The organism is Streptomyces sp. NPDC004658, from assembly GCF_040609555.1.
Lineage (GTDB): Bacteria > Actinomycetota > Actinomycetes > Streptomycetales > Streptomycetaceae > Streptomyces.
The window spans coordinates 1-53,170 of record NZ_JBEXKG010000045.1 but is presented as its reverse complement, the minus strand read 5'-3'; the positions used below and the strand labels follow the sequence as shown (position 1 = coordinate 53,170).

Genomic DNA, 53,170 nt, shown 5'->3' with positions numbered 1-53,170 from the left:
CGCACGACTACAGTGACGCACCCCGCAACCGCCGCTCGGCCACGGGCCTGAGCACGCCTCAGCGAGGCACCCCGCAACTGGCAGCCCGGGCGCCTCGCCCGCGCGGTCGGCGAGCAGGGCGAGGGCGCGCCGGCCGGCGACCGTCCCCCGCTTGTCGGCGAGGGCACCGCGCAGCCCGCCGGACGCCTCCAGTTCGGCACGAGCCCGGTCGAGTTGGCCGGTGCAGAGCGCGAGGATGCCCAACTCGTGGTGGAAGTAGGCCTGTTCGGTCACCTCGCCGGACAGCCGGGACGCTTCCGCACCGGACCGCAGGGCCCGTTCCCAGGCGCTCCAGTGGAGTCCGGCGGCGAAGGCGGGCGCGGCCGTGCGGGCCAGCCGTACGGCGCTGCTCTCCTCGCCCTCGACGGGCGGGGTGGTTCGCGGGACGACGGCGGCGAGCGCGGCCAGGACGGCGTCGGCCTCCGCGCAGACCCGCTCGGGGGTGACGGAGGGATGGCCGGCCCACCAGGCGTAGTGCCGGGCGGCGGTGTCGGCGTGGCCGGCGGCGTCGTCGGCGTACCCGGCGGCCTCCAGCTGGGTCTGCACGCCCGCCGCGAGGCGGTAGCGGGAGCCGACCGGGGAGACCAGGCCGCAGCTCGCCAGCTCACCGAGGGCGGCGTCCGCGTGGGTGTCGCCGACCAGCGCGGGCAGGTGCGCCTGGTGGGGTATCTCACCGCCGAGGGCGACGGCGAAGCGGAGGGTGGCGCGGGCGGAGGCGCTGAGCCGGGAGGCGAGCAGCGGGGCCGGGGCGGCGGCCTCGCCGAGGGAGGGCAGCGGGACCTCGTCCTCCAGGTCCACGGGCGGGTCGGCCGGCACGCGCACGTCCTCGAAGACGCCGTACTCGTCGACCGCGCCGGTGCTGGCCCGCAGGTGGTCGCGCTGCCGGAGCAGGGCGCCGGCCTGGACGAACCGCAGGGGCAGCCCCTCGGACTCGAACCAGAGGTCGCCGGCCCAGTTGGACTCCTCCTCGGTGAGCACCCGGCCGACGGCCCGCTCCAGGAGCTCCGCGCCGGCGGCGCGGTCGAGGCCGCCGAGGAACACCTCCTCGACCTCGGACCCGGCGGAGGGCGCGGCCACGTCGGGGGTGGCGGCGAACAGGAACGCGCACTCGGGGGTGGCGTCGAGCAGTTCGTCCAGGGCGGCGCCGCCGAACTCCAGGTCGTCCAGGACGACGACCGCGCCGATCTCCTGGACGCAGGCGAGGAGTTCGTCCCGGTCGGGGCGGTGGCGGGGGGCGTCGTAGACGGCGTGGAACAGCTCGTGCAGGAGGTCGCCGGCCGTGCGGTGGAAGCCGCTGAGGCGGACCACGCCGTCGGGGGCGAGGTCCACGCAGTCCTCGGCGACCAGGTCGAGCAGGGCGGTGCGGCCGGAGCCGGCCGGGCCGGTGAGCCGGACGGAGCGGCCCCGGGCCAGGAGGCGGACCAGGCGTTCGCGTTCGTCCTGGCGTTCCAGCAGGGAGAGCGCGGGCCGGGCGGGGCCGGGCGGCACGGGCGGCAGGGCGGCGCGTTCCGTCCCGGCGCGCTCGTCGGCGGTGCGCTTGCGGGGCCTGCCGGGGAGTTCGGCCGGCGGGCAGGGCTCTATCTCGCTGCCGTCGACCGGATTGACGGTGAGTTGCAGGTCGCCGCTGACGAGCTGGGCCATGCGGGCGGGCACGGCCGGGCCGGCGGCGAAGTCGGAGGTGAGGGAGTCCCGGGGCGGGCGGCGGCCGTGCGCCTGGCCGTGCTCCTCGGAGCCCGGGTGGATCGGGTCGATCGGCTCGATTCGGTCCATGGGTTCAAGCCCCCCAAAAGCGTCGTGTGCCCGTGTTCGCGGCCCCTCCCGGCCTTGTCGCACACCGCGCTGTCGCTTCTGGTCCGGGCCCGCTCGGGCGAGGGTTGCGAGGCGGCGGGCGACCGCACCCTAAACCTTCCCTCAGTGTCTCCGACAGGGCGGGGTGCCATGCGGTCCGAGACGTCACGGTCTTGTGAGGATTGCGTACCTCGCTCCCGTGCCTCACACCCGGGGCAGCGACTCCACCCCGATGCCGCCCTCGATGGCGAGGATGCGGTGCAGCCGGGTCGCCACCAGCAGACGCTGCATCTGCGGGGGCACGCCCCGCAGCACCAGACGGCGCCCGCAGCGGCCGGCCCGCCGGTGGGCACCCATGATCACCCCGAGTCCGGTGGCGTCCCAGGAGTCCAGTTCGGACAGGTCGAGCACCAGATCGCCGACTCCGGTGTCGACGGCCGAGTGCAGGGCCGTACGGGCGTCCGCCGCGCTGCGTACGTCGAGGCGGCCCCCGACGACCAGCTCGGCGTGGTCGCCCCTGATGTGCATATGCGCTCCCCGTTGAGTGCGGTTGGCGTACTCGGTGACGGTGCTGTGCAACGTCTGACTGTTCGGGTGGCGGTGCGGTTGCTGTTTGTAAGCGAACCGATACCGAATTCACCCCGGGGAGTGACACTCCCGGGGTGGTCGTGCGTGAGCGGGTTGACTCAGTACGTGTAGAAGCCCTGCCCGCTCTTGCGGCCGATGTCACCGGCGTCCACCATCCGGCGCATCAGCTCCGGCGGGGCGAACTTCTCGTCCTGGGACTCGGTGTAGATGTTGCTCGTGGCGTGCAGCAGGATGTCCACGCCGGTGAGGTCCGCGGTGGCGAGCGGGCCCATGGCGTGGCCGAAGCCCAGCTTGCAGGCGAGGTCGATGTCCTCGGCCGTGGCGACGCCCGACTCGTAGAGCTTGGTCGCCTCGACCACGAGGGCGGAGATGAGCCGGGTGGTGACGAAGCCGGCGACGTCGCGGTTGACGACGATGCAGGTCTTGCCGACGGACTCGGCGAACTCCCGGGCGGTGGCGAGGGTTTCGTCGCTGGTCTTGTAGCCGCGGACCAGCTCGACGAGCTGCATCATCGGCACCGGCGAGAAGAAGTGCACGCCGACGACCCGTTCGGGGCGCTCGGTGGCCGCCGCGATCTTGGTGATCGGGATGGCGGAGGTGTTGGAGGCGAGCACGGTGTCCTCGCGCACGAGCTTGTCGAGCGCGCGGAAGATCTCGTGCTTGACCTCCAGCTTCTCGAAGACGGCCTCCACCACGACGTCGGCCTCGGCGGCGGCGTCCAGGTCGGTGGTCGGGGTGATGCGCGCGAGCGCGGCCTCGGCGTCCTCGGCGGCCAGCTTGCCCTTGCCGACGAACTTGTCGTACGAGGCCTTGATGCCGTCGGTGCCGCGGTTCAGTGCCTCGTCGGTGACGTCGCGCAGGACGACGTCCCAGCCCGCCTGCGCGGCGACCTGGGCGATGCCGGAACCCATGAGACCGGCCCCGATGACGGCGAGCTTCCGTGCCACTCCGACTCCCTATGAACGCGGTGAAAGGTCTGCCTCTCGGCGGACCATAGCGCTCCGGCGCCGCTGTGTGACCGGTAAGTAACGCGCGTCACGTCCCATTTGACGGAGATCACACCGGCAGGGGTACGGGCCGGGAGGGCGGCTCCACGAGCCGGGCGGCCAGCGGCCGATGAGGGCCCGGACGGCGTCGCTTACCGGGGGGAGGTCAGCGGGGTCCGCCCATCGGTGCGCGTCGTGCTCCGTCAGGACGAGCGGTGCCGTGCTCCGGACGGTGACGGCGAAGGTGAACTGACGGGTCGTACCGCCGCGGCTGTCGGCGTAGTCGAAATGGCCGACGTAGCCGCACACCGCCTCGATGGTCGGCCCGGTCTCCTCGGCGGTCTCCCGGCGGAGGGCTTCCAGGACGCCCTCACCGTCCTCGACCCTGCCGCAGGGCAGTTCCCACGCTCACCTCGCCGGCCGCGCGCCGCGGCTCGGCCGGCCCGGGATCCTCCCACGCAAGCGCCCCGGCCCGCAGGGCCGCTGAGGGCGCGTCACCCGGCGGACAGGGAAGCGCACGGAGAACGCGGCGCCGTGCCGCACCGGTTCACCACGGTGCCGCGACCGGGTGGCCCCAGGTGGACAGGTGAGGGCCTGGACGACGGCCGGCACCTGCGGCGGGCCGCGGAACCCTTCCAGGGCCGGGCCGCCTAGGACTCGCCCCGGACGGCATAGCCCAGCACCTTTTCGCTCAGCAGGTCCTCGATGTCGTCCAGGAGGACGAGTACCTCCCGTGACACTTCGGCCGGTTTGCGCCCGGCGAGCATCTCACGGCCGATGGTGACGAAGACGCACTGGTGGATCCAGCAGATCTGCCCGGCCATCAGGTCCGGCAGCGGGTCGTCGGCGGCGGCGCCGGTCTCCTCGCGCAGGGCCTCCCGAAGGGTGTCGTGGATCTCCTGCTGGAGGCTCCACAGCCGGGAGCGCAGCGGCGGGGCCTCGTGGATGACGCGCATGAAGCGGTCGTAGCCCTCCATCAGGCCGACCCGGGGCGAGACGGCCTCGACCTCGCCGCGCAGTTCGCGCAGGACGGCGTGCGCGGCGGACTCCCCGGCGTCCCGGCCCCGGACCCAGCGGGCGAGCCGGTCGGCCACGCCGGCGGAGCGGTCGAAGAAGAGGTCCTCCTTGGCGGGGAAGTAGTTGTAGACCGTGTTGACCGAGACGTTCGCCGCCTCGGCGATCTCGGCGACGGTCACCGCCTCGAAGCCCCGCTCCAGGAACAGCCCGGTGGCGACGTCCGAGATGTACTGCCGGGTCTGCCGTTTCTTCCGCTCCCTGAGCCCCTCTGCCATGCCCGCAGTCTAACTTCGCTGGGCATGCTGAAAACTTGGAGTCATTGCAAAATTTCAGTGCCTCTGTTTTTCTGGAGGCATGGCAGCAGTCATCAGCACAGCGGGCCTGGCCCGCACCTTCCGGACGAAGGCCGGCCCCGTCGACGCCGTCCGAGGCATCGACCTCACCGTCCCCGAGGGGGAGATCCTCGGCTTCCTCGGTCCCAACGGCGCGGGCAAGACCACCACCTTGCGGATGCTCACCACCCTGCTGAAGCCGACCGGCGGCACGGCCACCGTCGCCGGCCACGACCTCGCCGCCGATCCGGCCGGGGTGCGCCGGGTGAGCGGCTACGTCGCCCAGTCCGGCGGGGTGGACCCGCAGATCACCGTGCGGGAGGAACTGGTCACCCAGGGCCGGATGTACCGCCTGCCGAAGGCGGAGGCGGTGGCCCGCGCCGCGGAACTGGCCGCGGAACTGAACCTCACCGGGCTCCTCGACCGCAGGACCGGCGCGCTCTCCGGCGGCCAGCGGCGCCGCCTGGACATCGCCATGGCGCTCACCCACCGCCCGAAGGTGCTGTTCCTGGACGAGCCGACGACCGGTCTGGACCCCGCGAGCCGCGCCGACCTGTGGGACCTGGTCCGCCGGCTGCGGGACACGCACGGGACGACCGTCTTCCTGACCACCCACTACCTGGACGAGGCGGACGCCCTCGCCGACCGCCTGGTCATCGTCGACCGGGGCACGGTCGCCGCCGAGGGCACCCCGAGCGCGCTCAGGCTCCGCTACGGCGGCTCGCTCGACGCCACCCTCCAGGACACCTTCCTCGCCGTCACCGGCCGCGGGCCCTCCCCCTCGGCCGACACCGCCCCCGTCGCCGTATAGCCGCACAGGCCGCACAGGCCGCACAGAAACGGTCAGGACCCACCCGATGCTGCTTCACGACACGGCCCTCGTCTTCGGCCGCTACCTCCGCCAGTCCCTGCGCTCCCGCTTCGCCCTGCTCTTCGGGGTGCTGACACCCCTGCTGTACCTGCTCTTCTTCGGCCCGCTGCTCACCGGTCTGCCGCTGGGCGGACCGGGCACTTCCTGGCAGGTGCTGGTCCCCGGCCTGCTGCTCCAGCTCGGTCTGTTCGGCGCCCTGTTCGCCGGGTTCACGGTCATCGTGGAGAAGGGGCAGGGGGTGGTGGAGCGGATGCGGGTGACACCGGTCAGCCGGCTCGCCCTGCTGCTCGGCCGGGTGCTGCGGGACGCCACGGTGTTCGTCTTCCAGGCGGTGCTGCTGGTGCTGGCCGCGCTGGTGATGGGCCTGCGCGCACCGCTGGCCGGCATTCTGATCGGCTTCGCGTTCGTCGCCCTGCTCACGCTCTCGCTCGCGTCGCTGTCGTACGCGCTCGGCATGAAGGTCCGCACCCCGCAGGAGTTCGGCCCGCTGATCAACATGGTGTCGATGCCGTCGATGCTGCTGTCCGGCCTGATGCTCCCGATGACCCTCGCGCCGGCCTGGCTGGACGTGCTGTCGCACTTCGTCCCGTTCCGCTATCTGGTGGACGCCGTCCGGGACGCGTACGTCGGCCGGTACACGAGCACGCACATGCTCTACGGCGTCCTGGTCGCCGTCGGCTTCGCCGTACTGGCCGTGACGACGGGCACACGGGTGTTCCGGACGGCCGGGGCGTAACTACGCTGGCCGCATGGTCAACCTGACGCGTATCTACACGAGGACCGGGGACCGGGGCACCACCAGCCTCGGCGACATGAGCCGGGTGCCCAAGACGGACCTGCGGATCTCCGCCTACGCGGACGCCAACGAGGCCAACGCGGTGATCGGTACCGCCATCGCCTTGGGCGGCCTGGACGAGGAGATCGTCACGGTCCTCACCCGCGTCCAGAACGACCTGTTCGACGTCGGCGCGGACCTGTCGACGCCCGTGGTGGAGAACCCGGAGTTCCCGCCGCTGAGGGTGGAGCAGTTCTACATCGACCGACTGGAGGCGGACTGCGACCGCTTCAACGAGCGGCTGGAGAAGCTGCGCTCCTTCATCCTGCCCGGCGGCACCCCGGGCGCCGCCCTGCTGCACCAGGCGTGCACGGTCGTACGGCGGGCCGAGCGCTCCACCTGGGCGGCCCTGGAGGTGCACGGCGAGACGATGAACCCGCTCACCGCGACCTACCTCAACCGCCTCTCCGACCTGCTGTTCATCCTGGCCCGCAGCGCCAACCGGGAGACCGGCGACGTGCTGTGGGTGCCGGGCGGCGAGCGCTAGCCCCGCTGGCCCAGGGCCTCTCGTTCGGATCGTGCCGGGCTCGCGGGCCCTGGCACCGCGCCCTGATCCGGCCTGATCCGAACGGAAGACCCTAGTCGCCGGTGCGGCCGTCGATCTGCTCGCGCAGGATGTCGAGGTGGCCGTTGTGCCGGGCCGTCTCCTCGATGAGGTGGAGCAGGATCCAGCGCAGGTCCACCGGATCGCCGTTGCCCCGCTTCACCTGCGCCTTGGTGTCCAGGTCGTGGGCGGCGACGAGTTCGTCGTGCCGGGCGGACTCCTCGGCGTACTCGTCGAGCAGCCGGGACAGCGGGATGTCGACGGCGATCCGCATCTCGCGGTCGGGGTCCTCGTCGGTCCAGGGGCCCTCGTCCGGCTCTCCCAGGAAGACGACCCGGAACCAGTAGTACTCGACCCAGCGCAGATGGTTGATCAGCCCGCTCATGGTCATCAGCGGCGAGCCGGGGAGGATCGCCTTCACGGCGTCCTCGTCGGAGAGTTCCTCGCACTTGGCGCGCGCGGTGGCGCGCACGTAGGTGAGGAAGGTGGTCAGCTGGGTGCGCTCGTCCCAGGCGGGAGGCGTGTCGGTGCGTGTCATCGCGGTGATGATGTCCCGGCGCCCGCCCCGGTGTCGACAGACTTTTCGGCGGCGGTCCCGCCGGCGCCGCGACGCGGCTCCCGTTTCGGGAACAGCGTGTAGCTCGCGGCGATGACCAGGTTGATGCCGATCACCCACAGCATGCGCTGCTGCCAGGCCCGCAGCGGACCGGTGTCCCCGGCGTCGCCGACGTACCAGACCGCGCCCTGGAGCAGGGCGAGGGCGACGGCCGAGGCCAGGATCCAGCGGGCCGCGACCTTCCACTCGTGGACGGCGCGGGCCGTGCCGTACCGGGGTGGCCTCACCGGGGGCGGGCCGCCGGCGAAGCGGTGGGCCACCCGGGCGTCCGCCCACCTGAGGGTGGAGTGGCCGAGGCCGACCGTGAAGCCGATGTAGACCGCGGCGAGCCCGTGCCGCCAGTCGGGTTCGGCGCCGTTCCTCAGGTCGGTCGCGGTGACGGCGAAGAGCACGATCTCCAGCAGCGGCTCGCACAGCAGCAGGGCCAGCCCGGTGCGCGCCATGCGGAACACGTACCGGAAGGCCAGCCCGGCCGCCAGCAGCACCCAGAACGCCACCTCGCAGGCGATGATCAGTCCGACGATCACGGTTCGCTCCCCTCGTCCACCCTTCCAGGCTCCCGGCCCGGGGCGCCGTTCTCGTCGTCGGCGCAGAGGAGACCGCCGTAAGCGAAAGTCATAGGCCGGGACCCTCCTGCGGACGCAGGCGGCCCGCCCCGGGCCCGTGTTGGATGGGGGCATGCCCCTCGCACTCCCCCGCCCGCACCGCGACGACCTGCGCATCGCCGTGGGCGGCCTGCTCGGCGGGGTGCTGCTGTGGGCGCTCGGGATCCATCCCCGGCTGGCGTCCGACAGCCTGGTGCTGTGGGAGGCGCCGTGGGCACCGCTGGTGCCGCTCGCGGTGACCGCCGCCTGCGAGCCGCTGCGCCGCATCCGGCCGCGCACCGGGCTGCTGATCGGCACGCTCGCGCTGGCCCTGGACACGGTGACGCTCGGCAGCATCGTCACGGTCGTGCTGTACACCGACCTGATGTACGCGGCCGTCCTGTACGGCACTCCGGCCTCCGCCCGCCGCATCCCGTGGATCACCGGCATGCTGACGGTCGTCGGCGGGATCGTCCCGGCGGCGCTCTGGCGCGACCCGCAGGGGCTGCTGATCGGCGTGGGCGTCGGGGTGGTGGCGCTGGCCCCCGCCGCCACCGGCGCCCTGGTGCGCAACCACCGCGACGCCGCCGAGGCCGCCCGGCTGCGCGCGGAGCAGACCGCGCTTCTGGCCGAGATGGACCGGACCCAGGCGGTCACCGCCGAACGGGCCCGGATGGCGCGGGAGTTGCACGACATGGTCGCCAACCACCTGTCGGCCATCGCCATCCACTCCACGGCCGCTCTCTCCCTCGACGACCCGGAGACCTCCCGGGACGCGCTGGCCGTCATCCGGGAGAACAGCGTCGAGGGGCTGGCCGAGATGCGGCGGCTGATCGGCATCCTGCGCGACAGCAGCGGGGACCGGGAGCCCGCCGCGTCCCCCACGCTGGACGGGCTCGGCTCGCTGGTCGACAGGGCCCGGGCGGGCGGCCTGGACGTCACGCTCGACGCCGGCCACGGCAGGGTGCCGACGCCCGTGGAGCTCGCCGCCTACCGGATCGTGCAGGAGTCACTGACCAACGCCCTGAAGCACGCGGCGCCGGGGAGCGTCCGGGTCTCGCTCCGGCAGCGGGACGGACGGCTGGACATCCGGGTGACGAGCCCCTACCGGCCGGGCGACGGCCCGCGCGCACCCGGCTCCGGTTCCGGTCTGACCGGGATGCGGGAACGGGCCGCGCTGCTCGGCGGCACGTTCGAGGCCGGACCGCGGGGCACCCTGTGGGCCGTACGCGCCACGCTTCCGCTCACCGAAGGAGACCCCGCATGATCCGTGTCCTCGTCGCCGAGGACCAGTCCGCCGTCCGCGCCGGACTCGTCCTGATCCTGCGCAGCGCTCCGGACATCGAGGTGGTCGGCGAGGCCGCGGACGGCGAGCAGGCGGTCGAGCTGACCCGGAGCCTGGGTCCGGATCTGGTCCTGATGGACGTGCAGATGCCCCGGCTGGACGGGGTGTCCGCGACCCGGCGGATCGTCGCCGAGCGGCTCGCGGACGTGCTCGTGCTCACCACCTTCGACCTCGACGAGTATGTGTTCGGGGCACTGCGGGCGGGCGCGGCCGGGTTCCTGCTGAAGAACACCGAGGCGCGGGAGCTGCTGGAGGCGGTGCGGACGGTGGCGCGCGGTGAGGGGATCGTCGCGCCGGCCGTGACCCGGCGGCTGATCGCCGAGTTCGCCGCGGGTCCGGCGCGGGAGACGGCGGCCGGCCCGGCCGTGCTGGAGGACCTCACCCGGCGGGAGCGGGAGGTACTGGGCTGTATCGGCGAGGGCCTGTCGAACGCGGAGATCGCGGCCCGGCTGGACATGGCGGAGGGCACGGTGAAGACGCACGTCAGCCGGTTGCTGGCCAAGCTGGGGCTGCGCAGCCGGGTGCAAGCGGCGGTCCTCGCCCGGCAGTTGGGGGTATAGCGCGGCTCGCCCAGGAATGGTCCAGACCTATTGACGGGTGGTCCAGACCTTTCTACCCTCGCAGCACCGTGGGCGTGAAGGCTCAGTCATGCCCCTGACACCCCCGACGACGAGGGAGGCGCAGCATGCGCTTCAGACACAGAGCCGCGGCAGGGTTCGCGACCCTGTTGCTCCCCCTGGCCGGCCTGGTCGGACTCGCGAGCCCGGCCCAGGCGGCGGCGAACGCGACGGCCGGCTTCACCAAGACGAGCGACTGGGGCACCGGCTTCGGTGGCCAGTGGACCATCAAGAACACCGGTACCAGCAGCATCAGCTCCTGGACCGTCGAGTGGGACTTCCCCTCCGGCACCTCGGTCACCTCCGCCTGGGACGCGGACGTCACCGGCTCCGGCACCCACTGGACCGCGAAGAACAAGTCCTACAACGGCACCCTCGCCCCGGGTGCCTCCGTCTCCTTCGGCTTCAACGGCGCGGGCTCCGGCTCCCCGTCCAACTGCAGGCTCAACGGCGACAGTTGCGACGGCACGACGGTCCCCGGCGACGCGGCCCCCTCCGCCCCCGGCACCCCGACCGCCTCCTCGGTCACCGACACCTCGGTGAAGCTCTCCTGGAGCGCGGCCACCGACGACAAGGGCATCAAGAACTACGACGTCCTGCGCGACGGCACCAAGGTCGCCACGGTCACCACCACGTCGTACACCGACACGGGCCTGACCGCCGGCACCGACTACTCCTACACCGTGCAGGCCCGTGACACCGCCGACCAGACCGGGCCCGTGAGCGGCGCGGTCAAGGTGCACACCACCGGCGGCGGCACCACTCCCCCGCCCACCGGCGACAAGGTCAAGCTCGGCTACTTCACCGAGTGGGGCATCTACGGCCGCAACTACAACGTCAAGAACCTGGTGACGTCCGGCTCCGCCGCCAAGATCACGCACATCAACTACGCCTTCGGCAACGTCACCGGCGGCAAGTGCGCGATCGGCGACTCCTACGCCGACTACGACAAGGCCTTCACCGCCGACCAGTCGGTCAGCGGCGTCGCCGACACCTGGGACCAGCCGCTGCGCGGCAACTTCAACCAGCTGCGCCAGCTGAAGGCCAAGTACCCGAACATCAAGGTGCTGTGGTCCTTCGGCGGCTGGACCTGGTCCGGCGGCTTCGCCGACGCGGCCAAGAACCCGGCCGCCTTCGCCCAGTCCTGCTACGACCTGGTCGAGGACCCCCGCTGGGCCGACGTCTTCGACGGCATCGACATCGACTGGGAGTACCCGAACGCCTGCGGCCTGACCTGTGACACCAGCGGGGCCGCCGCCTTCAAGAACGTGATGTCCGCGCTGCGCGCCAAGTTCGGCTCGAACAACCTGGTCACCGCGGCCACCACCGCCGACGGCTCGGCCGGCGGCAAGATCGAGGCCGCGGACTACGCGGGCGCCGCCCAGTACGTCGACTGGTACAACGTGATGACGTACGACTTCTTCGGCGCCTGGGACGCCAAGGGCCCGACCGCCCCGCACTCCCCGCTCACCTCGTACGACGGCATCCCGAAGGCGGGCTTCACCACCGCCGACGCGATGGCCAAGTTCAAGGCGATCGGCGTGCCCGCGAAGAAGCTGCTCATCGGCATCGGCTTCTACGGCCGCGGCTGGACCGGCGTCACCCAGGACGCCCCGGGCGGCACGGCCACCGGTCCCGCGACCGGCACCTACGAGCAGGGCATCGAGGACTACAAGGTCCTCAAGACGTCCTGCCCGGCCACCGGCACCGTCGCCGGCACCGCCTACGCGCACTGCGGCAGCAACTGGTGGTCGTACGACACCCCCGCCACCATCGCCTCGAAGATGGCGTGGGCCAAGAACCAGGGCCTCGGCGGCGCGTTCTTCTGGGAGTTCAGCGGTGACACCAGCAACGGTGAACTGGTGAACGCGATCAGCAGCAACCTGTAGAAGCGAAGAGCACCACTAAGCGACGTTGACGCTCCCCCAGACTTCGTCCGGGGGGACCCCCACCCAGAGGGTGAACGTGGCTACGCCACGTTCACCCTCTGTCCGGGCGGGGCTGCCTCCAGCCACGCGAGAAATCCGGTCAGCGCGTCTTCGCTCATGGCGAGTTCCAGGCGCGTGCCCCGGTGCGTACAGGCCAGCACCACCGCGTCGGACAGGAGCGCCAGCTCCTCCTCGCCCTCGGGCAGCCGGCGCCCGGCCACCTCGATCAGCCCGCGCTCCAGGACGCGGCGGGGGCGGGGGGCGTAGGAGAAGACCCGGTACCACTCGATGCGGTCGCCGTTGTAGCGGGCGACGCCGTAGGACCAGCCCTTGCCACCCGTGTCCGGTTTCTCCGGCAGGTCCCAGCGCAGCGAACAGTCGAAGGTGCCGCCGGAGCGCTGGATGAGCCTGCGGCGCAACCCGAACAGGAACAGTCCCACCACCACGAGCGCGACCACGATCCCGCACACAGTCAGAGCGAGGACCATCGGCACCGACCTCCTCGTCTCCTAGGTAGAACTGCTTCTACGACTGAGTAATGAAACGGAAAAAACACCCACATCTGCCTCAGCCGCGACCGGCACCGGATTGCTCCGGGCCGGCCGCGGCTGAGTGACGTCAACGTACAGCGCGGCTGGTTCAGCGCGCCGTCGCAGCACGCAGGCGGACATCCGCGCGGCGCTCGGCGACGGCGTCGCCCTCCGCCTTCGCACGCTCCAGTTCCCGCTCCGTGCGCTGGACATCGATCTCGTCCGACAACTCGGCGATCTCGGCCAGCAGGGACAGCTTGTTGTCCGCGAACGAGATGAAACCGCCGTGCACCGCGGCGACGACCGTTCCACCATCACTCGTACGGATGGTCACCGGGCCCGACTCCAGCACACCGAGCAGCGGCTGGTGACCGGGCATGACGCCGATGTCGCCGGACGTGGTGCGCGCGACGACCAGGGTGGCCTCGCCGGACCAGACCTGGCGGTCGGCGGCGACCAGCTCGACGTGCAGCTCAGCAGCCAAGGGTGGCTCCTCGGGTCACCACCCGGCAGGGGCGCCGGGTGTTGGGGTCAATTCTAGTGGGCGTGAGTGAGGGGGCGGGACGCACCCCGCCCCCTCATGACTCAGGCGAGTGCCCGAAGTCAGGAGACGCCCAGCTCCTTCGCGTTCTTCTTCAGGTCCTCGAGACCACCGCACATGAAGAACGCCTGCTCGGGGAAGTGGTCGTACTCGCCGTCGCAGATCGCGTTGAACGCGGCGATCGACTCGTCGAGCGGCACGTCCGAGCCGTCCACACCGGTGAACTGCTTGGCGACGTGGGTGTTCTGGGACAGGAAGCGCTCCACACGACGGGCACGGTGGACGACGAGCTTGTCCTCCTCGCCGAGCTCGTCGATACCGAGGATCGCGATGATGTCCTGGAGGTCCTTGTACTTCTGCAGGATCGTCTTCACGCGCATGGCCGCGTTGTAGTGGTCCTGCGAGATGTAGCGCGGGTCCAGGATCCGGGACGTGGAGTCCAGCGGGTCCACGGCCGGGTAGATGCCCTTCTCGGAGATCGGACGGGACAGAACCGTCGTCGCGTCGAGGTGGGCGAAGGTGGTGGCCGGGGCCGGGTCGGTCAGGTCGTCGGCGGGGACGTAGATCGCCTGCATCGAGGTGATCGAGTGACCGCGGGTCGAGGTGATGCGCTCCTGGAGGAGGCCCATCTCGTCGGCCAGGTTCGGCTGGTAACCCACCGCGGACGGCATGCGGCCGAGCAGCGTGGAGACCTCGGAACCGGCCTGCGTGAAGCGGAAGATGTTGTCGATGAAGAACAGCACGTCCTGCTTCTGGACGTCACGGAAGTACTCGGCCATGGTCAGGCCGGCCAGCGCGACGCGCAGACGGGTGCCCGGGGGCTCGTCCATCTGACCGAAGACCAGCGCGGTCTTGTCGATGACGCCCGAGTCGGACATCTCCTCGATGAGGTCGTTGCCCTCACGGGTGCGCTCACCGACGCCGGCGAACACGGAGACACCGTCGTGGTTGTTGGCGACGCGGTAGATCATCTCCTGGATGAGCACCGTCTTGCCGACGCCGGCGCCGCCGAACAGACCGATCTTGCCGCCCTTGACGTACGGGGTCAGCAGGTCGATGACCTTGACGCCGGTCTCGAACATCTCGGTCTTCGACTCGAGCTCGTCGAAGTTCGGGGCCTTGCGGTGGATGGACCAGCGCTCGCCCTCGTACTGCTCGTCGACGTTCAGGACCTCACCGAGGGTGTTGAACACCTTGCCCTTGGTGAAGTCGCCGACCGGGACGGTGATGCCGTCGCCGGTGTCGACGACCGGGGCCTGGCGGACCAGACCGTCGGTCGGCTGCATGGAGATGGTGCGGACCAGGCCGTCACCCAGGTGCTGGGCGACCTCCAGGGTCAGCGTCTTCTTCTCGCCCGCGTTGGCCGGGTCGGCGACCTCGACGTGGAGGGCGTTGTAGATGTCCGGCATCGCGTCGACGGGGAACTCCACGTCGACGACCGGGCCGATGACCCGGGCGACGCGGCCCGTAGCCGTCGCGGTCTCAACAGTGGTGGTCATTTATCGGTCACTCCCCGCGGTCGCGTCGGCCAGGGCGCTCGCGCCACCGACGATCTCGCTGATTTCCTGGGTGATTTCGGCCTGGCGGGCCGCGTTGGCAAGACGGGAGAGCGTGTTGATCAGCTCACCCGCGTTGTCGGTGGCCGACTTCATCGCGCGCCGCGTCGCGGCGTGCTTCGAAGCGGCCGACTGGAGCAGCGCGTTGTAGATACGGCTCTCCACGTAGCGCGGCAGCAGGGCGTCGAGGACATCCTCCGCCGAGGGCTCGAAGTCGTACAGCGGAAGGATCTCCCCCTTGGGGTGAGCCTCCTCGGCGACCTCTTCGAGGCGCAGCGGCAGCAGCCGGGCGTCGAGCGCCGTCTGCGTCATCATCGAGACGAACTCGGTGAAGACGATGTGGAGTTCGTCCACACCACCCTCGGCCGTCTCCTTCTCGATGGCCTCGATCAGCGGCGCCGCCACCTTCTTGGCGTCCGCGTACGTCGGCTCGTCGGTGAAGCCGCTCCACGACTCCGCGATCTTGCGCTCACGGAAGTTGTAGTGGGCTACACCGCGCCGGCCGACGATGTACGTGTCGACCTGCTTGCCCTCGCGCTCCAGGCGCTCGGTGAGCTGCTCCGCCGCCTTGATGGCGTTGGAGTTGAAGGCGCCGGCCAGACCGCGGTCGCTCGTGAGGAGCAGGACCGCGGCACGGGTCGGGTTCTCCGCCTCCGTGGTGAGCGGGTGCTTGGTGTTCGAACCCGTACCGACCGCCGTGACCGCGCGCGTGAGCTCCTGCGCGTACGGCGTGGAGGCCGCCACCTTGCGCTGCGCCTTGACGACGCGCGAGGCGGCGATCATCTCCATCGCCTTGGTGATCTTCTTGGTCGCGCTGACGGATCGGATGCGACGCTTGTAGACCCGGAGCTGGGCTCCCATGAGTCAGGTCCTTCCTTACGTCACTTGGCGGCAGCGGCAGGAACGTCCTCGCCGAGCAGCTTGCCGTCGCTCGTCTCGAACTGCTTCTTGAACTCCGCCACGGCGTCGTCGATCGCCTGGATCGTGTCGTCCGACATCTTGGCGCCCTCCTTGATGGAGGTCATCAGGCCCTGGTGCTTCCGGTGCAGGAAGTCCAGCAGCTCCCGCTCGAAGCGGCGGATGTCGGCGACCGGCACGTCGTCCATCCGGCCGTTGGTGCCGGCCCAGACGGAGACGACCTGGTCCTCGGTGGCCATCGGCTGGTACTGGTCCTGCTTCAGCAGCTCGACCATGCGCTGACCGCGCTCCAGCTGCGCCTTCGAGGCCGCGTCCAGGTCGGAACCGAAGGCGGCGAACGCCTCCAGCTCACGGAACTGGGCGAGGTCCACGCGGAGGCGGCCGGAGACCTGGCGCATCGCCTTGTGCTGCGCGGAACCACCGACTCGGGAGACGGAGATACCGACGTTCAGCGCGGGACGCTGACCGGCGTTGAACAGGTCCGACTCCAGGAAGCACTGGCCGTCGGTGATGGAGATGACGTTGGTCGGGATGAACGCCGAGACGTCGTTGGCCTTGGTCTCGACGATCGGCAGACCGGTCATCGAACCGGCACCCATGTCGTCGGAGAGCTTGGCGCAGCGCTCCAGCAGCCGGGAGTGCAGGTAGAAGACGTCACCCGGGTAGGCCTCACGGCCCGGCGGGCGGCGCAGCAGCAGCGACACGGCACGGTAGGCGTCGGCCTGCTTCGACAGGTCGTCGAAGATGATCAGGACGTGCTTGCCCTGGTACATCCAGTGCTGGCCGATGGCCGAACCGGTGTACGGCGCCAGGTACTTGAAGCCGGCCGGGTCGGACGCCGGGGCGGCGACGATGGTCGTGTACTCCAGCGCGCCGTTCTCCTCCAGCGCGCGGCGCACGCCGGCGATGGTGGAGCCCTTCTGGCCGATGGCGACGTAGATGCAGCGGACCTGCTTCTTCGGGTCGCCCGAGCGCCAGTTGTCGCGCTGGTTGATGATCGTGTCGACGGCCAGGGCGGTCTTGCCGGTCTGGCGGTCACCGATGATCAGCTGACGCTGACCACGGCCGATCGGGGTCATCGCGTCGACGGCCTTGTAGCCCGTCTCCATCGGCTCGTGCACCGACTTGCGCTGCATGACCGTGGGGGCCTGCAGCTCGAGGGCGCGGCGGCCGTCGGTCTCGATCTCGCCGAGGCCGTCGATCGGGTTGCCGAGCGGGTCGACGACGCGGCCGAGGTAGCCCTCGCCGACCGCGACGGAGAGGACCTCGCCGGTGCGCGTGACCGGCTGACCCTCCTCGATGCCGCTGAACTCACCGAGGACGATGGCGCCGATCTCGCGCTCTTCCAGGTTCAGCGCGAGGCCGAGGGTGCCGTCCTCGAACTTCAGCAGTTCGTTGGCCATGGCCGAGGGCAGGCCCTCGACCTTCGCGATACCGTCGCCGGCAAGGGTGACCGTACCGACCTCCTCGCGCGAGGCCGCGTCCGGCTTGTACGACTGGACGAAGTTCTCCAGCGCGTCCCGGATCTCCTCCGGCCGGATCGTGAGCTCCGCCATCTGGGTTCCCTGCTCTCCTTGTTGGGCCCGAAGTTTCACTTTGGGGGGATGGGGACTCCCCCCAACAGGAGGTGAATCCTCTGCACGGCCCAACCAGGGCCGTAAGTACGTACTGCTCTTCTCGAAATATCGAGTTGCTGCTAGCTCGCCATGCGGCGGGCGGCCTCGTCCAGCCGGTCCGCGAGCGAGCCGTTGATGACCTCGTCACCGACCTGCACCCGGATCCCGCCGACGACCTCGGGGTCGACGTCGAGGTTGAGGTGCATCCGACGCCCGTAGAGCTTGGTCAGGGCGGCACCGAGGCGCTCGCGCTGCCCGTCGCTCAGCGGCACCGCCGAGGTGACGACGGCGACCATGCGGTTCCGGCGTTCGGCGGCGAGCTTGGACAGGGACTCCAGTCCCGTCTCCAGGCTACGTCCACGCGGCGCGGTCGTGAGGCGCGTCACCAGCCGCTCGGTGGCCGGCTTGGCCCGGCCGCCCAGCAGCCGGTGCAGCAGCTCCGTCTTGGCCGAGGCGCCGGCGGCACGGTCGGTGAGCGCGGCACGCAGCTCGGTGTTGGAGGAGACGATCCGGCCGAACCGGAACAGCTCGTCCTCGACGTCGTCGAGGGTGCCCGTCTTCTCCGCGGCCGTGAGGTCGGCGATGTTCGCCAGCTCCTCCAGCGCGTCCACCAGGTCGCGCGGCTGCGACCAGCGGGACCTGGCCAGTCCGGACACCAGGTCGGCGGCGGTGCCGCTGACCTGGCCGCCGATCAGGCGCTGGACCAGCTGCGCCTTGGCCTCCCCGGGCTGCGCCGGGTCGGTGAGGACCCGGCGCAGGCCGGCCTCGCGGTCGAGCAGCGCGGTGACGGCCGCCAGCTCGTCCGCGAGCTTCGCGGCGTCGACGGACGTGGAGTCCGTCAGCGCGTCGAGACGCTCACGTGCGGCTGCCAGGGCCTCGCGGCTCGCTCCGTTCATCGCGTGGCCTCGGCCTTCTCCTCGAGCTCGTCGAGGAAGCGGTCGATCACACGGCTCTGGCGGGCGTGGTCCTCGAGGGACTCGCCGACGAGCTTGCCGGCCAGCTCGGTGGCGAGCTTGCCGACGTCCTGACGCAGCGCGGACGCGGCGGCCTTGCGGTCGGCCTCGATCTGGGCGTGGCCGGCGGCGACGATCTCCTCGCGCTGCCGCTGGCCCTCGGCCCGCATCTCGGCGATGAGCGCGGCACCCTGCTCCTGCGCCTCCTGGCGCAGGCGCGCGGCCTCGTGCCGGGCCTCGGCGAGCTGGGCCCTGTACTGCTCAAGGACGCTCTGGGCCTCGGTCTGCGCGGCCTCGGCCTTTTCGATACCGCCCTCGATGGCTTCGCGGCGCTCTTCCAGAACCTTGCTGATGTTCGGGAGGAGCTTTTTGGCCAGGAAGCCGAAGACGATGACGAAGGCGATCAGGCCGATGACGAGCTCTGGGATCGGCGGGATGAGGGGGTTTTCGGCCTCCTCAGCCGCGAGCTGAACCAGGGGGCTCATATCAGTGCCTTTCGTCTATTGGTGCGCGACGGTCGGGTCAGGAGGTCGGGTAGACGAACGGCATGACCAGACCGATCAGGGCGAGCGCCTCACAGAAGGCGAAGCCGAGGATCTGGTTGGCGCGGATCAGGCCGGCCGCCTCGGGCTGGCGGGCGAGGGCCTGCGTGCCGTTGCCGAAGATGATGCCGATGCCGACGCCCGGGCCGATCGCGGCGAGGCCGTAACCGATCGAGCCGAGGTTGCCCTTGATCTGGGTGGCGGCGAGGGTGGCCTGCGCAAGAGCGGACATGCCGGTTCTTCCTTCTCTTTCAAGGACCGGTGGGGGTTGGCCACCGGATGACATGGGTGGTGGATCGGGTTGGCGCTCAGTGGTGCTCGGCGAGCGCGCCCTGGATGTAGCTGCAGGTCAGCAGTACGAAGACGTAGGCCTGCACAGCCTGGATGAAGAGCTCGAAGGCCGTCATCACGAGGACCATGACGAACGAGACACCGGAGTAGGCGATGCCGATGCCGTTCAGCATGTACCAGCTGGCGACGGTGAAGAGCAGCAGCAGGGTGTGACCGGCGAACATGTTGGCGAAGAGTCGCACGGCGTGGGTGAACGGCCGGACGATGAGGTTCGAGAAGAACTCGATCGTCATCGACAGCGGGAGCACCGGGCCGAGCGTCTTGTCGTAGCCCGTGACGTTCTTGAAGAAGCCGACGAAGCCCTGACGCTTGAAGGTCAGCACGACCCACGTGATGTAGACGATGCCGGCCAGGGCCGCAGGGTACGAGATGATCGCCGTGACCGGGAACTGGGCGACCGGGATGATCGACCAGAGGTTCATCATCCAGATGAAGAAGAACAGCGAGACGACGAACGGAACGTACTTCTCGCCTTCCTTCTTGCCGATGGTCTCGTAGACGACGCCACGGCGCACGAAGTCGTAACCGGCCTCGGCCACCAACTGGAGCTTGCCCGGAACGACCTTCGGCTTGGCGAAGGCGGCCCAGAAGAAGCCCACGATGATGATGGAACCGAGCAGCGCCAGCAGCATCGTCTTGTTGAAGTACACGTTGCTGTCCGCGTCGCCGAAGAGCGGCTTGAACAGGAACGAGTGCAGGCCCGGAGCCGGGAAGCCGCACCCGTCGAACAGGTGGCAGCTCGTGTCGAAAGCGAGCGTCTGCGTCGGGTCAGCACTCACCGCGGGCTCCTTCATCGTGGCGCATAGGTACGGCAACCTCGTTGTGTCGGCGCGGCGCACGGCCGCGGTTCGGCACGGGACTGGTGTTACGGATGTGGGGGCGGCTGTGGGGCATCTCGCCTCGCGATTGGGCAGGCGTCAGCTCAGATACCCGCGCCCGCGATGCCGCAGTTGGCACCGGACGATAGCAGCATCTCTCGTGCGCCTTTATCCCGGCCCTACCCCTCACGACGAGTGCCCTGTCTTCTCGGGCTTGTCGCCCTTCGACGAGGCATCGGGATCGACGTAGAGGATCTTGGCCTTCATGTGCGCACGCGTCTGCGCGGCGATCCATGTCAGGGTGGCGACCACGAGCACGATGGCGAAGGCACGCGGGTTGAACAGCGTCGTGTTCTTGAACAGGGCGACGAAGATGACCAGCAGCAACAGCTGAGCCGCGTAAAGCATCAGGCCCATCATCTGGAACAGCTGGGGAAAGGATCGAGCGGTGCGCTGGAGCACGTAGAGGCCGAGACCCATGAACGCGATCACCACCAGCGTCCCGACGACGGCCCCGATGGCCCCCTTGCCACCGGCGACCACCCCGCTGACAACGGCGGCGATCACGCCGACGGCAGCCGTGGGCACGGCGGCCTGGGCCAGGATCCGGACGTCATTGGACGGCATGGCGGCAACTCCGCTTTCACAGGGGGCAGGGTGTCGTCATGGACGAGCGTAGTCCCGGGCTGAGTGATCGAGACCTCACACCAATGGACCGTCGCACTCGGGTCCTTCGGTTCTATCCGGGGTTCTCGTGAACCGTATCACAAACTATTTGATGAGGTCTTTACCTGGTGGGTGTGCTTGCTGTCACACATGAGAGTGACAGTGCGCGTCTGTGCAAAAACCGCGCCCACTTGTCTGGTATTGGGGGTCTTTGCTCCCCCACGAGTTGGCAATGCTCTAGTCAGATTCTTACCTTGGTCGTCAACGGCGATCGAGGAATCGTGACCTGGCGCCGATCGCCGTCGCCCCGTTGACGCCCGCGGCACCGGCCGTGACCGGGGTCCGCTCCTCGCCACCCGGAGCCTCCGCTTCCGCGGCGGTGGCGGCCTCCGCCGCCGCGACGGCCTCGGGAGCCCGGCGGCGCCTGCGGTACCGCGGCGGCACGAACCGCTGGGCCCACACCGGCACCCGCGGGGTGAAGCGCGGGAGCAGCAGCAGGACCAGACCGACCGCGCTCAGGAAGACCACGCCCAGGACGATCCACATCGACGCCGAGTTGACCGAGTACGCCAGCGCCCCGAAGCCGATCAGCGCCGACCAGAAGTACATGATCAGCACGGCCCGGCTGTGCGAGTGGCCGATCTCCAGCAGGCGGTGGTGCAGGTGGCCGCGGTCGGCGGCGAACGGCGACTGGCCGCGCCAGGTGCGGCGCACGATCGCCAGCACCAGGTCGGCGGCCGGCACGGCGATGATCGTCAGTGGCAGCAGCAGCGGGATGTACACCGGGACCGTCTGGTGGACCGCCGCCTTCTCCGAACCCGTGAACAGCGCCAGGGCGTCCGGGTCCACCTGGCCGGTGATCGAGATCGCGCCGGCCGACAGCACCAGGCCGATGAGCATCGAGCCGGAGTCGCCCATGAAGATCCGCGCCGGGTGCATGTTGTGCGGCAGGAAGCCCAGGCACATGCCCATCAGGATCGCCGCGAACAGCGTGCCGGGGGCGGCGGCCTCGATGCCGTACGAGTACCAGATCCGGTAGGCGTACAGGAAGAACGCGCCCGCCGCGATGCACACCATGCCGGCCGCGAGGCCGTCCAGGCCGTCCACGAAGTTCACCGCGTTGATCGTGATGACCACCAGCGCGACCGTCAGCAGCGTGCCCTGCCACTGGGTCAGCGCGACGTTGCCGACGCCGGGGATGGGCAGCCACAGGATGGTCAGACCCTGCATGACCATCACACCCGCGGCGATCATCTGACCGCCCAGCTTGATCAGCGCGTCGATCTCGAACTTGTCGTCCAGGACGCCGATCAGCCAGATCAGGGCCGCGCCGGAGAGCAGCGCCCGCGGCTCGTTGGACTTCGCGAAGACCTCGTTGAGGTTGGTCAGGTGGTCGGCGACCAGCAGACCCGCGCACAGCCCGAAGAACATCGCGATACCACCGAGGCGCGGAGTGGGTTCCCGGTGCACGTCCCGGGCCCGGATCTCCGGCATCGCCCCGGCCACGATCGCGAACTTCCGTACCGGCCCTGTCAGGAGGTACGTCACCGCAGCCGTGATGCAGAGCGTCAGCAGGTATTCACGCACGGGCTTCCCCACAGGTCTCGCTGGCCATCACAGCCCCACACCCTAGCGACGGACGCATATGGATGAGGACTTCCGGGTAGCGACGATGGTTGCACGCGTAGCTGTGCACCCCCGTCGGCTACCCCGCTTCAGCCGGGATACGGCGGAAACTGGCCGGTGAGCGCCCGTACCTCCTCCCGTGCCGCGGCCGGCTCCGTCTCGCCGCGCAGCACGGCCGCCAGCAGCGCCGCGATCCGCACCATCTCCGGCTCCCCCATGCCCTGGGTGGTCACCGCGGCCGTGCCCAGGCGCAGCCCGCGGCCGTCGCCGTGCGGCAGCGCGCAGCAGTCCAGCACCAGGCCCGCCGCCAGCAGCCGGCCGCGGGCGGTACGGCCGTCCACACCGAGCGGGACGGGGTCGGCGGTGATCAGGTGGGTGTCCGTGCCGCCGGTCGTCACGACCAGGCCCTCCGCCGCCAGATGACCGGCCAGCACCCGCGCATTGGCGACCACCTGATGGGCGTACACGGTGAACGCCGGGGTCGCCGCCTCGCCGAACGCGACGGCCTTGGCGGCGATGGTGTGCATCTGGGCGCCGCTCTGGGTGAAGGGGAAGACGGCCCGGTCCACGCGCTCGGCCAGCTCCGCGCCGCACAGGATCATCCCGCCGCGCGGACCGCGCAGCACCTTGTGGGTGGTCGCGCACACGATGTCCGCGTACGGCACCGGGTTGGGCGCCGCTCCCCCCGCGACCAGACCGATCGGGTGCGCCGCGTCGGCGATCAGATAGGCCCCGACCTCGTCGGCGACCTCGCGGAAGAAGGCGTAGTCCAGGTGCCGGGGGTAGGCGATGGAGCCGCACACGATCGCCTTGGGCCGGTGGTTGCGGGCCAGATGGCGCACCTGCTCGTGGTCGATCAGCCCGGTCTCGGCGTCGACGCCGTAACCGACGAAGTCGAACCAGCGGCCGGAGAAGTTCGCCGGGGAGCCGTGGGTGAGGTGGCCGCCGTAGGGCAGGCCGAGGGCGAGGACGGTGTCGCCGGGGCGCAGCAGGGCCGCGTAGGCCGCCAGGACGGCCGAGGAGCCGGAGTGCGACTGGACGTTGGCGTGCTCCGCGCCGAACAGGGCCTTGGCCCGGTCGACGGCCGCGCGTTCGGCGATGTCGACCAGCTCGCAGCCGCCGTGGTGCCGGGCGCCGGGGTAGCCCTCGGCGTACTTGTTGGCGAGCGCGGAGCCGAGGGCGGCGAGCACGGCCGGCGAGCAGAAGTTCTCGGCGGCGATCAGCTGGAGCGTGGTCGACTGCCTCTCCAGCTCGGCCAGGAGGATCTCGGCCATCGCCGGGTCCTGCCGGCGCAAGACGTCGGTCTCAAGGGGATGGGTGACCGACATGGCGGGCTCCCGGGCGGTCGACGGTGACGTAACCCCAATGTAGGCCGGGCAGGTCCGGGGCGCCCGGTATTGCGGCCACGCGCCCTACGCTCGTGCCGGAACCCCGGTCAGCGCCGTCACCACCGGGTCCAGGGCGTCCCGTATCTCGTCGCCGATCGACCGGAAGAAGGTGAGCGGGGCGCCGTACGGGTCGTACACCTCGTCCGCCTCGGCGGTCGGGGCGAGCAGCCAGCCGCGCAGCGCCGCCGCCGCGCGGACCAGTGCCCGCGCCCGCATGACCACGCCGTCCTCCAACGGCGGCAGGGTGGCCGGATCTATCGCCCGGACCAGGCGGGTGAACTCCTTCAGGGTGAAGGTGCGCAGGCCCGCCGAATGGCCCATGGAGATGACCTGGGCGCGGTGGTCGCGGGTGGCGGTCAGCACCAGGTCGGCCATGATCACGTGCTCGTCCAGCAGCTCCCGGCCGACGAAGCCCGAGGCGTCCGCCCCGAACTCGGCCAGGACGGTCTCCGCGTGGGCCTCCATGGGCGCGCCCTCGTGCCCCCAGGTGCCGGCGCTCTCCACGATCAGCCCGCCGCCGAGCACGCCGAGCCGCTCCGCGACGAAGTGGCGGGTCAGCCGCTCGGTGATGGGCGAGCGGCACACGTTGCCGGTGCTGACGTGGAGGATGCGGAAGGTGTCGCGGGGAAACCCGAACGTGGTCGTCTCCTCCGCGCTGTAGCCCCCGCCGCCTATGCCACGCCCCGCTTCAGGGGCCGTCAATTCGCCACCTCAAGGTCGGGTACGACCTTGCGCAGCTCCTCCGCGGAGAGCGCGCCCGCGCGCAGCAGCACCGGCACCTCGCGCGAGACGTCCACGATGGACGACGGCACGTTCCCCGGGGTGGGGCCGCCGTCGAGGTAGACGGAGACGGAGTCGCCGAGCATCTCCTGGGCGGCGTCGCAGTTCTCCGGCGCCGGGTGGCCCGTCAGGTTCGCCGACGAGACGGCCATCGGGCCGACCTCGGTCAGAAGTTCGATGGCGACCGGGTGCAGCGGCATGCGCACGGCGACCGTGCCGCGGGTGTCGCCGAGGTCCCACTGGAGGGACGGCTGGTGCTTGGCGACGATCGTCAGGGCGCCGGGCCAGAACGCGTCGACCAGCTCCCAGGCCAGCTCGGAGAAGTCCGTGACCAGGCCGTGCAGGGTGTTCGGGGAGCCGATGAGGACGGGGGTGGGCATGTTGCGGCCCCGGCCCTTGGCCGCGAGCAGGTCGGCGACGGCCTCCGAGGAGAACGCGTCGGCGCCGATGCCGTACACCGTGTCGGTCGGCAGCACCACCAGCTCGCCCCGGCGGACGGCGGACGCGGCCTCGCGCAGACCCGTCACGCGGTCGGTCGCGTCATTGGTGTCGTATCGCCGTGCCATGTCTAGCTGGCCTCCTCGTACACGTACTGCGGGGTTGAGAACTGGGGGGTGCTCACGGCAGCGCCTTGCGGGCGGTGGCGAACCGCGGGCGGTTGTTGAGGTCGGGGTGATCGGCCGCGTCGGCCCAGCCCCGCTCCTCGGTGAAGATCCACGGCACCTGGCCGCCCTGGGTGTCGGCGTGCTCGATCACGACGACACCGCCCGGGCGCAGCAGCCGGTGCGCGGTGCGTTCGATGCCCCGGATGAGGTCCAGGCCGTCCTCGCCGGAGAACAGCGCCATCTCCGGGTCGTAGTCGCGGGCCTCCGGGGCGACGTACTCCCACTCGGTGAGCGGGATGTACGGCGGGTTGGAGATGACCAGGTCGACCTGGCCGTCCAGGTCCGGGAAGGCGGTCAGCGCGTCGCCCTGGCGCAGGTCGACACGGGAGCCGGCCATGTTCTTGCGGGTCCACACCAGGGCGTCCTCGGACAGCTCCACGGCGTGCACGCGCGAGCGCGGCACCTCCTGGGCGAGGGCGAGCGCGATGGCGCCGGAGCCGGTGCACAGGTCGACGATGCAGGGCTCGACCACGTCCATGGCACGCACGGCGTCTATGGCCCAGCCGACCACCGACTCGGTCTCCGGCCGGGGCACGAACACCCCCGGCCCGACCTGGAGCTCCAGGTACCGGAAGTAGGCCCGCCCGGTGATGTGCTGCAGCGGCTCGCGCTGCTCACGCCGGGCGATGACCTCCCAGTACCGGGCGTCGAAGTCGGCGTCCTTCACGGAGTGCAGTTCGCCGCGCTTCACGCCGTGCACGAACGCGGCGAGCTCCTCCGCGTCGGTGCGCGGCGAGGGCACGCCGGCGTCGGCCAGCCGCTGGGTGGCCTGGGCCACCTCCGCGAGCAGCAGGTTCACGCGAGTCCTCCGTGTCGTACTCGTGCTCGTGCGTGCGTACGGCGGTCAGGCGGCGGCGAGCTTCGCCGCCGAGTCGGCGTCGACACAGGCCTGGATGACGGCGTCGAGGTCGCCGTCCAGGACCTGGTCGAGGTTGTACGCCTTGAAGCCGACGCGGTGGTCCGAGATGCGGTTCTCCGGGAAGTTGTAGGTGCGGATCTTCTCGGAGCGGTCCACGGTGCGGACCTGGCTGCGGCGGGCGTCGGCGGCCTCCCTCTCCGCCTCCTCCTGCGCCATGGCGAGCAGCCTGGAGCGCAGGATACGCATCGCCTGCTCCTTGTTCTGCAGCTGGCTCTTCTCGTTCTGGCAGGAGGCGACGACTCCGGTCGGGATGTGCGTGATGCGCACGGCGGAGTCGGTGGTGTTGACGGACTGGCCGCCCGGGCCGGAGGACCGGTAGACGTCGATGCGGAGGTCGTTGGGGTTGATCTCCACGTCCACCTCCTCGGCCTCGGGGGTGACGAGGACACCGGCGGCGGAGGTGTGGATACGGCCCTGGGACTCGGTGGCCGGGACCCGCTGCACGCGGTGCACCCCGCCCTCGTACTTCAGCCGGGCCCACACGCCCTGGCCGGGCTCGGTCTGCCCGCGGGCCTTCACCGCGACCTGGACGTCCTTGTAGCCGCCCAGCTCGGACTCGGTGGCGTCGATGATCTCGGTCTTCCAGCCGACGCGCTCGGCGTAGCGCAGGTACATGCGCAGCAGGTCCCCCGCGAACAGCGCCGACTCGTCGCCGCCGGCGCCCGCCTTGATCTCCAGGATGACGTCCTTGTCGTCACTGGGGTCGCGCGGGACGAGCAGCAGGCGCAGCTTCTCGGTCAGCTCCTCGCGCTGCTTCTCCAGGTCCTTGACCTCGGCGGCGAAGTCGGGGTCGTCGGCGGCGAACTCGCGCGCCGTCTCGATGTCGTCGCCGGTCTGCCTCCAGGAGCGGTACGTGGCGACGATCGGGGTCAGCTCGGCGTAGCGCTTGTTCAGCTTGCGCGCGTTCGCCTGGTCGGCGTGGACCGACGGGTCGGCGAGCTTCTTCTCCAGGTCGGCGTGCTCGGCGACGAGTTCCTCGACGGCCTCGAACATCTTGGGCTCCTGTACTGCGGTGAAGGGAAGGGCGGGCGACCAAAAACGCCGGTCCCGGGCACACCCCCGTGAGGGCGTGACCGTGGACCGGCGAAATGGGGCTCGCTACTTCTTGGAGCCGGCGGCAGCCTTGCCGAAGCGGGCCTCGAAGCGGGCCACACGGCCACCGGTGTCGAGGATCTTCTGCTTGCCCGTGTAGAACGGGTGGCACTCGGAGCAGACCTCGGCCCGGATGGTGCCGGACTCGATGGTGCTGCGGGTGGTGAACGACGCGCCGCAGGTGCAGCTGACCTGCGTCTCGACGTACGCGGGGTGGATGTCGCGCTTCAAGGTGTCTCCTAGGTTTCGGGAGGGCGCCGGGTCGCCACCACGGGATGCGGGAGCGTGAACCGGAGCCGACGTACCAGTCTGCCAGGACTGGGGCCATCCCCCAAAACCGGGGGTGCGGTTGTTCTATTCCTGAGGCGCGCGCCCGGGTTCCCGCGCCCCCTACGGGGCGCTCACCACGCCGCCTGCCTCGCCGGTGGCCGTTCCCTTCGTGGCCGAGGCCGGGATCGGCCGGTCGTTCTTCAGGGCGTTCCAGACCGACTGGGCCTGGGTCCTGGCCAGGAGGACGCGGTTGGGGTTGGCCGGGTCGTACCGCACCGGCATCGTGACCATCTTCATACGGGACGGCCCGATGCCCTTCAGGCCGTCGGCGAAGTCGATCAGGGAGTTCACCGAGCCGAGGTCGGAGTCGGTGGTGACGGCCTTGGTGGCGGTGTCGGCGAGGTCGTACAGCTTCTTCGGGTTCGTGAAGACGCCGACGTGCTTGACCTGCTCGATCAGGGCCTTGATGAAGGCCTGCTGGAGCTGGATGCGGCCGAGGTCGGAGCCGTCGCCCACGCCGTGCCGGGTGCGGACCAGACCGAGGGCCTGCTCGCCGTCCAGGGTGTGGGTGCCGGCCTTGAGGTCCAGGTGGCTCTGCCGGTCGTCGATGTCCTTGGTGGTCGTGACCCGGACCCCGCCCAGGTCGTCGATGAGCTTCTGGAAGCCCTGGAAGTCGACCTCCAGGTAGTGGTCCATGCGGATGCCGGTGATCGACTCGACGGTCTTGACCGCGCAGGCCGCGCCACCGGTGGAGTAGGCCTCGTTGAACATCACCCCGGACGCGGCGGGGTGGACGGCGCCCTTGGTGTCGGTGCACTCGGGGCGGTCCACCAGGGTGTCCCGGGGGATGGAGACCACGCTGGCCCGCTTGTGGCCCTCGTACACGTGGACGATCATCGCCGTGTCGGAGCGGGCGCTGCCGTCGTCCGTGCCGCCACCGAGCTTCCTGTTCTTGCCGGAGCGTGTGTCCGAGCCGAGGACCAGGATGTTCTGGGAGCCGTTGTCGACCTTCGAGGGCCGGTCGCTGCCGAGGGCCTGGTTGATGTCGACGCTGTGGAGGTTGCCGTTGAGCTTGAAGTACAGGTACCCGGCGCCCGACCCGCCCAGCACCACCACGCCGGCCGCCGTCCAGGCGGTCGCGCGCAGCACCCTGCGCCCCGTGCTGGGCGCCTTGCGGCGGCGGCCCTTGCCCCGGCGGCGCGAGGTCGTGCCCGGCTCGGTTATGGCGGGCTGAGGCGTACTCTCGGCGACCACATCGCTCCTAGGTCTCGTCGGTCGGTTACCCCCTGAGGTCAGGGTCAGGCGCGGTCGTCACCGCTCCATCGTCGCTCCGCCCGGTCAGACGGGGGAACTCGGGAAAGGGTTGCACGACGCACCGCGCCCCCCGCGTACGGCGACGGGCACGCTGCGTAGTCGCCCGCTGCGGGTGCACGGCGCTCACCTGCGGATTCGGCGCCCGTGATCGCACACCTCGGAGCCGGTGCCCGCCGTGCCCCCTGTGGCAAAGATCTCGCTTGCGGCCTTTATGCCGGAAGCCCGCCCCCGTCGCTGCGGACGGGGGCGGGCTTCCTCAAGGACGAGCCGTCGGTCGGAACCGTCAGTCGCCGTTGCCGGGCGCCGGCGTCGTCTTCTGGATCTGCATCAGGAACTCGACGTTCGACTTGGTCTGCTTCATCTTGTCGAGAAGCAGCTCGATCGCCTGCTGCTGGTCCAGCGCGTGCAGGACGCGGCGGAGCTTCCAGACGATGGCCAGCTCCTCGTTGCCGAGCAGGATCTCCTCCTTGCGGGTACCGGACGCGTCCACGTCCACCGCCGGGAAGATGCGCTTGTCGGCGAGCTTCCGGTCGAGCTTCAGCTCCATGTTGCCGGTGCCCTTGAACTCCTCGAAGATCACCTCGTCCATGCGGGACCCGGTGTCCACGAGAGCCGTGGCCAGGATGGTCAGCGAGCCGCCGTCCTCGATGTTGCGCGCCGCACCGAAGAACCGCTTCGGCGGGTAGAGCGCGGTCGAGTCGACACCACCGGACAGGATGCGGCCGGAGGCCGGGGCGGCCAGGTTGTAGGCGCGGCCCAGACGCGTGATCGAGTCGAGCAGCACGACCACGTCGTGGCCCAGCTCGACCAGGCGCTTGGCCCGCTCGATGGCCAGCTCGGCGACGGTCGTGTGGTCCTCGGCCGGACGGTCGAAGGTCGAGGAGATGACCTCGCCCTTGACCGACCGCTGCATGTCGGTGACCTCTTCCGGACGCTCGTCGACGAGGACGACCATCAGGTGGCACTCGGGGTTGTTGTGCGTGATCGCGTTGGCGATCGCCTGCATGATCATGGTCTTACCGGTCTTCGGCGGGGCCACGATCAGACCGCGCTGGCCCTTGCCGATCGGCGAGACCAGGTCGATGATGCGGGTCGTGAGGACACCCGGGTCGGTCTCCAGACGGAGCCGGTCCTGCGGGTAGAGCGGGGTCAGCTTGTTGAACTCCGGGCGGCCACGGCCGTGTTCGGGCGCCATGCCGTTGACGGAGTCCAGGCGGACCAGCGCGTTGAACTTCTCGCGGCGCTCGCCCTCCTTCGGCTGGCGGACGGCACCGGTGACGTGGTCGCCCTTGCGCAGGCCGTTCTTGCGGACCTGGGCGAGGGAGACGTACACGTCGTTCGGGCCGGGCAGGTAGCCGGAGGTCCGGATGAAGGCGTAGTTGTCGAGGATGTCCAGGATGCCCGCGACCGGGATCAGGACGTCGTCCTCGGCGAGCTGCGGCTCGGCGATCTCGTCGCGGCCACGACGGCCCCGGCGGTCGCGGTAGCGGCCGCGACGGCCGCGCCGGCCGCCCTCGAAGTCGTCGTCGTCCTGCGGACCGGTGTTGCGGTCCTGACGGCCGCCGCCCTGCTGCTGGCCCTGCTGCTGACGGTCCTGACGGCCGCCGCCCTGACCCTGCTGGTCGTCACCCTTGTTGCGGCGGTCGCGGTCGCGGTCACGGTCCCGGCCGCGCTCGCGGCGGTCCCGGCGGCCACGGCCCTCGCCGTCGGCGTCGCCCTTGGCCTCGCCCTGCGGCTGCGACTGCTGCTGCGCGGGCGTCTCGGCCTTGGGCTCGCTCTTGGCCTCGGCGGCGACGGTGTCGGCGCCGTTCGCGGCCGGGCTGCCCGCCTCGGCGGTGGCGCGGCGGCGACGGCGCTCGGTCGGAACGTCGTCGGAGGCCGGCTGGCCGGGGATCTCGATCTGCTGCTGGGCCACGGCCTTCTCGGCGGGGGCCTCGTTCTTGGCCTCCCCCTTCTTCGCCGTGCTCTCGCCGCTCTCGGCGGACTCGCCGGTGCGGGCCTTGGAGGTGGCCCGGCGCTTCGGCTTGGTCTCGGTGGCGGTGTCGGCCTTGGCAGCGGGGGCACCCCCGGCGGCCTGCGCCTCCTTGATGACCTCGATCAGCTGGCTCTTGCGCATCCGCGCGGTGCCCCTGATGCCGAGGCCCGAGGCGACCTGCTGCAGCTCGGCCAGCACCATGCCCTCGAGGCCGGTACCGCGGCGCCGCCGGGAGCCGGCACCGGTGGCAGGCGCGGAGGCGTCCGTGGCGGGCGCGGCAGCGGTCTCCTCGACACGTGCGCCCATCAGATCGGTGGTGTCGCTCACGAAGGGTCCTTCCCTGGAGCGGACGTCGGCCTGTCTGGCTCGGCGACCGGTTGTGCTGTCCGGCTACGGTCCTGTCTTCTGTGAACCGTGCCGGGGCGGTGGTCCGCCAAAGCGGCGGAAGAAATGTGCGGTGATGGCGCTTCCGCGAGCCGTGGCACCCAGTGTCACGTGGCGTGGTAGCACCGATTCCGAAGCGTGCCCGGCGGCCCGCTCAGTGCTCGCATACGACGTACTGCCCAGGTACGGCGCAAGGAACACGGAGTGGCGCGGGAGGCTCCCGGAAGAATGTCTGTCCCGGACGGGGACACGAGGCACCTCGCCATGGTGGGGTCGGGTGCAGACTTGAGGTTAACACTACCGGATCCAACAAACATTCCCCCTCTCCAAATCCGGCAACCGTGTGTCAGGTCGCAAGCGGCAGCACGCTCGCTCCCTGGACGTCGAGGTCCAGCCGGTTGGCGGCCCAGCCCTCACCCGCGAGGTGGGACACCTTGTCGGCGCTGCCGGCGTCGGCGAGCGCCATGACGGTGGGCCCGGCGCCCGAGATCACGGCCGGGACGCCGTCGGCGCGCAGCCGCTCCACCAGCGCGGCGCTCTCCGGCATGGCCGGCGCGCGGTACTCCTGGTGCAGGCGGTCCTCGGTGGCGGGCAGCAGCAGCTCGGGGCGCCTGGTCAGGGCCTCGACGAGCAGAGCGGCGCGGCCCGCGTTGGCGGCGGCGTCGACGTGCGGCACGGAGCGCGGGAGCAGGCCGCGCGCGGTCTCGGTCAGGACCGGCTTCCCGGGCACGAAAACCACCGGAACGATGGAACGGTGCGGCTCCATCCTGATGGCCCGCGCGGCGCCGGCCTCCATCCAGGACAGGGTGAAGCCGCCGAGCAGACAGGCGGCCACGTTGTCGGGGTGGCCCTCGATCTCGGTGGCCAGCTCCAGCAGTGCCGCGTCGTCCAGACGGGCCTCGCCGCCTATGGTCACCGCGCGGGCGGCGACGATCCCGGCGCAGATGGCGGCGGAGGAGGAGCCGAGGCCCCGGCCGTGCGGGATGCGGTTGGCGCAGACGATCTCCAGGCCCCGGGGCTGCCCGCCCAGCAGGTCGAAGGCGGTGCGCAGGGAGCGGACGAGGAGGTGGCTCTCGTCCCGCGGAAGGGTCTCGCTGCCCTCTCCCGCGATGTCGATGTGCAGCCCGGAGTCGGCCACCCGGACGACCACGTCGTCGTACAGCCCCAGCGCGAGGCCCAGGGCGTCGAAGCCCGGACCGAGGTTGGCGCTGGTGGCGGGAACGCGCACCCGGACGGCGGCGGCGCGGAACGCTGGACCGGCCATCGCTCGTTGACTCTCCTTGAGCTGCGTGACTGTCGAAGACATTCGATACGTACGTAAGACCCTCGGGCCGCGCGGCCGGCGCGGCGTCGCCCATGTGCGAGGACGTGGGCGACGGGCGGGGTTCGGTACAGCCTATCGAAGGAAGGTTCTGTGGCGACATAGGGCGCACAGGAGGCGCACGATGCGTGTCGCAAGCCCCCTGTGCACCCTGTCAGGGATGTCGCGGATGTCGCGGACCGGGCCGCTCAGGACCGGTGCCCGGGCGCTCCCGAGCTCCGGCCCGGACTCCGGCTGCCGCCGGGCCGGGGCCGAGGCCGGTGTTCCGGCTCCGGCTCCGGCTTCGGCTGCCGCTGCGGCCCGGGCTCCGGCTTCCGTGACGGGGCTTCCGGCGCTCAGGCCAGGCCGAGGCGCTCGGCCGCGGTGGCCGCGTCGACCGGGACGGTGACCGGCTGCGGGGCGCCGGCGACGGCCCAGTCGGGGTCCTTCAGGCCGTTGCCGGTGACGGTGCACACGATGCGCTGGCCCGGGTCCACCTTGCCCTGCTCCGCGGCCTTGAGCAGACCGGCCACGGAGGCGGCGGAGGCGGGCTCCACGAAGACACCCTCCTGCGCGGCCAACAGGCGGTAGGCGCGCAGGATCTCACGGTCCGTCACCTCGTCGATGGCACCGCCGGACTCGTCCCGCGCGGCCAGGGCGTAACTCCAGGACGCGGGGTTGCCGATGCGGATGGCGGTGGCGATGGTCGACGGGTCCTTGACGACCTCGCCCCGCACGATCGGAGCACTGCCGGACGCCTGGAAACCCCACATACGAGGGGTTTTGCCGGCGATGCCGTCGGCCGCGTACTCCTGGTAGCCCTTCCAGTAGGCCGTGATGTTGCCCGCGTTGCCGACCGGGAGGACGTGGATGTCGGGCGCGTCGCCGAGCATGTCCACGATCTCGAAGGCGGCCGTCTTCTGGCCCTCGATGCGCACCGGGTTGACCGAATTCACCAGCGCCACGGGGTAGTTCTCGCTCAGTGCGCGCGCCAGCGTGAGGCAGTCGTCGAAGTTGCCGTCGACCTGGAGGATCTTCGCGCCGTGCACGAGGGCCTGGCCCATCTTGCCGAGGGCGATCTTGCCCTGCGGGACGAGCACGGCGGAGACCATGCCGGCCCGCACGGCGTACGCGGCGGCGGAGGCGGACGTGTTGCCGGTGGAGGCGCAGATGACGGCCTTCGCCCCCTCCTCCTTGGCCTTGCTGATGGCCATGGTCATGCCGCGGTCCTTGAAGGACCCGGTGGGGTTGGCCCCCTCCACCTTCAGGTGGACCTCACAGCCCGTGCGCTCGGAGAGCACCTGCGCGGGCACGAGGGGCGTGCCGCCCTCACGGAGCGTCACGACCGGCGTGGTGTCGGATACCGGCAGCCTGTCCCGGTACTCCTCGATGATTCCGCGCCACTGGTGGGTCATTGCTGGTTACTCTCCTTCAACCCGCATGATGCTGGCGACACCCCGCACGGTGTCGAGCTTGCGCAGTGCCTCGACGGTCCCGGAGAGGGAGGCGTCGGAGGCCCGGTGGGTGACGACGACGAGGGAGGCCTCGCCGTCCTTGCCCTGCTGCCGAACGGTGTCGATCGACACCCCGTGCTCGGCGAAGACGGTGGCGACCTGGGCGAGCACGCCCGGTTTGTCGGCCACGTCGAGGCTGATGTGGTACCGGGTGACGACCTCGCCCATCGGGGAGACGGTCAGGTCGGCGTACGCCGACTCACCCGGCCCGGTGGCGCCGTTCAGCCGGTTGCGGCAGACGGCGACCAGGTCGCCGAGCACGGCCGAGGCGGTGGGCGAACCGCCGGCGCCCGGGCCGTAGAACATCAGCTGCCCAGCGGCGTCGCTCTCCACGAAGACGGCGTTGTACGCGCCGCGCACGGAGGCGAGCGGGTGGCTGAGCGGGATCATCGCGGGGTGCACGCGCGCCGTGACGGACGAACCGTCCGCGGACCGCTCGCAGATGGCGAGCAGTTTGATGGTGCAGCCCATCTCCTTGGCGGAGCGGAAGTCGGCGGCGGTGACCTCGGTCATGCCCTCGCGGTAGACGTCGTCGAGGCGCACGCGCGTGTGGAAGGCGATCCCGGCCAGGATGGCGGCCTTGGCGGCGGCGTCGAAGCCCTCGACGTCGGCGGTCGGGTCGGCCTCCGCGTATCCCAGGGCGGTGGCCTCGTCCAGGGCCTCCTGGTACCCGGCGCCGGTCGAGTCCATCTTGTCGAGGATGAAGTTGGTGGTGCCGTTGACGATGCCGAGCACGCGGTTGACCTTGTCGCCGGCGAGCGATTCGCGCAGCGGCCGGATCAGCGGGATGGCACCGGCGACGGCGGCCTCGTAGTAGAGGTCGCGGCCGTGCTCCTCGGCGGCGGCGTGCAGGGCGGCCCCGTCCTGGGCGAGCAGGGCCTTGTTGGCGGAGACGACGGAGGCGCCGTGCTCGAAGGCGGCGGTGATGAGGGACCGGGCGGGCTCGATCCCGCCGATGACCTCGACCACGACGTCGATGTCCCCGCGTTTGACGAGAGCGGTGGCGTCGGTGGTGACGAGGGAGGGGTCGATGCCCTCACGCACCTTGGCGGGCCGCCGTACGGCCACGCCCGCGAGCTCCACGGGCGCCCCGATCCTGGCGGCGAGGTCGTCGGCGTGCGTCGTCATGATGCGCGCCACCTCTGAGCCGACCACTCCACAGCCCAGCAGCGCCACCTTCAGCGGACGCGTACGCATCATCCGACCTCGTTTCCTCTTACCGTCTACGGTTGGACCAGTCTCACTCACCGGACGGGAGTTTCTACCCTTCGTCCGGATCGTGAGACATCTATTTCATTTGTACGGGACCGCGAGACCGCAGATCTTCCGGCCCCTTTCCCGGGGTCGCCCTCCGGGTCACCCGACGTCGAGACGCAGGAGGTCCTCCTCCGTCTCCCGGCGGACGATCACCCGCGCCTCGCCGTCCCGTACGGCGACGACGGGCGGCCGGAGCACGTGGTTGTAGTTGCTGGCCATGGACCGGCAGTACGCGCCCGTGGCCGGTACGGCGATCAGGTCGCCCGGCGCCAGGTCGGAGGGCAGGAACGCGTCCCTGACCACGATGTCCCCGCTCTCGCAGTGCTTGCCGACGACACGGGCGAGCATCGGCTCGGCGTCGGACGCGCGGGACACGAGGGCGACGCTGTACTCGGCGTCGTACAGCGCGGTCCGGATGTTGTCCGACATGCCGCCGTCGACCGAGACGTACGTGCGCAGTCCGTCGAGCGGCTTGACCGTGCCGACCTCGTAGAGCGTGAAGGCGGTGGGGCCGACGATGGCGCGCCCGGGCTCCACGGAGATCCGGGGCGTGCGCAGCCGGGCGGCCTCGCACTCCCGCGTCACGATCTCGGTGAGCGCCTTGGCGATCTCGTGCGGCTCGCGGGGGTCGTCGTCACTGGTGTAGGCGATGCCGAGCCCGCCCCCCAGGTCGATCTCCGGCAGCTCCACGCCGTGCTCGTCCCGGATGTCCTTCAGCAGCCCGACGACACGGTGGGCGGCGACCTCGAAGCCCGACATGTCGAAGATCTGCGACCCGATGTGGGAGTGGATGCCGATCAGCTCCAGCCCGTCGAGCCGCAGCGCCCGCCGCACGGCCTCGGCGGCCTGGCCCCCGGCGAGCGGGATCCCGAACTTCTGGTCCTCGTGGGCGGTGGCGATGAACTCGTGGGTGTGCGCCTCCACGCCCACGGTGATCCGGATCTGCACGCGCTGGCGGGTGCCCAGCTCCTGGGCGATGTGGGCGACCCGCACGATCTCCTGGAAGGAGTCGAGCACGATCCGCCCCACACCGGCCTCGACGGCCCGGGTGATCTCCGCGACGGACTTGTTGTTGCCGTGGAAGGCGATGCGCTCGGCGGGCATCCCGGCGGACAGCGCGGTCGCCAGCTCACCACCGGAACACACGTCCAGGTTGAGACCCTCCTCGTCCAGCCACCGCACGACGGCCCGGGACAGGAAGGCCTTCCCGGCGTAGAAGACGTCGGCGTCCGGCCCGAACGCGGTACGCCAGGCACGCGCGCGGGACCGGAAGTCGGCCTCGTCGAGGACGTAGGCGGGAGTGCCGAACTCCTCGGCGAGCCGGCTGACGGGGATCCCGCCGACGGTGACCACGCCGTCCTCGCCGCGCGTGACGGTCTGGGCCCACACCTTCTGGTCCAGGGCGTTGAGGTCGGCGGGCGGCGCGGAGTAGTGCCCCTCGGGCAGGACGTCGGCGTGACGGGGCCCGGCGGGATGGGCGGAACGGCTCATGACGTGACTCTCAGACTCTCTGTCTCTCTCCGGGACGCATCTGCTCGCGCGCCTCAGAGGTGTTCGGGTGCGTCGATGCCGAGCAGGGACAGGCCGCCGGCCAGCACCGTCCCGGCGGCTTCGGCGAGGGCCAGCCGGGCGCGGTGGGCGGCCGAGGGTTTCTCGTCGCCGACGGGAAGCACGCAGGGCAACAAAGGCAGCACGGCATCGGCGACGGTGACGAGATGCCGGGCAAGCCGATCCGGGGCACGACGGGTGGCGGCCACGGCGAGGACGCGGGGGTGGGCGGCCAGGGGGGTCAGGAGGGGGGTGGGGGTGGTGCCGGTGGTGCTGGTCGTGCTTTCGGTGTCGGCGACGGCGCTGGCGCCGGCACTGGAACTGGAACTGGAACTGACGGTCGAGGGGGCGAGCGGGCCGGCGCTGGCGTACACCGGGGTCACCAGGGGGCCGGCATCGGCGTGCGCGAGCGTCCCGAGAAGGCTCCGGCCACCGGCGCTCGCGGAGGTGCCGAAGGGGTCGGCCGCAGCGTCCGCGGGAACCCCCGGACGGCGGACACCACCGTGCCCACGGGCACCGAAGGGCCCGGCGCCGAACTGTGCGACGAGTCCGATCGGGCCGGGCTCGGCGGAGAAACCGAGGCGGGCGGCATTGCGGCTGAGGGCACGGACACGGGCGTGCGCGTACCGCACGCGGAACAGCGGATTGCTCTCCCGCTGGACCAGGTGATCGGCGGTGATCCGGGGCCGGTCGTGCGGGGCGGGATGAAGGAGGGCCCACCGGGCGGCATCGGGCCCGAGCGGCGCGGGATCCTCCGGCGCGGGCACGGGCCGCAGATTGACGGGCTCGCCGTGCTCGACGGTGGCGCGCCCGCCCTGGGTCCCCACGAGGCGGACGACGGCGTCGGCGACGACCTCGGCCCGCACCTCGTACGGCACCCGCAGCGCGACGACCTGTCCGGCGAGGGCGTCTCCGTACCCGTACCGGGTGCCCTTCTCCCGGATCTCCCGGACCAGCCCGGCGACGGGATCGACCTGCTCGTCGAGGCTGATGTTGAGAAACCCGGGCCCGGTGACGACGACGTCCCGGATGCCCTCGGCCTCGGCCAGCCGGGCACGCAGGATCCCGGCGACCCGCAACGCCGGCTGCCCGGCCGGCCGGGCGAGCTGGAGCGCGATGGTGGTGGAGAAGTCCCCGCACCCCCCGGGCCCCGGCTCGGTCACCACGGCCCGCTCGGGCACGGTCACACTCAGCTCCCCGTCATCGACAGCACGACGCACCGCGTGCAACACGGTGCGGGACAGCTCGACGGGGGTCACGGGACAAGCGTAGGGGAGGAGGGGGGTGGGTAGGCGAGGCGGTTATGGCTGGGCGGGGGTGGCCGGGGGTGGTGGGGGCGTGGGGAGGTTGTCCTTACGTGGGGCGGACCAGGGGTGGGGGCGCGAGGCGGCTATCCCTAGGTGGGGCGGACCAGGGGGGTGGGGGCGCGAGGTGGTTGTGCTTACCCGGGGCGGACCGGGGGGTGGGTGAGCGAGGCGGCTGTCCCTACGCGGGGCCGACCTGCCCTCCGACCTGCCCTCCGAGGGACATGCCACGTGGCAGGCCGCTGGAGAGGCGTCCGTCGGAGAGGCCCCCGTCGCGGGAGATGTGGCCGTCGGGCGCCTCGGAAGTGCTGCCGTTGCCGGAGTCTTCGGAGGAGCTGCCGGTATGAGTGGAGCCCGCCTCACGATCGGTCTCTCCTTCACCACCCCCGCCCCGATCTCCGCCACCGGGAGCTCCCCCACCGGAATCCCCACCGCTGCGATCTTCCCGGCACTCCCCGGACCCCCCTGTTCCCCCCGGGCCCCCTGGTGCACCGGGCCTGCCGAACCCCTCACGCCCTCCCTCTCCCCCATGCCCGGTCCGCCGCTCCATGAGCTGCTTGACGAGCCGTACGAGCTCCGAGGGCTCGAAGGGCTTGGAGAGGAAGGCGTCCACGCCGACATCGAGGCCGGTCTCGACCTCGTACTGCGAACACGCGCTGATGATGGCGAGGGGCAGGTGGTGCGTACGGGGATCGGCCCGGAGCCGGGCGGCGGTGCGGAGCCCGTCCAGCCGGGGCATGACGACGTCGAGCGTCACGACGTCGGGCCGCACCTCGTGCACCACGTCCAGACACTCGGCACCATCGGCCGCGGTCACGACCTCTAGCCCTTCCAGTTCGAGGTTGACCCTGATCAGCTGCCGGATGACCTTGTTGTCGTCCACAACAAGCACCCGACCCGAAGCGCCTGGCACAAGTCGAGAGTAGGTCCGGACCGGCCGCCGCGTCCGGGTTTTCCCCACTTCCACCCCGTACAGGGGACCCGCCGGCCCCCACCCGGGGAAACGGGTTCCTGATCACCCCGCCGGACCTGCTAATGTTCTACCCGTCGCCGCAAGCGAGACGCTCAGCGCCCGACACGCCCCCGTAGCTCAGGGGATAGAGCAACGGCCTCCGGAGCCGTGTGCGCAGGTTCGAATCCTGCCGGGGGCACACTGTGTAAGTGTGTCCAAGACCCCGTCACCAGCGGAAACGCTGAGGCCGGGGTCTTCGCGTATGTGCAGGCGTATGCCGCCCGGAGCGGCCGTATGCCGGGGTCTGTGGACGAGGCGTGGACGGGATCTTGGAGCATCGCCGCAGGTGAGCACACAGAATCTCGGCGGCGGCACCGACATCGGGCGTCCGCCTCAACGGCCGTAGCCGCGGCTCACGTCTTGCCGGCACCGCGCCTTGCAACCCCTCCGCGCAGGGACAATCCGGCTCCTCGCCTCACAACCCTGAACGCCGCGAGATACTGCCGCTCTGGCTCAGCGCGTCGCGATCACCAGGGGGGCTCCGATGTCAGACCAGGCACAGCGTCCACTCCGCCCCGACGACAAGGCGGAACTGGCTCGCTTTCACAACGGCGACACCTTGGACAACATCCCGGTCATCCGTATCCCTCAGGCCCGTCCTAACGGGTCATCCAGTGCCCGGTGGGTTGCTCTAGTCGCCTGCGTAGGCGTCCTTGGTGGACTAGCCGGGGCAGGGGTTGCATATTTTTCCGAAGACCATGACGGGAACGCGAGCGCACACGCTCCTGGGACGTCTGTGAGCGCACCTGAAACGAAGGGCGTGGCACTACCTGCCTCGCCCACATCGAGTCCGTCGACACCCACACAGGCAGCTTCCACTCTGGGTACGGTGACGCAAGCGACCTTGGAACAGGTACGGATCATCCAGACGCCGCCCACTGGCGGTGACCCGGGGTCCACCTTCTGCCTCGTGTATACCGGCAGCTCATCCGGAACCGAGCGAGAAGCGATCTTGCTGATGAACGCCCCTGGTTACCAATGCCAGGACTTGCTCCCGTACGACGGCATCAACTCCCCCTTCTCCACCGAAGCGCCGAACTGCCAGCCGCCGTCGAGAGAAGCTGTACTGAGCTTCGCTGAAACGGGCGGATGGGATGAAGACTTGATGTACACCTGCCTGACTAAAAATCATGGGGCCTGATCAGAACGGGTGGAGTTGAGGCCGGCACCTTGGTGAGGCGCACGGCCTCAAGCTCGGTTCCAAGCCTGACGATGGCGAGCAACGCCGTACACCTGCTCCACCTGGTCGGCTGTAAGAACCCCGGAGAGCGGCGCGAGTGCCGATACCTGACGCTCCTGGTACACCCGAACATCGAGCTGCGTAGCGACCACCTTCAGCTCGGTGACACCCACGAAGACGAGCACCGGCTCCACCGGTACCGGGAAGTCGCAATAGCGCTCAAGCAGTCGGGCGACCCGCTTGGCCTCTGCCCGGCTCTTGCGTGCGTAGGGCGCCGGCTTCCCGTGATCGACTTTCACGGAATCGTCCCCGACCCATACGGCCCGCTTGTGGTGGTGCTTCGTATTGATGCTGAACACTCCCCCAGGCCCGATCAGTAAGTGATCGATATCCACTTTGTTGGCCAAGGGAACGGAGTGCAGGACGCGCCAGCCGTGGCGCCCCAAGCGGTTCAACTCGGCTCCCACTCGCCGCTCCCCCGCCAATCCCTTTCGCCAGGAGTCCCATTCCGAGGGCCGCCGCAGAAGCCGTGAAACGACTCGCTCCATCAGCCCCGGGCCGGATTCGGCGAGCAGATCACGCAACGCCTGCCCGGGAGGGTTGACGGCCAGGTCGTCGGCCGGCGTCAGAGGCGGCAGCATCGGACGCGCCTGAACCTCCGGCGCCCTGTCTGGCGGGACAGGCTCGGTGAGGTTCTGTAAGTGCTTCGTGAGCACGGCGATCACGTCGTCACGACACTCGGCCCGCAAAACCGTGATGTCCCTCGTCGTGACGTCCGCCCAACCGACCGCGGTGCCATCAGGCAGGTTGGCGTACAGACGATCATGCCAGTACCGCTTCCAGCGCGTGACGTGCAGTTCCACAAGGCCCCCCTGTACTCCCGCGTTGACGTTGCAGATATGCCAGCAGCAAGCGAGACGAGGCCACAAGACCGCAGGGTACGCAGCTCGACTCAGCACGCCCTTTCCGAACGACGCATCGGCGCAGGTAGGAACAAAACGAGGGAGGCCCCAGGCGGCATGCCTGAGGCCTCAGTGAGGGTGCAGGTTGTCTCACTCGTACTCGCGGAGCAGGTCCTCGATGCGCCGGTTGGCGACGTCCTGCCGTCCGTCGAGGCACTTCGCGTACCTGGTCAGCAGGACCTCAACGCTGTTGCCGGCGCGCTCGGCAACCTCGGTGGGATCCACCCCCGCATTGAGCCACGTCGACAGCGCCGAGTGCCGAAGGTCGTACGGCCTGCTCGCAAGTGGCGAGGCCGCGACAGCCGGCGGAAGCGCCAGGAGCCGAGCCTCCTGCCACACGCGGTAATAGGTCGAGGACGGGACGATCGAACCCTTCTCGCTGAAGAAGAGCCGCCCGTCTTCCGCCGTGCCGAACGTGGCCAAGTGCTCCCGCAGCACGGCAACAAGCTGGGGCGGGATGGGCACACGCCGAACGTCCTCAGTCGGTCGGTTCTTGAGCCCGCGGTCGTCGTGGGTCTCCCCCGAGTCCGTCCACTGCTTGCCGACCGAAGGACGGGTCCGGTGGAGCAGCGCCGATCCCCAGCCTTGCTCAGGGAGGACAAGGTCAGTCTCGACCAGGCCGACCGCCTCAGCGGGCCGGAGGCCACCGAAGTACATAGCCGCGAACAGCCCGACGAGGCGCCGGCCGCGAGCACGCCGGTAGCCGCCGACGTAGGACACTGCCGCCAGCAGATCGCGGGCCTGTTCCGGGTTCGCGACAACGCGCGGATCGACCTGGTTCGAGACCTTGGGCTTCTGCCAGCGAACCGCCGTGATCGGATTCTCTCGCAGCTCCCCCAGGTCGACCGCGTAGTTCGCAGCGTTGACGAGGGTCCGCCGCTTCCGCCGCACGGTCTCGGCAGCTGCCGCGGTGCCGTCGAGCTTGAGCTTCAGCCCGTCGAGCACCGCACGGGCCGTTGCCGGTTCAGCGAGGTCCGCAAGCGGCCGGGAAGCCTTCGCTACCCAGTGCAGGACGTTCCGGACACTGTCCGGGACTTCCCGGTCGTCGGGGCCTGGCAGCACGAAGGCCCAGTTACGTAAGGCCTTGCGGATCTCCTCGTCGGACGGTCGCCCTGCGCGCTCCGCGAGCAGTTCCATGGTCACGCTGGTCAGAGATTCATTGATGCCGTCTCGCGTATTGGGTGCAGCGTGCGGCCACTTCATTGCGAGATACCTGAGGGCGAAGTCATACCAGGACAATGGCGACTTCTTCTCTTCCATTGAAGCCGGAAGACCAGTTTCCGTGTCGAACTCTTCGCCGCCCCGCATGGCACTCATAAGCTTCGCTCGGTAGTGATCAGCGAGCGCCTTGGTGCGGAACGAGTCAGAGAAGACGTTGCCCGCGACGGACCAGCGGACGCCGTAAGAAGGCGTCTTGGTGTCCCGCTTGCGTACGCCCCAGACCTTGACGTCGAGAGACTTCACGCCGCCTCCTCCAGCTGCCGTAGCCACGAGGTGAAATCACTGCGCCAGACCCGAAGCTCACCGTTGGGGAGCTTGAAAGCGGCTGGCCCCAACCCCAGCTCACGCCAGCGGTAGAACGTCCGGCGAGAAACGCCGCCCAGTTCGTCCAAGACTTGGCGAACGGTCATCAGCTCGTCGCGGCGGGCGTCCATGTCGGCTCTCCTTCCGTTCCAGGGGCAGGTTCGAGTGATGTGGTGAGCCAGGCTTCGGCGCGGGAGAGGCCGGTACCGGCGAAGACCCAGTGGGCGAGGACGAGGGTGGTTTCGCCGTCCTGCGGGACAACTGGAGCGCTCTGGGCGCGGCGCCATTCGGCACGGGCGTCACGGAGGGCGCCGAGGGTGGTGGAGTAGCGACGGGACTTGGTGGAGAAGTGGCCGCGGAAGCCGAGCATGTGCGCCCAGGGACGGAGGCGGAGGTCTGCCAGCTCGGGGCGTGCGCCGAGGGTCCAAGCGGTACGGATCATGCGCCGGGCGTGTTCGGTGATCCGGGCTTGGGCCAGTTCGGCGAGGAACCGGATCGGCCGGTCGAGGGTGCCGGTCGCGGTCTCGGCGCCCTTGGTGGCGTACTTGGCGATGTAGGCCGCGACGGCTCGCTCGGTCAGCTCCTGGCCGTCGTTGAAGTCGGCGGAGCGGATCGGGCGGACGTCGAGCTGGCGGCCGAAGACGAACGCGTGCGACCGGCCATCGATCTCCGGTCCGTCGACGCGTGCGGCAGCGGCAGCCGCACCGATGGCGTCCGTCAGCAGCTCGGTGGTGGCCCAGGCCGGTGGAGGCGTGTCGCCGCCTTCCGGGCCGTCGAGGCGGATGACGGCGTGGAAGTGGACGGCGCCCCGCTTCTGGTACTCGGCGACCTTGGCGAACGAGATCCGGGCGTGATCGCAGAAGGCGCGTTGGGTGAGGCCGGCGCGCTTGGCGACCTCGCGGCGGAGGTAGATCGAGAAGCGCCGCCACAAGGCTCCGGCGTGCGCGTTCCAGAGCACGGCCGCTTCGTAGTCGTAAGTGTCCGGGTCGAGAGGCGAGCCCAGGGCGGGATCCGTCTCGTCGTGCCGGAGGCCGCAGCGGCAGTCACGTCCGCCGGAGGGGCGGTTGTGGACCGGGCCGAAGCCGGGGGCGGTGAAGGTGGCGAAGACACGGGGATGGGTGCCGACCTGTTCCGGGGTGCCCTTGCCGCCCCGGAGACCGGCGGTGATCAGGTGGAAGGTGTCGCGGCGGTAGGTCTCGGCGCAGGCGACACAGCGGGTGGCGCGGCGGTTGTTGCAGCGGACGAGGAGCTGACCGGCGGGCAGGGCGCTGGAATCGAGATGGTGCAGGAGGCTGCCGATCTCGCCGGTCGTGGTGTCGACCTGGTACTCGGAGCGGTGGCCGTCGAGGCGGACAGGGTTGGTGCAGCCACCCAGGCCGGAGAGTTGGCGTGCCAGCTCGGGCATGGTGCCGAGTGAGGCCAGCATCGAGAGTTCCGCCAGCGGGGGCGGAGTCTGCCGGGTGATGATGGGACTTCCTTTCGGCTGTTTCTGCGGTCGGGAGGGACGGCCCCGGGGCGACGGGATGCTTGGCGGCGTTGGTGTCGCCCCGGGGCCGGTCAGCGCTTGTGCGCGTTGCTGACGAGGGAGCGCAGGACCACGGCGGCGATGGCCACGGAGACGGCCGAGATGGCGACCGCGGCCAGGAGCGCGGTGAGCACGATGCCGACGACGACCACGGCGGCCACGGCTCCGGCGCCGATGCCCACGTACGGGGCGACCGGACGGCCGGCGGAGGGAGCCGGAGCCTGGATCTGCTGAGACGTGGGGATCGTGGTCGGCAGGGTCGGGACGTCGGGGAGCTTGGGGCGCAGCATGGCGGACTCCTTGTCACTTGTGGGTGCCGTTGACGACGTCGACGCCGGCGCGGGTGCCGGACTCGATGGCGGGGGCGAGGAAGGTGTGCGAGAGCCAGAAGCCGAACAGGGCGATCACGACGGCGACCCAGAGGCGGACGCCGAGGAACTTGATCGCGGCCCAGGCGATGACGCCCAGGACGAAGACGAGCGGGAGCGAGACGGTCACAGGGGTCTCCTCAGCGGGCGGCGCAGCGGTGGGTGCGGGCGGCCAGTTCGGCGGCGGCGCGGCTGTCGTAGTCGGTCGAGAAGCCGCAGCGCGGGGCCGTACATGCGGCGGTGTGCTTCTCGCGGCCCCGGCCGTCGTAGTACGTGCCGACCTGGACAGGGCCGATACGGACGACGTTGCGGAAGCGCGGGTTGGCGGGCATGAGGGCTCCTCTCAGAGCTGTGCGGCGATGGCCTCGGCCAGTGGCGCCGGGACGCCGAGCCGAGCGCGGAGAGTTGAGGTGTCGATGACCGACCCGGTCCGGGCACGGTGTTCGGCGGCGACCTTGCGGGCATGAGCGACGAGGGCGGCCGGTACCGGTACGGGCGGAAGTTCCGGCTGCGCCTCGATGACGGGCTCACCGTCCTGGTCCTCGGCATCAGCAGTTGCCCTCGGTGCCGAGTGCGCGAGGAGCGTTCCTCCGAGGAAGGCAACCGCAGGCCAGCCGGCGACGAGGATGCGCAGCCAGGCCGGAACGTCGCCGAGGTCGAGGAGACCGGCGGTGGCGACGTTGGCGCCCAAGGACGCAGTGAGGGCGACGACGAACCAGCACCAGGCCGCCGTCTTTGTGACGCCGGAGCGCAGTCGACGCCAGGCAGCGACCAGGAGCAGGTCGACGGAGACGGGGTAGGCCCACGCCTTCCACCCGTCCTGCCCGGCCGCCGAGGCGACGTCATGCAGGTGGGCAAAGGACAGGGCGGCGGCGATGAGCGCCTGGACGAGCACCGCGTCTACGCGGGCAAGCTGGGCGCGCATGATGCGGCTCCTTCCGATTTCGGACGTGCCGGGGTAGGGACACGGCGCGAGATGGGCACGCCGGCCGGGGGGAAGTGGGTCAGTCCGTCGCCGGATGCGCACAAACCACCGGAGTGGCTGTCACGACCTGCTGCGCGGGGGCGTAGGGCCGGAAGCGCCTCAGCGCAGGCACAGCGGGGACCAGGTGTGCCGACTCCCGACAGACCTGGGCAGCGTCGGCGAGGGAGAGGTACGGCGTGCGGATACGGGACCAGCCGCCGGAGGTGTCACCTGCCACGGCCAGGCCGGGCCGTTCGGGGGCGATGGAGCAGGCGGCCATGACCGCTTCGGGAGCGATGTCGCCGAGAGCCATCTTTGCGGAGGCTTCGTCGTTGACACGGTGGCACACACGGCCTGTGAGCTGGGCGCGAAGCATGGTTGCGCCTTTGCCGAGTTCGGCGCCGAAGCGCTGCCCGCAGACCTCCAGATAGATGCCGGCCGCGCGGCCGAGCTGAGCGAGCCGGATGAGCTGGGTGACCATCTCGTCCCGCCGCTCTTCATCCTTCTTCGTGGCGACGAGGAAGAGTTCGGCAACCTCGTCCACGAACAGCACGATCGGCACGGGACGTTCGCTGTCGGGCAGGCCCCAGATGTCGGAGGTGATCTCCTCGTCCGGGGTGCTCGGCACGATGCCCTGCCGGGCTTTGATCAGGTCGTACCGGTCTTCCATTTCCTTGACCAGCACGGGCAGCAGCTCGGCCGCCTGCTCCGGGTCGGTTGCCAGCGCGGAGAGCCGGGCGGCGAACGGCGCCAGCTCGACACCGCGCTTGCAGTCGATACCGACCAGGGCGACTGGCTGAGGGGCGAGTCCAGCCACCAGGTGCCGTAGGTACATGGACTTCCCGGACAGGGTGGCGCCGAGGGTGAGTTGGTGGGGAATGGCGCGGTAGTCGCGGACGAACGCGGTCGCATCCTCCCTCAGGGCCACCGGCACCCGGAGAAGCCCACCGCCGCTTCGTCGAGGCATCCGCACCTTCCGCAGGACGTCGAAGCCGACGAGCCGGAGTTCCACGACACCCGGCTTGACGTCCCGCACGTACACGGCGTGGACGCCCCAAACGTGCCGTAGTCGCTCCGCCGAGGCGGCGACGTCCGCCGGTTCCTGGCCGGGAGCCAGCCGCAGCCGGAGCCGCAAGCCCGTCGACGTGGGCCGGATGATGCCTCGCCGCGGAGGCACGGGCCGAACCTCACGTCGAGTCGTTGCCCTCACGGCGAGGGCCCGCAGCCTGGAAGGCTGCACCGTCAGCCCACACGCCTCCATGACGGAGCCGTACGAGCCCAGGAGCCGGGCCGTCGATAACGGCAGGCCGACCGTGGACCAGTAGACGCCCGGGTGACGAGTCCGGGCGTAGGCGGCCCCGCCGCCGAGTGCGGCGAGGGGACCACCCACCTCCAACAGCGTCATCCAGTCCGACATCAGGCGGAGGCCCCGACTGCTGCCGGGAAGGCGGCCGGCGCGACCGCAGCCGCCCGGTAGGCGATGCCGTGACGCTGCTGGCCGTTGAAAACGGTCTCCCACGGCCGGGCCACCAGGCCCACCAGCGAGACCGGGGAGCCGAGGGACAGTCCCTCGGTGATGCCGCTCTCCGGAACGGTGACCTTGATGAGCGAGGACTCCCCGTCCTCGATGTAGACGACGCCGATGGTCATCAGCGCCTCACCGGTGTTCGCATCCTTGGCGATCTCACCGGTCTGCCGGTCGCGGACCTTGGGCTCCGGAGCCTCGGTGAGCAGGATTGTCGCCGCCGACGTCTCCACACGGATTACACGCACAGAACTGCTCTCCCTTGCGTCGCACCGTAGGCACGGTGCATTCAGTGATGAATGACTACGCAACGGGAGGTTGACCTCATACCGACTGGGCGCGATACGCTCCAAGAGCGTTGATGCCAAAGACGCACCCGGCCTGAGTGGGCTGCCTCCCGCTCAGGCCACATCTGCTTTCTGTGGCCCTTTCACTCACGCGCCGGTGCAGGTCTGCCTTCCTGCTCCGGCCCGTTCGCATGCCCGCACGCCAACTCCGCTGGACGCGAAGGAGCGTGCCGACGCCAACCACAGTAACCCGTACTCCAAGTACTGTCTAGTACTTCAGGTACCAGTCCGTACTTCGTGTACGCCCAACTCTCCTGCCAGGGCTCGCAGCTCCTCGGACGGGGGCTGGCTCATGGTCAGAAGGTCCGCCACGAGCTGCTTGACCATCGGCAAGGACCGCACCATCTCGGGCGACTGTTCCCGCGCCTTCAGCAGCGCTGATACGGCGTCAGCAACCTGACGCCGCTGGGCGTACGCCCTGGCCACATCGATCTGGAACCGTGTCTGCCGCTCTGCGGACAGCCCCGACGCGTCAACTGCCTGCGCGGCCCGAAGGGCGACACCGGCGTCTCCGAGGTCGACCGCGACCGACACCTCGTGCAAACCGACGTTCGTGGGCCCGAATTCGGTGTTGTAGTCGTTGCGCCCATCACCGACCTGCTCGGCCATGGCACGAGCATCGCGAAGGAAGCCGTACGCCTCATCAGCCAGGTTCAGCCGAGCGGCGGCGACCGCCCGTTGCAACGTCAGGGCGCCCCGCAGCGCCACCGCCTCGATATGCCCGGACTCCGCGAGGGGTTGCAAGGCGTCGGCCGCACTGCCCGACGCTTGAGCCGCCTGCTCGAAGTGACGCGCACCGAGGAAGACGATGGAGAGCCGGAACTCGCCGGCCGCCATCAGCAGCGGATCACCGGCTCGCTCGGCGGCGACAACGGCACGGTCAACGGCGATCCAGGCCGCCTCAGGCTCCCCCAGGTTCGCGAGCGCCCCGCTGCACGTGTGATACATGACCGCGAGCAACCGGAAGAGTTCGGGACGCTCGGCCTCTGACACCGAGCGGGTAGCCGACTCCAGCCGAGGAACGAGCCCTTCGAGCAGCTCGGCCAAGTCGGCGTAGTTGCCTTGATGCGTCAGCGACCAGGCACGGTCGACCTCGGCGCGGAGTGCCGGCACATCCGGGGATGCGTCCTGCCGACCGAGGATCGCCTTGAGCGAGTGCGCTGAACTCAGCACCAGTCGCAGCCGACTCGCACCCGGTGGCTCGCCTTCGGCCACGGACGCAACGATGGGGGCCTCGGCCGCCAACTCGGCGATCGGCACCTCCAGCACCTCGGCAACCTTCTCCAGCACGGTCATCCGGTCGATGCGTCGTACGCCCCGCTCCACCTGGGACACCCACGCTTCCGATCGCCCGAGGAGACCGGCGAACTCCTTCTGCGACAGCCCGCGCCGCTTGCGGTGGAAGGCGATCTTGCGACCTAGCGCCTTTTGATACTCAGTGTTCAACGTCCACACCCTTGCCGGACACGAAGTCCAGACGGTCGACCTCTGTGGCGGAAAGGTACTGGTCCCGCTCGGAGAGGAAGGCCCGCACGTAGTCCTTCGACTCGTGCTCCTCGAAGGCGCCCTTGTCCCGGTACAGCTCGTAGAACACGCGCTCCAAGGGACGTCCGTCAACGCGGTGCACCGTGTAGATCACCGTCCCGGGCTCGTTCGCCCGGATCAGCTCGCCAGTCCGTGCCACAAGGTCATCGAACGCCGCCGCCGACGCCTCGTCCTTGCAGGTGAAGCGCACCATCAGTCCGAACATGCGAGGTCCTCTCTCCATCGGCTTCCAGGCCAGCACCAGACCACCCGGCGAACGCTATGCGCCGACCGCTCGCACGAAAAGTACGAACCCGCACTCTTAGTACGCGCACATTCGGTACGGTGCTAGTACTAATTGTACGGCTCTGCATGGTCCGTGTCAGCCGGTCGCCCCCGATGGCACGGAAGACAGCAGGTCACCGCCATGGAGGACGCCATGCCCACCCACGGACGCACCTTCCCTGGGCACCCCCAAGAACTCAGCACCGCGCGCCGCTGGACCCGAGCCACCTTGAACGGCCACCCGCGCTCCGAGGACGCCGAGCTGATCGTCACCGAACTCGGCACCAATGCCGTCACACACACCGCCAGCGGCGAGGGCGCCGGCGCCTTCCGCGTCAGCCTCACCATCTCCGATCGGGTGCTCACGATCGCGGTGACCGACTGCGGCCACACGAAGACCACGCCCGAGGTCCAGGACCCACCGCTCAACGCGACGCACGGCCGCGGGCTCGTCCTGGTCACCTCTCTCGCCGACAGCGTCACAGTCCAGGGGGACGAGTCCGGCCGAACGGTCACCGCGGAACTCGGTGTCCACGTGGATCCGGGAGTCGGCGCCGCGTTCCTGAACGCCGAGCGGGACCCCCATGACGCACCGCAGACATCTCAGAGCGACGACGGCAGCTCCAAGGCCACGGCAGGAGGCCACCCGTGCTGATGAAGGGGGCCCGACGCGGCTACTGGTGCGAATGCTGGACGGAGGACCTCACCGAGCAGCGAGGGCCGGCGCTACTGGCATCCTTCGACGCCTACGCAGCTCCGCAGGCGGACCGGTGGGTAGCGGTCACTCTCCGAACGATCTCATCGGCCCTCGACGCAGACGCGTCGGACGCTGCATGGCAGTGGCTGTACGACGGCCGCATCGAGACTAGGCGTGCGCTGCTCCGCTCCGAGCCTTGCACGGTGTCGGTGACCCACGAGGACATCCGCATCACGTGGACCATCCGACCGGTGATCTTCTTGCCGCTCTTGCACCGTCAGGGCGCCGAACTCCCGAACTGCGCTCATGACTTCAAGCCCCGGAAGCCCGACTGAGTTACAACTTTCTCTACGGGTTCAAGGCGGCTCGCTCCGCTCACCGCGCGCGGCCCGGCCCCCGGCCGGGCCTGCGCTCCTGTCTCCGCCCCGCTCCAGCCCAGCCGGCGCCCGTGCCGCGCGCACGACGATCACCCAGCTGACGTTGGTGAAGGGCTACGTCGTAGCTGGGGTGTTCGGCTTTGTCAAATATCCTCGCGAGTCACCCGCAGCGTCTTCATCATGCGGGCGACATCTTGCATTTCTTCAATCAGACTCACTCCCGAGTCGGATTCCTCCATCCGGTTCACACGGTATTCCCTAACGTCATAATCGGAGTCGATGTCTGGCATCTTATTCACGGCTTCACGGTAGCCAGGAAAAGTCTCTTCGGGGTTTTCGAGACTGCCAGCATAGGCCAGGATTCTCTCCATAACGGAATGGTCAATCATCGAATCAGGCCCCTCTTCTGCCCAAGCCTCAATCGCGTCTTCGGCATACCATATAGCCACGTCCTCAAGGTTCTGCATATCAGAGTCTGGAACGAAGTCCGATAGGCTTTCGAGGAAACTCCTGGCTGCTTCAATCAACTCCCAGGACGAAAGATCAGCCGTCGCCCACTCAACTGCGAATTCAACGACATCCGCAACAATTCCCCTCAGTGACTCCCTCTTCGACTCCTGCAGGAAGTGAATTATGTCGATAATGTCCTGCGAATCATAAGCGTTGAGGATGGCGTCACCCTCGACAAGCACCCCGTAGGCGCACGTTTGGATCGGCTCCGAGTTTAGAGTTTCCCCAAGCGCTAGATAGACCCTGGCGCGATGTGCGAGATCGAAGCTGGGATTTACGCCGTCGTTACGAAGGCCTGGAGAATTGAACGCCTTCACTGCTACACACTCAAGGTCGTTCAAGTTGCGTACGCAGAACTTCCGAACCTCCTCTCGCTCATTAACCATGACCAAGAGCGTCTCGACTTGTTCGAAATGAGAAAAACACTTGATTAGCCCTAGGAGACTCGCCTGATCTTCTAGGAGGTATTCCCTCATGAAGTCACGAACCGACGGGTTGTGGAATGCCAGGAAGATCCTATCGGATTTTAGATAAGTCCCGAGCATCGTACCTTCGAGTGTACTGATGGCCTTTCGGAGATCTCGCGCATTCCGATTCAGGGAAGCCCACAGATCTTGCATGTCACCTAGATAGACACCGCCAATAAATGAGTAAATCAGCCCCAGCAGATAAACATCGGATTCTTCCAGCTGATTATTTACTATATGCGACCATACGCTCCGAGGATTATTGAGGTTCATCACGATTCTATTGCCAAGATCTTCGGCCACTGAAGGGAACAGAGCGGCTTCTGAGATCGTGACCGCTACCACCCGGGGGTTAAAATTAGGATGCTGAATTATGGGCCGATAAACCCGAGGATTCGCAAATCTTGCCTTAACCTCACCACTGAGGTCGGACGCATATACGTGATTGTAAAGAATGGACCCTCTAGCGCGGTAGGTATAGTCCTCCATGTCGACCACGCACGTCTGCAATTCGAAACGATGCCTGTCCAACTTTTCATATCGCTGTCGCGCTTGAGCAAGGATGTATTCACGCGTAGTGAGGATGAACCTCTTGTTGCGCGCTTTTTCAACCCTTTCCATGAAGGAAAGCAGACGGCTATCTTCATTTTTCCCGAGCTTCTCCGCCAAAGAGGACTGCCCCAGGAAGTCATCGTAATAGAAAATCTGCGCGATGTTATCGTCCCATAGCGTGTTGGCCTCCTCAAGGTCCGCTGATACCTCAACCAGTTCGAACCCCTCACTCACGTACACTGCACAAATAACTTGAGCCAACGTCGTCTTCCCGATACCGGGAATTCCTGCAATAACGCACGAATGCCGACTATCTAGAAGGTCTAGGGCTCTCCCGTAACTCTCATTGGGGGCGTACGTACGAAGCGTGGAATCCAGCGCATCGGCAAGTTGCTGAGAGCGTGTCACAATGCTCTTTGAGAGCAAGGAACTAAGGACCGCTGTACTAGTTAGCCAGAGCCGAAGATGACGTCTGACGATATGTTCATGCTTACGCAAGAGTGCGTTTATCTCGTCGACTCCGAGGATGTCGCTTGGCGTTTTGACGTATGGGGCCAGTAGATCGTACAGCTTATCTTTGGAGTCTTTGGTGAGCTCAACGGAAGTAGCAAGAACATACCTATCCGGCTTCAGCCTTTGAACTTTGGCAAGCTCAACATTCCTGACGTATTCGATCAATTTAGCCCGCGATGAGCGCACCCAGTGCTTGCATTGAACTATGAGCTCGGATTTACCTGCATGGAAATAGCGAAGATCCACTCCCGCGTCAGCGCCTGGGGAAAATAGCTCTAGCCTCAGGCCGTATTCGGCCTCGAATATATCCTTACAAACAGCCTCAAAATCAAAATCGGTCAGTCTGGCGAGATCGAAGCTGTCCATGTCCCCTCCTGGTAGCGATACTTCTCATTATGGTGCGCTTGCGGCTCCCGCCGGGACACTTCGCCGAAACGACTCAGTCCCGCTGTGTCGTTCAAGGCAAGAGAGCCTGCCAAGTCCGCTTCGTGGCCTCTGACGGACACTCCCAAACAGACGGCACAGGTCACGGTTCGGCCGGCGCGGCGTGCTCTAGTCGACGGCGTGGCAGCGTGGCTTAGGTCGGTGGGGGTGCAGCGAGGCACACGCGCGCCTGGTCGATCGGCGCGCCCGCCATCGTGGTTGACTTTCGTCGGCTGAGGTTCGTGCCACTGCCGTGCCAGATGCGGAGGTCAGCCACGGTCAACAGGGCTGTCTCACGGTCGAGTTCTCGGCAGCCTAGCCAGGTATCGAAGCCCCAGGTCAGCGACCCCGCTCCCCCGCCGCTCTCCTTAAAGCGGTGGTTGGGTGCTCTCTCTGCTCTGGCTGTCCAAGTACTCCTCTGAGTGCACCACCGAGTACGAAGTTGTGTGCACCACAGCTCAGGCGACGTCGGTGTCCCGCTCGATGGCCTGGAGGCGG

At 69.4% G+C, this 53,170-nt stretch carries 53 protein-coding genes, 1 tRNA gene and 1 pseudogene; 10 read left to right on the top strand and 45 right to left on the bottom strand.

Annotated features, from left to right (window positions below):
• From ABZV94_RS18080 to ABZV94_RS18060, 5 genes are all read right to left on the bottom strand, one after another.
• A partial coding sequence (locus ABZV94_RS18080) for an ATP-binding protein (RefSeq protein ID WP_356341322.1) occupies window positions 1–1,809 on the bottom strand: 1,809 nt, incomplete at its 3' end.
• A 222-nt stretch (window positions 1,810–2,031) separates the two neighbouring features.
• Entirely contained in the window at window positions 2,032–2,355 is a 324-nt protein-coding gene (locus ABZV94_RS18075) for an STAS domain-containing protein (RefSeq protein ID WP_014675024.1), read from the bottom strand.
• A gap of 158 nt (window positions 2,356–2,513) precedes the next feature.
• The gene (locus ABZV94_RS18070) at window positions 2,514–3,362 is read right to left on the bottom strand and encodes a 3-hydroxyacyl-CoA dehydrogenase family protein (RefSeq protein WP_356341321.1); all 849 of its coding nucleotides are present in this window, start codon (window positions 3,360–3,362) and stop codon (window positions 2,514–2,516) included.
• A 9-nt stretch (window positions 3,363–3,371) separates the two neighbouring features.
• The gene (locus ABZV94_RS18065) at window positions 3,372–3,800 is read right to left on the bottom strand and encodes an NUDIX hydrolase (RefSeq protein WP_356341325.1); all 429 of its coding nucleotides are present in this window, start codon (window positions 3,798–3,800) and stop codon (window positions 3,372–3,374) included.
• Between the two features lie 251 nt (window positions 3,801–4,051).
• Window positions 4,052–4,693 carry a TetR/AcrR family transcriptional regulator gene (locus tag ABZV94_RS18060; RefSeq protein WP_356341320.1) on the bottom strand — a complete coding sequence of 214 codons (642 nt, stop codon included), beginning with the start codon at window positions 4,691–4,693 and terminating at the stop codon, window positions 4,052–4,054.
• Window positions 4,694–4,772: 79 nt separating this feature from the next.
• On the opposite strand from ABZV94_RS18060, the gene ABZV94_RS18055 reads away from it, so the two are divergent.
• The 3 genes from ABZV94_RS18055 to ABZV94_RS18045 are packed head-to-tail and all read left to right on the top strand — an operon-like array spanning window position 4,773 to window position 6,943.
• Window positions 4,773–5,561 carry an ATP-binding cassette domain-containing protein gene (locus ABZV94_RS18055; RefSeq protein WP_356341319.1) on the top strand — a complete coding sequence of 263 codons (789 nt, stop codon included), beginning with the start codon at window positions 4,773–4,775 and terminating at the stop codon, window positions 5,559–5,561.
• 46 nt (window positions 5,562–5,607) lie between these two features.
• Window positions 5,608–6,357, top strand: coding sequence for an ABC transporter permease (locus tag ABZV94_RS18050; protein WP_356341318.1), 750 nt, complete (start codon window positions 5,608–5,610; stop codon window positions 6,355–6,357).
• 13 nt (window positions 6,358–6,370) lie between these two features.
• Window positions 6,371–6,943 (top strand): cob(I)yrinic acid a,c-diamide adenosyltransferase, encoded by a 573-nt coding sequence (locus tag ABZV94_RS18045; protein ID WP_059264202.1) that lies wholly within the window; start codon window positions 6,371–6,373, stop codon window positions 6,941–6,943.
• A gap of 91 nt (window positions 6,944–7,034) precedes the next feature.
• Here ABZV94_RS18045 and ABZV94_RS18040 read toward each other — a convergent pair whose 3' ends face one another.
• Both ABZV94_RS18040 and ABZV94_RS18035 read right to left on the bottom strand, forming a co-directional pair.
• Entirely contained in the window at window positions 7,035–7,538 is a 504-nt protein-coding gene (locus ABZV94_RS18040; protein WP_356341317.1) for a DinB family protein, read from the bottom strand.
• Window positions 7,535–8,143 carry a hypothetical protein gene (locus tag ABZV94_RS18035; protein WP_356341316.1) on the bottom strand — a complete coding sequence of 203 codons (609 nt, stop codon included), beginning with the start codon at window positions 8,141–8,143 and terminating at the stop codon, window positions 7,535–7,537. The genes ABZV94_RS18040 and ABZV94_RS18035 overlap by 4 nt, the downstream gene beginning before the upstream one ends.
• Window positions 8,144–8,294: 151 nt before the next feature.
• On the opposite strand from ABZV94_RS18035, the gene ABZV94_RS18030 reads away from it, so the two are divergent.
• From ABZV94_RS18030 to ABZV94_RS18020, 3 genes are all read left to right on the top strand, one after another.
• Window positions 8,295–9,467: a histidine kinase gene (locus tag ABZV94_RS18030; protein ID WP_356341315.1), complete on the top strand. Its 1,173-nt coding sequence runs from the start codon at window positions 8,295–8,297 to the stop codon at window positions 9,465–9,467.
• A complete protein-coding gene (locus ABZV94_RS18025; RefSeq protein ID WP_356341314.1) occupies window positions 9,464–10,105 on the top strand; it encodes a response regulator transcription factor in 642 nt (213 codons plus the stop codon). Before ABZV94_RS18030 ends, ABZV94_RS18025 begins: the two co-directional genes overlap by 4 nt.
• Before the next feature lie 125 nt (window positions 10,106–10,230).
• A complete protein-coding gene (locus ABZV94_RS18020; protein ID WP_356341313.1) occupies window positions 10,231–12,051 on the top strand; it encodes a glycoside hydrolase family 18 chitinase in 1,821 nt (606 codons plus the stop codon).
• An 80-nt stretch (window positions 12,052–12,131) separates the two neighbouring features.
• Here the strand turns inward: ABZV94_RS18020 and ABZV94_RS18015 are convergent, their stop codons facing one another.
• From ABZV94_RS18015 to ABZV94_RS17895, 25 genes and pseudogenes are all read right to left on the bottom strand, one after another.
• Window positions 12,132–12,578, bottom strand: a complete 447-nt coding sequence (locus ABZV94_RS18015) for a DUF2550 domain-containing protein (protein ID WP_356341312.1) — start codon at window positions 12,576–12,578, stop codon at window positions 12,132–12,134.
• A 151-nt stretch (window positions 12,579–12,729) separates the two neighbouring features.
• On the bottom strand, window positions 12,730–13,104 hold the full coding sequence (locus ABZV94_RS18010; RefSeq protein WP_356341311.1) for a F0F1 ATP synthase subunit epsilon: 375 nt from the start codon (window positions 13,102–13,104) through the stop codon (window positions 12,730–12,732).
• Window positions 13,105–13,223: 119 nt separating this feature from the next.
• Window positions 13,224–14,660: a F0F1 ATP synthase subunit beta gene (gene atpD, locus ABZV94_RS18005; protein WP_014675014.1), complete on the bottom strand. Its 1,437-nt coding sequence runs from the start codon at window positions 14,658–14,660 to the stop codon at window positions 13,224–13,226.
• A complete protein-coding gene (locus ABZV94_RS18000) occupies window positions 14,661–15,578 on the bottom strand; it encodes a F0F1 ATP synthase subunit gamma (RefSeq protein WP_356341310.1) in 918 nt (305 codons plus the stop codon). It lies immediately after the preceding gene.
• Between the two features lie 20 nt (window positions 15,579–15,598).
• Window positions 15,599–17,191 (bottom strand): F0F1 ATP synthase subunit alpha, encoded by a 1,593-nt coding sequence (atpA, locus tag ABZV94_RS17995; protein ID WP_356341309.1) that lies wholly within the window; start codon window positions 17,189–17,191, stop codon window positions 15,599–15,601.
• Window positions 17,192–17,331: 140 nt separating this feature from the next.
• Complete coding sequence (locus tag ABZV94_RS17990; protein ID WP_356341308.1) at window positions 17,332–18,147, bottom strand: F0F1 ATP synthase subunit delta; 816 nt, start codon at window positions 18,145–18,147, stop codon at window positions 17,332–17,334.
• A complete protein-coding gene (locus tag ABZV94_RS17985) occupies window positions 18,144–18,689 on the bottom strand; it encodes a F0F1 ATP synthase subunit B (RefSeq protein WP_356341307.1) in 546 nt (181 codons plus the stop codon). Before ABZV94_RS17985 ends, ABZV94_RS17990 begins: the two co-directional genes overlap by 4 nt.
• Before the next feature lie 37 nt (window positions 18,690–18,726).
• The gene (atpE, locus tag ABZV94_RS17980) at window positions 18,727–18,978 is read right to left on the bottom strand and encodes an ATP synthase F0 subunit C (RefSeq protein ID WP_093499060.1); all 252 of its coding nucleotides are present in this window, start codon (window positions 18,976–18,978) and stop codon (window positions 18,727–18,729) included.
• A gap of 76 nt (window positions 18,979–19,054) precedes the next feature.
• Window positions 19,055–19,891 carry a F0F1 ATP synthase subunit A gene (atpB, locus tag ABZV94_RS17975; RefSeq protein WP_356341306.1) on the bottom strand — a complete coding sequence of 279 codons (837 nt, stop codon included), beginning with the start codon at window positions 19,889–19,891 and terminating at the stop codon, window positions 19,055–19,057.
• A 210-nt stretch (window positions 19,892–20,101) separates the two neighbouring features.
• A complete protein-coding gene (locus ABZV94_RS17970) occupies window positions 20,102–20,542 on the bottom strand; it encodes a hypothetical protein (RefSeq protein ID WP_356341305.1) in 441 nt (146 codons plus the stop codon).
• 300 nt (window positions 20,543–20,842) lie between these two features.
• Window positions 20,843–22,168, bottom strand: a complete 1,326-nt coding sequence (locus tag ABZV94_RS17965; RefSeq protein ID WP_356341304.1) for an MraY family glycosyltransferase — start codon at window positions 22,166–22,168, stop codon at window positions 20,843–20,845.
• Between the two features lie 128 nt (window positions 22,169–22,296).
• The gene (gene glyA / locus ABZV94_RS17960) at window positions 22,297–23,535 is read right to left on the bottom strand and encodes a serine hydroxymethyltransferase (protein WP_356341303.1); all 1,239 of its coding nucleotides are present in this window, start codon (window positions 23,533–23,535) and stop codon (window positions 22,297–22,299) included.
• Between the two features lie 84 nt (window positions 23,536–23,619).
• On the bottom strand, window positions 23,620–24,297 hold the full coding sequence (locus tag ABZV94_RS17955) for a low molecular weight phosphatase family protein (protein WP_030656097.1): 678 nt from the start codon (window positions 24,295–24,297) through the stop codon (window positions 23,620–23,622).
• Window positions 24,294–24,941, bottom strand: a complete 648-nt coding sequence (locus ABZV94_RS17950) for an L-threonylcarbamoyladenylate synthase (RefSeq protein ID WP_356341302.1) — start codon at window positions 24,939–24,941, stop codon at window positions 24,294–24,296. The genes ABZV94_RS17955 and ABZV94_RS17950 overlap by 4 nt, the downstream gene beginning before the upstream one ends.
• Before the next feature lie 52 nt (window positions 24,942–24,993).
• Window positions 24,994–25,839 carry a peptide chain release factor N(5)-glutamine methyltransferase gene (gene prmC, locus ABZV94_RS17945; RefSeq protein WP_030656095.1) on the bottom strand — a complete coding sequence of 282 codons (846 nt, stop codon included), beginning with the start codon at window positions 25,837–25,839 and terminating at the stop codon, window positions 24,994–24,996.
• Between the two features lie 45 nt (window positions 25,840–25,884).
• Window positions 25,885–26,952 (bottom strand): peptide chain release factor 1, encoded by a 1,068-nt coding sequence (prfA, locus tag ABZV94_RS17940; protein WP_356341301.1) that lies wholly within the window; start codon window positions 26,950–26,952, stop codon window positions 25,885–25,887.
• A 105-nt stretch (window positions 26,953–27,057) separates the two neighbouring features.
• Window positions 27,058–27,282, bottom strand: coding sequence for a 50S ribosomal protein L31 (gene rpmE, locus ABZV94_RS17935; protein WP_014675000.1), 225 nt, complete (start codon window positions 27,280–27,282; stop codon window positions 27,058–27,060).
• A gap of 159 nt (window positions 27,283–27,441) precedes the next feature.
• Complete coding sequence (locus ABZV94_RS17930; RefSeq protein ID WP_356341300.1) at window positions 27,442–28,575, bottom strand: LCP family protein; 1,134 nt, start codon at window positions 28,573–28,575, stop codon at window positions 27,442–27,444.
• Between the two features lie 343 nt (window positions 28,576–28,918).
• Window positions 28,919–30,937 (bottom strand): transcription termination factor Rho, encoded by a 2,019-nt coding sequence (gene rho, locus ABZV94_RS17925; protein ID WP_356341299.1) that lies wholly within the window; start codon window positions 30,935–30,937, stop codon window positions 28,919–28,921.
• A gap of 403 nt (window positions 30,938–31,340) precedes the next feature.
• Complete coding sequence (gene thrB / locus ABZV94_RS17920; protein ID WP_356341298.1) at window positions 31,341–32,258, bottom strand: homoserine kinase; 918 nt, start codon at window positions 32,256–32,258, stop codon at window positions 31,341–31,343.
• Window positions 32,259–32,650: 392 nt separating this feature from the next.
• Window positions 32,651–33,709: a threonine synthase gene (gene thrC, locus ABZV94_RS17915; RefSeq protein WP_356341297.1), complete on the bottom strand. Its 1,059-nt coding sequence runs from the start codon at window positions 33,707–33,709 to the stop codon at window positions 32,651–32,653.
• A gap of 6 nt (window positions 33,710–33,715) precedes the next feature.
• Window positions 33,716–35,005 (bottom strand): homoserine dehydrogenase, encoded by a 1,290-nt coding sequence (locus ABZV94_RS17910; protein WP_356341324.1) that lies wholly within the window; start codon window positions 35,003–35,005, stop codon window positions 33,716–33,718.
• Between the two features lie 159 nt (window positions 35,006–35,164).
• Window positions 35,165–36,556, bottom strand: a complete 1,392-nt coding sequence (gene lysA, locus ABZV94_RS17905) for a diaminopimelate decarboxylase (protein ID WP_356341296.1) — start codon at window positions 36,554–36,556, stop codon at window positions 35,165–35,167.
• Between the two features lie 53 nt (window positions 36,557–36,609).
• The gene (nrtL, locus tag ABZV94_RS17900) at window positions 36,610–37,872 is read right to left on the bottom strand and encodes an ArgS-related anticodon-binding protein NrtL (protein WP_356341295.1); all 1,263 of its coding nucleotides are present in this window, start codon (window positions 37,870–37,872) and stop codon (window positions 36,610–36,612) included.
• Between the two features lie 586 nt (window positions 37,873–38,458).
• Window positions 38,459–38,830 (bottom strand): annotated as a pseudogene (locus ABZV94_RS17895) (response regulator); the annotation flags it as partial.
• Between the two features lie 166 nt (window positions 38,831–38,996).
• Between ABZV94_RS17895 and ABZV94_RS17890 the strand changes: the two are divergent.
• Window positions 38,997–39,068 (top strand) — tRNA-Arg (locus ABZV94_RS17890).
• 690 nt (window positions 39,069–39,758) lie between these two features.
• On the top strand, window positions 39,759–40,070 hold the full coding sequence (locus ABZV94_RS17885) for a hypothetical protein (RefSeq protein ID WP_159048938.1): 312 nt from the start codon (window positions 39,759–39,761) through the stop codon (window positions 40,068–40,070).
• Between the two features lie 47 nt (window positions 40,071–40,117).
• Here ABZV94_RS17885 and ABZV94_RS17880 read toward each other — a convergent pair whose 3' ends face one another.
• The 12 genes from ABZV94_RS17880 to ABZV94_RS17825 form a co-directional block, all read right to left on the bottom strand.
• The gene (locus ABZV94_RS17880; protein ID WP_356341294.1) at window positions 40,118–40,972 is read right to left on the bottom strand and encodes a nuclease-related domain-containing protein; all 855 of its coding nucleotides are present in this window, start codon (window positions 40,970–40,972) and stop codon (window positions 40,118–40,120) included.
• 189 nt (window positions 40,973–41,161) lie between these two features.
• On the bottom strand, window positions 41,162–42,535 hold the full coding sequence (locus tag ABZV94_RS17875; RefSeq protein ID WP_356341293.1) for a site-specific integrase: 1,374 nt from the start codon (window positions 42,533–42,535) through the stop codon (window positions 41,162–41,164).
• Window positions 42,532–42,726, bottom strand: coding sequence for a helix-turn-helix domain-containing protein (locus tag ABZV94_RS17870; RefSeq protein WP_074993257.1), 195 nt, complete (start codon window positions 42,724–42,726; stop codon window positions 42,532–42,534). Before ABZV94_RS17870 ends, ABZV94_RS17875 begins: the two co-directional genes overlap by 4 nt.
• Window positions 42,702–44,021, bottom strand: coding sequence for a replication initiator (locus ABZV94_RS17865; protein WP_356341292.1), 1,320 nt, complete (start codon window positions 44,019–44,021; stop codon window positions 42,702–42,704). The genes ABZV94_RS17870 and ABZV94_RS17865 overlap by 25 nt, the downstream gene beginning before the upstream one ends.
• Window positions 44,022–44,152: 131 nt before the next feature.
• Complete coding sequence (locus ABZV94_RS17860) at window positions 44,153–44,410, bottom strand: SpdD protein (RefSeq protein ID WP_356341291.1); 258 nt, start codon at window positions 44,408–44,410, stop codon at window positions 44,153–44,155.
• Window positions 44,411–44,423: 13 nt separating this feature from the next.
• Window positions 44,424–44,618: a hypothetical protein gene (locus ABZV94_RS17855; protein ID WP_356341290.1), complete on the bottom strand. Its 195-nt coding sequence runs from the start codon at window positions 44,616–44,618 to the stop codon at window positions 44,424–44,426.
• Between the two features lie 10 nt (window positions 44,619–44,628).
• Window positions 44,629–44,820, bottom strand: a complete 192-nt coding sequence (locus ABZV94_RS17850; RefSeq protein WP_053708302.1) for a mobile element transfer protein — start codon at window positions 44,818–44,820, stop codon at window positions 44,629–44,631.
• An 11-nt stretch (window positions 44,821–44,831) separates the two neighbouring features.
• Window positions 44,832–45,413 carry a DUF2637 domain-containing protein gene (locus ABZV94_RS17845; RefSeq protein WP_356341289.1) on the bottom strand — a complete coding sequence of 194 codons (582 nt, stop codon included), beginning with the start codon at window positions 45,411–45,413 and terminating at the stop codon, window positions 44,832–44,834.
• A 79-nt stretch (window positions 45,414–45,492) separates the two neighbouring features.
• The gene (locus ABZV94_RS17840; protein ID WP_356341288.1) at window positions 45,493–46,869 is read right to left on the bottom strand and encodes an FtsK/SpoIIIE domain-containing protein; all 1,377 of its coding nucleotides are present in this window, start codon (window positions 46,867–46,869) and stop codon (window positions 45,493–45,495) included.
• Window positions 46,869–47,225, bottom strand: coding sequence for a hypothetical protein (locus ABZV94_RS17835; protein WP_356341287.1), 357 nt, complete (start codon window positions 47,223–47,225; stop codon window positions 46,869–46,871). Before ABZV94_RS17835 ends, ABZV94_RS17840 begins: the two co-directional genes overlap by 1 nt.
• 315 nt (window positions 47,226–47,540) lie before the next feature.
• Complete coding sequence (locus ABZV94_RS17830; protein ID WP_356341286.1) at window positions 47,541–48,779, bottom strand: helix-turn-helix transcriptional regulator; 1,239 nt, start codon at window positions 48,777–48,779, stop codon at window positions 47,541–47,543.
• Window positions 48,760–49,074 (bottom strand): antibiotic biosynthesis monooxygenase, encoded by a 315-nt coding sequence (locus ABZV94_RS17825; protein WP_100568071.1) that lies wholly within the window; start codon window positions 49,072–49,074, stop codon window positions 48,760–48,762. The genes ABZV94_RS17830 and ABZV94_RS17825 overlap by 20 nt, the downstream gene beginning before the upstream one ends.
• Before the next feature lie 213 nt (window positions 49,075–49,287).
• On the opposite strand from ABZV94_RS17825, the gene ABZV94_RS17820 reads away from it, so the two are divergent.
• Both ABZV94_RS17820 and ABZV94_RS17815 read left to right on the top strand, forming a co-directional pair.
• A complete protein-coding gene (locus tag ABZV94_RS17820; RefSeq protein WP_356341285.1) occupies window positions 49,288–49,788 on the top strand; it encodes an ATP-binding protein in 501 nt (166 codons plus the stop codon).
• Window positions 49,788–50,165 (top strand): hypothetical protein, encoded by a 378-nt coding sequence (locus ABZV94_RS17815; protein ID WP_356341323.1) that lies wholly within the window; start codon window positions 49,788–49,790, stop codon window positions 50,163–50,165. The genes ABZV94_RS17820 and ABZV94_RS17815 overlap by 1 nt, the downstream gene beginning before the upstream one ends.
• A 185-nt stretch (window positions 50,166–50,350) precedes the next feature.
• On the opposite strand, the gene ABZV94_RS17810 is transcribed toward ABZV94_RS17815, so the two are convergent.
• Window positions 50,351–52,615 carry a restriction endonuclease gene (locus ABZV94_RS17810; RefSeq protein WP_356341284.1) on the bottom strand — a complete coding sequence of 755 codons (2,265 nt, stop codon included), beginning with the start codon at window positions 52,613–52,615 and terminating at the stop codon, window positions 50,351–50,353.
• Between the last annotated feature and the right edge of the window lie 555 nt (window positions 52,616–53,170).

Bases quoted from the DNA above. Each gene is read 5' to 3' on its own strand.
- ABZV94_RS18075 (WP_014675024.1), bottom strand. From the start codon at position 2,355: ATGCACATCAGGGGCGACCACGCCGAGCTGGTCGTCGGGGGCCGCCTC.
- ABZV94_RS18060 (WP_356341320.1), bottom strand. From the start codon at position 4,693: ATGGCAGAGGGGCTCAGGGAGCGGAAGAAACGGCAGACCCGGCAGTAC.
- ABZV94_RS18055 (WP_356341319.1), top strand. From the start codon at position 4,773: ATGGCAGCAGTCATCAGCACAGCGGGCCTGGCCCGCACCTTCCGGACG.
- ABZV94_RS18050 (WP_356341318.1), top strand. From the start codon at position 5,608: ATGCTGCTTCACGACACGGCCCTCGTCTTCGGCCGCTACCTCCGCCAG.
- ABZV94_RS18045 (WP_059264202.1), top strand. From the start codon at position 6,371: ATGGTCAACCTGACGCGTATCTACACGAGGACCGGGGACCGGGGCACC.
- ABZV94_RS18040 (WP_356341317.1), bottom strand. From the start codon at position 7,538: ATGACACGCACCGACACGCCTCCCGCCTGGGACGAGCGCACCCAGCTG.
- ABZV94_RS18030 (WP_356341315.1), top strand. From the start codon at position 8,295: ATGCCCCTCGCACTCCCCCGCCCGCACCGCGACGACCTGCGCATCGCC.
- ABZV94_RS18025 (WP_356341314.1), top strand. From the start codon at position 9,464: ATGATCCGTGTCCTCGTCGCCGAGGACCAGTCCGCCGTCCGCGCCGGA.
- ABZV94_RS18020 (WP_356341313.1), top strand. From the start codon at position 10,231: ATGCGCTTCAGACACAGAGCCGCGGCAGGGTTCGCGACCCTGTTGCTC.
- ABZV94_RS18015 (WP_356341312.1), bottom strand. From the start codon at position 12,578: ATGGTCCTCGCTCTGACTGTGTGCGGGATCGTGGTCGCGCTCGTGGTG.
- atpD (WP_014675014.1), bottom strand. From the start codon at position 14,660: ATGACCACCACTGTTGAGACCGCGACGGCTACGGGCCGCGTCGCCCGG.
- ABZV94_RS18000 (WP_356341310.1), bottom strand. From the start codon at position 15,578: ATGGGAGCCCAGCTCCGGGTCTACAAGCGTCGCATCCGATCCGTCAGC.
- atpA (WP_356341309.1), bottom strand. From the start codon at position 17,191: ATGGCGGAGCTCACGATCCGGCCGGAGGAGATCCGGGACGCGCTGGAG.
- ABZV94_RS17990 (WP_356341308.1), bottom strand. From the start codon at position 18,147: ATGAACGGAGCGAGCCGCGAGGCCCTGGCAGCCGCACGTGAGCGTCTC.
- ABZV94_RS17985 (WP_356341307.1), bottom strand. From the start codon at position 18,689: ATGAGCCCCCTGGTTCAGCTCGCGGCTGAGGAGGCCGAAAACCCCCTC.
- atpE (WP_093499060.1), bottom strand. From the start codon at position 18,978: ATGTCCGCTCTTGCGCAGGCCACCCTCGCCGCCACCCAGATCAAGGGC.
- atpB (WP_356341306.1), bottom strand. From the start codon at position 19,891: ATGAAGGAGCCCGCGGTGAGTGCTGACCCGACGCAGACGCTCGCTTTC.
- ABZV94_RS17970 (WP_356341305.1), bottom strand. From the start codon at position 20,542: ATGCCGTCCAATGACGTCCGGATCCTGGCCCAGGCCGCCGTGCCCACG.
- glyA (WP_356341303.1), bottom strand. From the start codon at position 23,535: ATGTCGGTCACCCATCCCCTTGAGACCGACGTCTTGCGCCGGCAGGAC.
- ABZV94_RS17950 (WP_356341302.1), bottom strand. From the start codon at position 24,941: ATGGCACGGCGATACGACACCAATGACGCGACCGACCGCGTGACGGGT.
- prfA (WP_356341301.1), bottom strand. From the start codon at position 26,952: ATGTTCGAGGCCGTCGAGGAACTCGTCGCCGAGCACGCCGACCTGGAG.
- thrB (WP_356341298.1), bottom strand. From the start codon at position 32,258: ATGGCCGGTCCAGCGTTCCGCGCCGCCGCCGTCCGGGTGCGCGTTCCC.
- thrC (WP_356341297.1), bottom strand. From the start codon at position 33,709: ATGACCCACCAGTGGCGCGGAATCATCGAGGAGTACCGGGACAGGCTG.
- ABZV94_RS17910 (WP_356341324.1), bottom strand. From the start codon at position 35,005: ATGCGTACGCGTCCGCTGAAGGTGGCGCTGCTGGGCTGTGGAGTGGTC.
- lysA (WP_356341296.1), bottom strand. From the start codon at position 36,556: ATGAGCCGTTCCGCCCATCCCGCCGGGCCCCGTCACGCCGACGTCCTG.
- ABZV94_RS17870 (WP_074993257.1), bottom strand. From the start codon at position 42,726: ATGGACGCCCGCCGCGACGAGCTGATGACCGTTCGCCAAGTCTTGGAC.
- ABZV94_RS17865 (WP_356341292.1), bottom strand. From the start codon at position 44,021: ATGCTGGCCTCACTCGGCACCATGCCCGAGCTGGCACGCCAACTCTCC.
- ABZV94_RS17860 (WP_356341291.1), bottom strand. From the start codon at position 44,410: ATGCTGCGCCCCAAGCTCCCCGACGTCCCGACCCTGCCGACCACGATC.
- ABZV94_RS17850 (WP_053708302.1), bottom strand. From the start codon at position 44,820: ATGCCCGCCAACCCGCGCTTCCGCAACGTCGTCCGTATCGGCCCTGTC.
- ABZV94_RS17845 (WP_356341289.1), bottom strand. From the start codon at position 45,413: ATGCGCGCCCAGCTTGCCCGCGTAGACGCGGTGCTCGTCCAGGCGCTC.
- ABZV94_RS17840 (WP_356341288.1), bottom strand. From the start codon at position 46,869: ATGTCGGACTGGATGACGCTGTTGGAGGTGGGTGGTCCCCTCGCCGCA.
- ABZV94_RS17825 (WP_100568071.1), bottom strand. From the start codon at position 49,074: ATGTTCGGACTGATGGTGCGCTTCACCTGCAAGGACGAGGCGTCGGCG.
- ABZV94_RS17820 (WP_356341285.1), top strand. From the start codon at position 49,288: ATGCCCACCCACGGACGCACCTTCCCTGGGCACCCCCAAGAACTCAGC.
- ABZV94_RS17815 (WP_356341323.1), top strand. From the start codon at position 49,788: ATGAAGGGGGCCCGACGCGGCTACTGGTGCGAATGCTGGACGGAGGAC.
- ABZV94_RS17810 (WP_356341284.1), bottom strand. From the start codon at position 52,615: ATGGACAGCTTCGATCTCGCCAGACTGACCGATTTTGATTTTGAGGCT.